The organism is Streptacidiphilus fuscans, assembly GCF_015690355.1.
In the GTDB taxonomy this organism is placed as follows: Bacteria; Actinomycetota; Actinomycetes; order Streptomycetales; family Streptomycetaceae; genus Streptacidiphilus; species Streptacidiphilus fuscans.
Genome location: NZ_JADPRT010000025.1, coordinates 1 through 56,296, shown reverse-complemented (window position 1 = coordinate 56,296; position 56,296 = coordinate 1). Strand labels below are relative to the sequence as shown.

At 71.7% G+C, this 56,296-nt stretch carries 52 protein-coding genes and 1 pseudogene (1 of these 53 cut by a window edge); 29 read left to right on the top strand and 24 right to left on the bottom strand.

All coding sequences use genetic code 11. The features are described 5' to 3' along the window. The 4 genes from I2501_RS37420 to I2501_RS37405 form a co-directional block, all read right to left on the bottom strand. Positions 1 to 103 carry the 5' end (the start) of an FAD binding domain-containing protein gene (locus tag I2501_RS37420; RefSeq protein WP_196198556.1) on the bottom strand. 785 nt of this gene lie to the left of the window's left edge, so only the first 103 of its 888 coding nucleotides appear in the window; it begins with the start codon at positions 101 to 103; its stop codon lies beyond the left edge, outside the window. Beyond that, on the bottom strand, positions 100 to 2,559 hold the full coding sequence (locus I2501_RS37415; protein ID WP_196198555.1) for a xanthine dehydrogenase family protein molybdopterin-binding subunit: 2,460 nt from the start codon (positions 2,557 to 2,559) through the stop codon (positions 100 to 102). The genes I2501_RS37420 and I2501_RS37415 overlap by 4 nt, the downstream gene beginning before the upstream one ends. Next, on the bottom strand, positions 2,556 to 3,125 hold the full coding sequence (locus I2501_RS37410; protein WP_236047972.1) for a (2Fe-2S)-binding protein: 570 nt from the start codon (positions 3,123 to 3,125) through the stop codon (positions 2,556 to 2,558). Before I2501_RS37410 ends, I2501_RS37415 begins: the two co-directional genes overlap by 4 nt. 280 nt (positions 3,126 to 3,405) lie before the next feature. Then, complete coding sequence (locus tag I2501_RS37405; RefSeq protein ID WP_196198554.1) at positions 3,406 to 3,993, bottom strand: hypothetical protein; 588 nt, start codon at positions 3,991 to 3,993, stop codon at positions 3,406 to 3,408. 256 nt (positions 3,994 to 4,249) lie between these two features. On the opposite strand from I2501_RS37405, the gene I2501_RS37400 reads away from it, so the two are divergent. The 3 genes from I2501_RS37400 to I2501_RS37390 all read left to right on the top strand — a co-directional run bounded on the left by I2501_RS37400 (position 4,250) and on the right by I2501_RS37390 (position 6,010). Next, positions 4,250 to 4,819, top strand: a complete 570-nt coding sequence (locus tag I2501_RS37400) for a hypothetical protein (RefSeq protein ID WP_196198553.1) — start codon at positions 4,250 to 4,252, stop codon at positions 4,817 to 4,819. A 129-nt stretch (positions 4,820 to 4,948) separates the two neighbouring features. Beyond that, positions 4,949 to 5,167 carry a hypothetical protein gene (locus I2501_RS37395; protein ID WP_196198552.1) on the top strand — a complete coding sequence of 73 codons (219 nt, stop codon included), beginning with the start codon at positions 4,949 to 4,951 and terminating at the stop codon, positions 5,165 to 5,167. 168 nt (positions 5,168 to 5,335) lie between these two features. Continuing rightward, a complete protein-coding gene (locus I2501_RS37390; RefSeq protein WP_196198551.1) occupies positions 5,336 to 6,010 on the top strand; it encodes a thiaminase II/PqqC family protein in 675 nt (224 codons plus the stop codon). Between the two features lie 18 nt (positions 6,011 to 6,028). On the opposite strand, the gene I2501_RS37385 is transcribed toward I2501_RS37390, so the two are convergent. Continuing rightward, positions 6,029 to 7,327, bottom strand: coding sequence for a KamA family radical SAM protein (locus I2501_RS37385; protein WP_196198550.1), 1,299 nt, complete (start codon positions 7,325 to 7,327; stop codon positions 6,029 to 6,031). After that, positions 7,308 to 8,453, bottom strand: coding sequence for a hypothetical protein (locus tag I2501_RS37380; RefSeq protein WP_196198549.1), 1,146 nt, complete (start codon positions 8,451 to 8,453; stop codon positions 7,308 to 7,310). The genes I2501_RS37385 and I2501_RS37380 overlap by 20 nt, the downstream gene beginning before the upstream one ends. Before the next feature lie 297 nt (positions 8,454 to 8,750). Here I2501_RS37380 and I2501_RS37375 point away from each other — a divergent pair, with 297 nt between their 5' ends. The 5 genes from I2501_RS37375 (at position 8,751) to I2501_RS37355 (ending at position 15,212) form a co-directional block, all read left to right on the top strand. Then, complete coding sequence (locus I2501_RS37375; protein WP_196198548.1) at positions 8,751 to 9,980, top strand: ROK family protein; 1,230 nt, start codon at positions 8,751 to 8,753, stop codon at positions 9,978 to 9,980. 210 nt (positions 9,981 to 10,190) lie between these two features. Beyond that, a complete protein-coding gene (locus tag I2501_RS37370; RefSeq protein ID WP_196198547.1) occupies positions 10,191 to 11,537 on the top strand; it encodes an ABC transporter substrate-binding protein in 1,347 nt (448 codons plus the stop codon). 124 nt (positions 11,538 to 11,661) lie between these two features. Next, entirely contained in the window at positions 11,662 to 12,687 is a 1,026-nt protein-coding gene (locus I2501_RS37365; protein ID WP_328806872.1) for a carbohydrate ABC transporter permease, read from the top strand. Beyond that, the gene (locus I2501_RS37360; protein ID WP_196198546.1) at positions 12,684 to 13,583 is read left to right on the top strand and encodes a carbohydrate ABC transporter permease; all 900 of its coding nucleotides are present in this window, start codon (positions 12,684 to 12,686) and stop codon (positions 13,581 to 13,583) included. The genes I2501_RS37365 and I2501_RS37360 overlap by 4 nt, the downstream gene beginning before the upstream one ends. Positions 13,584 to 13,625: 42 nt before the next feature. Next, positions 13,626 to 15,212 (top strand): alpha-amylase family glycosyl hydrolase, encoded by a 1,587-nt coding sequence (locus I2501_RS37355; protein WP_196198545.1) that lies wholly within the window; start codon positions 13,626 to 13,628, stop codon positions 15,210 to 15,212. On the opposite strand, the gene I2501_RS37350 is transcribed toward I2501_RS37355, so the two are convergent. The 3 genes from I2501_RS37350 to I2501_RS37340 are packed head-to-tail and all read right to left on the bottom strand — an operon-like array spanning position 15,197 to position 18,664. Next, positions 15,197 to 15,925, bottom strand: a complete 729-nt coding sequence (locus I2501_RS37350; RefSeq protein WP_196198544.1) for a hypothetical protein — start codon at positions 15,923 to 15,925, stop codon at positions 15,197 to 15,199. The two genes, I2501_RS37355 and I2501_RS37350, sit on opposite strands and share 16 nt — an antisense overlap. Continuing rightward, positions 15,922 to 18,168, bottom strand: a complete 2,247-nt coding sequence (locus I2501_RS37345) for a hypothetical protein (RefSeq protein WP_196198543.1) — start codon at positions 18,166 to 18,168, stop codon at positions 15,922 to 15,924. Before I2501_RS37345 ends, I2501_RS37350 begins: the two co-directional genes overlap by 4 nt. Positions 18,169 to 18,202: 34 nt before the next feature. Beyond that, a complete protein-coding gene (locus I2501_RS37340) occupies positions 18,203 to 18,664 on the bottom strand; it encodes a hypothetical protein (protein WP_196198542.1) in 462 nt (153 codons plus the stop codon). A gap of 207 nt (positions 18,665 to 18,871) precedes the next feature. Here I2501_RS37340 and I2501_RS37335 point away from each other — a divergent pair, with 207 nt between their 5' ends. Next, positions 18,872 to 19,822, top strand: a complete 951-nt coding sequence (locus I2501_RS37335) for a GNAT family N-acetyltransferase (RefSeq protein ID WP_196198541.1) — start codon at positions 18,872 to 18,874, stop codon at positions 19,820 to 19,822. Here I2501_RS37335 and I2501_RS37330 read toward each other — a convergent pair. From I2501_RS37330 to I2501_RS37320, 3 genes are all read right to left on the bottom strand, one after another. Further along, a complete protein-coding gene (locus tag I2501_RS37330; RefSeq protein ID WP_196198540.1) occupies positions 19,762 to 20,217 on the bottom strand; it encodes an NUDIX hydrolase in 456 nt (151 codons plus the stop codon). The genes I2501_RS37335 and I2501_RS37330 overlap by 61 nt on opposite strands. Further along, positions 20,217 to 20,768, bottom strand: coding sequence for a class IV adenylate cyclase (locus I2501_RS37325; protein ID WP_196198539.1), 552 nt, complete (start codon positions 20,766 to 20,768; stop codon positions 20,217 to 20,219). Before I2501_RS37325 ends, I2501_RS37330 begins: the two co-directional genes overlap by 1 nt. A gap of 135 nt (positions 20,769 to 20,903) precedes the next feature. Continuing rightward, positions 20,904 to 22,403 (bottom strand): MFS transporter, encoded by a 1,500-nt coding sequence (locus I2501_RS37320; RefSeq protein WP_196198538.1) that lies wholly within the window; start codon positions 22,401 to 22,403, stop codon positions 20,904 to 20,906. A 308-nt stretch (positions 22,404 to 22,711) separates the two neighbouring features. Between I2501_RS37320 and I2501_RS37315 the strand changes: the two genes are divergently transcribed. From I2501_RS37315 to I2501_RS37305, 3 genes are read left to right on the top strand one after another with little or no spacing between them, the layout of a single operon-like run. Next, entirely contained in the window at positions 22,712 to 23,566 is an 855-nt protein-coding gene (locus I2501_RS37315; RefSeq protein WP_196198537.1) for a helix-turn-helix domain-containing protein, read from the top strand. A 51-nt stretch (positions 23,567 to 23,617) separates the two neighbouring features. Further along, positions 23,618 to 24,412, top strand: coding sequence for a class I SAM-dependent methyltransferase (locus I2501_RS37310; protein ID WP_328806870.1), 795 nt, complete (start codon positions 23,618 to 23,620; stop codon positions 24,410 to 24,412). Between the two features lie 7 nt (positions 24,413 to 24,419). Next, positions 24,420 to 25,064: a nucleotidyltransferase domain-containing protein gene (locus I2501_RS37305; protein ID WP_196198536.1), complete on the top strand. Its 645-nt coding sequence runs from the start codon at positions 24,420 to 24,422 to the stop codon at positions 25,062 to 25,064. Between the two features lie 147 nt (positions 25,065 to 25,211). Here I2501_RS37305 and I2501_RS37300 read toward each other — a convergent pair. After that, positions 25,212 to 25,601: pseudogene (locus I2501_RS37300) on the bottom strand (DnaJ family domain-containing protein); the annotation flags it as partial. Positions 25,602 to 25,693: 92 nt separating this feature from the next. On the opposite strand from I2501_RS37300, the gene I2501_RS37295 reads away from it, so the two are divergent. Together I2501_RS37295 and I2501_RS37290 are read left to right on the top strand one after the other, a co-directional pair. Further along, positions 25,694 to 26,194 carry a MarR family winged helix-turn-helix transcriptional regulator gene (locus I2501_RS37295; protein WP_196198534.1) on the top strand — a complete coding sequence of 167 codons (501 nt, stop codon included), beginning with the start codon at positions 25,694 to 25,696 and terminating at the stop codon, positions 26,192 to 26,194. Positions 26,195 to 26,370: 176 nt separating this feature from the next. Continuing rightward, positions 26,371 to 26,532: a hypothetical protein gene (locus I2501_RS37290; RefSeq protein WP_196198533.1), complete on the top strand. Its 162-nt coding sequence runs from the start codon at positions 26,371 to 26,373 to the stop codon at positions 26,530 to 26,532. A gap of 24 nt (positions 26,533 to 26,556) precedes the next feature. Here I2501_RS37290 and I2501_RS37285 read toward each other — a convergent pair whose 3' ends face one another. Beyond that, positions 26,557 to 28,137: a TROVE domain-containing protein gene (locus tag I2501_RS37285; protein WP_196198532.1), complete on the bottom strand. Its 1,581-nt coding sequence runs from the start codon at positions 28,135 to 28,137 to the stop codon at positions 26,557 to 26,559. 353 nt (positions 28,138 to 28,490) lie between these two features. Here I2501_RS37285 and I2501_RS40425 point away from each other — a divergent pair, with 353 nt between their 5' ends. Then, positions 28,491 to 28,625, top strand: a complete 135-nt coding sequence (locus I2501_RS40425) for a hypothetical protein (RefSeq protein ID WP_268927043.1) — start codon at positions 28,491 to 28,493, stop codon at positions 28,623 to 28,625. Here the strand turns inward: I2501_RS40425 and rox are convergent. Further along, a complete protein-coding gene (gene rox, locus I2501_RS37280) occupies positions 28,622 to 30,094 on the bottom strand; it encodes a rifampin monooxygenase (RefSeq protein ID WP_236047970.1) in 1,473 nt (490 codons plus the stop codon). The genes I2501_RS40425 and rox overlap by 4 nt on opposite strands. A 212-nt stretch (positions 30,095 to 30,306) precedes the next feature. On the opposite strand from rox, the gene I2501_RS37275 reads away from it, so the two are divergent. After that, positions 30,307 to 31,653: a hypothetical protein gene (locus I2501_RS37275; protein ID WP_196198530.1), complete on the top strand. Its 1,347-nt coding sequence runs from the start codon at positions 30,307 to 30,309 to the stop codon at positions 31,651 to 31,653. A gap of 13 nt (positions 31,654 to 31,666) precedes the next feature. Here the strand turns inward: I2501_RS37275 and I2501_RS37270 are convergent, their stop codons facing one another. From I2501_RS37270 to I2501_RS37255, 4 genes are all read right to left on the bottom strand, one after another. Then, positions 31,667 to 32,143, bottom strand: a complete 477-nt coding sequence (locus I2501_RS37270; RefSeq protein ID WP_196198529.1) for a hypothetical protein — start codon at positions 32,141 to 32,143, stop codon at positions 31,667 to 31,669. Between the two features lie 111 nt (positions 32,144 to 32,254). Beyond that, the gene (locus I2501_RS37265) at positions 32,255 to 33,067 is read right to left on the bottom strand and encodes an SAM-dependent methyltransferase (protein WP_196198528.1); all 813 of its coding nucleotides are present in this window, start codon (positions 33,065 to 33,067) and stop codon (positions 32,255 to 32,257) included. An 88-nt stretch (positions 33,068 to 33,155) separates the two neighbouring features. Further along, on the bottom strand, positions 33,156 to 33,371 hold the full coding sequence (locus I2501_RS37260; RefSeq protein ID WP_236047984.1) for a DUF397 domain-containing protein: 216 nt from the start codon (positions 33,369 to 33,371) through the stop codon (positions 33,156 to 33,158). Between the two features lie 71 nt (positions 33,372 to 33,442). Continuing rightward, positions 33,443 to 34,315, bottom strand: coding sequence for a helix-turn-helix domain-containing protein (locus tag I2501_RS37255; RefSeq protein WP_196198526.1), 873 nt, complete (start codon positions 34,313 to 34,315; stop codon positions 33,443 to 33,445). 244 nt (positions 34,316 to 34,559) lie between these two features. Here I2501_RS37255 and I2501_RS37250 point away from each other — a divergent pair, with 244 nt between their 5' ends. After that, on the top strand, positions 34,560 to 34,988 hold the full coding sequence (locus tag I2501_RS37250; RefSeq protein ID WP_196198525.1) for an ATP-binding protein: 429 nt from the start codon (positions 34,560 to 34,562) through the stop codon (positions 34,986 to 34,988). A 41-nt stretch (positions 34,989 to 35,029) separates the two neighbouring features. Here I2501_RS37250 and I2501_RS37245 read toward each other — a convergent pair whose 3' ends face one another. Continuing rightward, positions 35,030 to 36,244, bottom strand: coding sequence for an epoxide hydrolase family protein (locus I2501_RS37245; RefSeq protein ID WP_196198524.1), 1,215 nt, complete (start codon positions 36,242 to 36,244; stop codon positions 35,030 to 35,032). Positions 36,245 to 36,321: 77 nt separating this feature from the next. Between I2501_RS37245 and I2501_RS37240 the strand changes: the two genes are divergently transcribed. Continuing rightward, positions 36,322 to 36,603, top strand: coding sequence for a hypothetical protein (locus tag I2501_RS37240; protein WP_196198523.1), 282 nt, complete (start codon positions 36,322 to 36,324; stop codon positions 36,601 to 36,603). Positions 36,604 to 36,953: 350 nt separating this feature from the next. On the opposite strand, the gene I2501_RS37235 is transcribed toward I2501_RS37240, so the two are convergent. From I2501_RS37235 to I2501_RS37225, 3 genes are all read right to left on the bottom strand, one after another. Further along, positions 36,954 to 37,787 (bottom strand): transposase, encoded by an 834-nt coding sequence (locus tag I2501_RS37235; protein ID WP_196198522.1) that lies wholly within the window; start codon positions 37,785 to 37,787, stop codon positions 36,954 to 36,956. A gap of 106 nt (positions 37,788 to 37,893) precedes the next feature. Continuing rightward, on the bottom strand, positions 37,894 to 39,393 hold the full coding sequence (locus tag I2501_RS37230) for an efflux RND transporter periplasmic adaptor subunit (protein ID WP_196198521.1): 1,500 nt from the start codon (positions 39,391 to 39,393) through the stop codon (positions 37,894 to 37,896). A gap of 7 nt (positions 39,394 to 39,400) precedes the next feature. Continuing rightward, positions 39,401 to 40,675 carry an NAD-dependent epimerase/dehydratase family protein gene (locus tag I2501_RS37225; RefSeq protein ID WP_196198520.1) on the bottom strand — a complete coding sequence of 425 codons (1,275 nt, stop codon included), beginning with the start codon at positions 40,673 to 40,675 and terminating at the stop codon, positions 39,401 to 39,403. Positions 40,676 to 41,279: 604 nt separating this feature from the next. Between I2501_RS37225 and I2501_RS37220 the strand changes: the two genes are divergently transcribed. The 10 genes from I2501_RS37220 (at position 41,280) to I2501_RS37175 (ending at position 52,082) form a co-directional block, all read left to right on the top strand. After that, a complete protein-coding gene (locus I2501_RS37220) occupies positions 41,280 to 41,990 on the top strand; it encodes a phosphoadenylyl-sulfate reductase (RefSeq protein WP_328806868.1) in 711 nt (236 codons plus the stop codon). Then, positions 41,987 to 42,937 carry a sulfate adenylyltransferase subunit CysD gene (gene cysD / locus I2501_RS37215; protein WP_196198518.1) on the top strand — a complete coding sequence of 317 codons (951 nt, stop codon included), beginning with the start codon at positions 41,987 to 41,989 and terminating at the stop codon, positions 42,935 to 42,937. Before I2501_RS37220 ends, cysD begins: the two co-directional genes overlap by 4 nt. After that, the gene (locus tag I2501_RS37210; protein ID WP_196198517.1) at positions 42,937 to 44,322 is read left to right on the top strand and encodes a sulfate adenylyltransferase subunit 1; all 1,386 of its coding nucleotides are present in this window, start codon (positions 42,937 to 42,939) and stop codon (positions 44,320 to 44,322) included. The genes cysD and I2501_RS37210 overlap by 1 nt, the downstream gene beginning before the upstream one ends. Then, positions 44,319 to 45,395: an ABC transporter substrate-binding protein gene (locus I2501_RS37205; protein WP_196198516.1), complete on the top strand. Its 1,077-nt coding sequence runs from the start codon at positions 44,319 to 44,321 to the stop codon at positions 45,393 to 45,395. The genes I2501_RS37210 and I2501_RS37205 overlap by 4 nt, the downstream gene beginning before the upstream one ends. Positions 45,396 to 45,437: 42 nt before the next feature. Continuing rightward, positions 45,438 to 46,268, top strand: a complete 831-nt coding sequence (locus I2501_RS37200; protein WP_196198515.1) for an ABC transporter ATP-binding protein — start codon at positions 45,438 to 45,440, stop codon at positions 46,266 to 46,268. Next, positions 46,255 to 47,223, top strand: a complete 969-nt coding sequence (locus tag I2501_RS37195) for an ABC transporter permease (protein WP_196198514.1) — start codon at positions 46,255 to 46,257, stop codon at positions 47,221 to 47,223. The genes I2501_RS37200 and I2501_RS37195 overlap by 14 nt, the downstream gene beginning before the upstream one ends. 30 nt (positions 47,224 to 47,253) lie before the next feature. Continuing rightward, a complete protein-coding gene (locus I2501_RS37190) occupies positions 47,254 to 49,221 on the top strand; it encodes a glycosyltransferase (RefSeq protein WP_196198513.1) in 1,968 nt (655 codons plus the stop codon). Positions 49,222 to 49,301: 80 nt separating this feature from the next. After that, complete coding sequence (locus I2501_RS37185; protein WP_196198512.1) at positions 49,302 to 50,249, top strand: hypothetical protein; 948 nt, start codon at positions 49,302 to 49,304, stop codon at positions 50,247 to 50,249. A gap of 268 nt (positions 50,250 to 50,517) precedes the next feature. Then, positions 50,518 to 51,735, top strand: coding sequence for a glycosyl hydrolase family 28-related protein (locus I2501_RS37180; protein ID WP_196198511.1), 1,218 nt, complete (start codon positions 50,518 to 50,520; stop codon positions 51,733 to 51,735). A 134-nt stretch (positions 51,736 to 51,869) separates the two neighbouring features. Then, a complete protein-coding gene (locus tag I2501_RS37175; RefSeq protein ID WP_196198510.1) occupies positions 51,870 to 52,082 on the top strand; it encodes a hypothetical protein in 213 nt (70 codons plus the stop codon). On the opposite strand, the gene I2501_RS37170 is transcribed toward I2501_RS37175, so the two are convergent. Beyond that, the gene (locus I2501_RS37170; protein ID WP_196198509.1) at positions 52,079 to 52,789 is read right to left on the bottom strand and encodes a helix-turn-helix transcriptional regulator; all 711 of its coding nucleotides are present in this window, start codon (positions 52,787 to 52,789) and stop codon (positions 52,079 to 52,081) included. The two genes, I2501_RS37175 and I2501_RS37170, sit on opposite strands and share 4 nt — an antisense overlap. A 208-nt stretch (positions 52,790 to 52,997) precedes the next feature. Between I2501_RS37170 and I2501_RS37165 the strand changes: the two genes are divergently transcribed. Next, the gene (locus tag I2501_RS37165) at positions 52,998 to 56,279 is read left to right on the top strand and encodes a bifunctional cytochrome P450/NADPH--P450 reductase (RefSeq protein WP_196198508.1); all 3,282 of its coding nucleotides are present in this window, start codon (positions 52,998 to 53,000) and stop codon (positions 56,277 to 56,279) included. The last annotated feature ends 17 nt before the right edge of the window (positions 56,280 to 56,296 follow it).

Genomic DNA, 56,296 nt, shown 5'->3' with positions numbered 1-56,296 from the left:
GGCCGCCGGCCAGCACCTTCGCCTCCGGTCCGGCCTCGGCCAGGACCCGGACGGCCTCCTCCTCGGTCTGCGGGCGCGCGTAGTCGAACTTCGCGGGGATCACGGCGCGTCCTCCTTCCGGTCGCCCTTCCGGTCGCCCCTCCGGTCGCCCCTCCGGTCACCGTCTGCGGCAGCGTCCCTGACGGCCCGCCAGATGCGCTCCGGCGTGCAGGGCATCCGCACGTCGCGGACACCGAGCGGGCGCAGCGCGTCAATGATCGCGTTGACCACGGCCGGGGTGGCGGCGATGGTGCCCGCCTCGCCGACGCCCTTGACGCCGAGCGGATTGGACGTCGCCGGGGTCTCGGTCCGGTCGGTGACCAGGTCGGGCAGGTCCGGCGCGGCCGGGACCAGGTAGTCCGCCAGCGTGCCGGAGACCAGGTTGCCCGCCTCGTCGTAGACGGCCTCCTCGTAGAGCGCCTGCGCGATGCCCTGCGCGACTCCGCCGTGCACCTGGCCCTCGACGATCATCGGGTTGACGACCCGTCCGACGTCGTCGACGCAGACGTACGAGCGGATCGCGACCGCGCCCGTCTCGGTGTCGACCTCGACCGCGCAGAGGTGGGTGCCGTGCGGGAAGGAGAAGTTCCCCGGGTCGACCAGGTGCTCCGCGTTGAGCGTCGGCTCCATGCCCTCCGGCAGGTCGTGCGCGGCGAACGCGGCGAAGGCCACCTCCTGGATGGACTTCTGTGCCTCCGGGGAGCCGCGTACCGTGAAGACGCCGCCTTCGAAGTCGAGGTCGTCCTCGCTCGCCTCCAGCAGGTGCGCCGCCAGCTTCCGCGCCTTGGCGACGACCTTGACCGCGGCCTCGTGCACCGCGATCCCGCCGATGACCAGCGAGCGCGAACCGTAGGTGTCCATGCCCTGCGGCGAGACGCGGGTGTCGCCGTGCATCACCTCGACGTCCTCGAACGGCACGCCCAGCGCGTCGGCGGCGATCTGGCTCCACGCCGTCACATGGCCCTGGCCGTGCGGGCTGGTGCCGGTGATCACCTCGACCTTGCCCGTCGCCAGCACCCGGATCGACGCCGCCTCCCAGCCGCCCGCCGCGTAGCGCAGCGAGCCGAGGACCCTACTCGGGGCCAGGCCGCACATCTCGGTGTAGGTGGAGATCCCGATGCCGAGGCGGACGGGGTCGGCGCTTGTCTCCGCGTTCGCGTTGCGGGCGCGCTGCTCGGCACGCAGGTCCTCGTAGCCGAAGAGCGCGAGCGCGCGGTCGGTCGCGGTCTCGTAGTCGCCGCTGTCGTAGGTCAGGCCCGCGATCGTGGTGAAGGGGAACTCCTCGTGCCGGATCCAGTTGCGCCGCCTCAGCTCCAGCGGGTCCATGCCCAGCTCGGCGGCGAGCTCGTCCATGGTCCGCTCGATCGCGAAGGTCGCCTCCGGACGGCCCGCGCCACGGTAGGCGTCGGTCGGGGTCCGGGTGGTGAAGACGCCCGTGCACCGGAAGTCGTAGGCGTCCATCTTGTAGATGCCCGGGTACATGAACGCGCCCAGCAGCGGCGTGCCCGGAGTGATGATCATCAGGTAGGCGCCCATGTCGGCGAGGATCTCGGCCTTCATGCCCAACAGCCGCCCGTCACGTGTCGCGGCGAGCTCGATGTCCTGGATCTGGCCGCGCCCGTGGTGCTGCGCCTGGTAGCTCTCCGAGCGGGACTCGGTCCACTTGACCGGCTGCCCCAACGCGCGGGCCAGCGCCAGCATGATCGCGTCCTCGCCGTACACCTGCAGCTTCGAGCCGAAGCCGCCGCCCACGTCCGGGGCGACCACGCGGAGCTTCTGCTCCGGGATGCCGGTGGTCAGCGCCATCATGATCCGCACGATGTGCGGGATCTGGGTGGAGGAGTAGAGGGTGTACTCGCCGGTGGCGGGGACCGGCACGACCAGGCAGGCGCGCGGCTCCATCGCGTTGGGGATCAGCCGTTGCTGGTGGTGGCGGCGGCGTACGACGATGTCGGCCGCCGCCCGCGCGGCCGCGTAGTCGCCGGAGGTCAGCGGCCAGGTGTAGCAGTGGTTGGTCCCCTTGTCGGCGTGCACCAGCGGCGCGCCCTCGGCGAGGGCCGCCTCCAGGTCCAGCACCGGCGGCAGCGGCTCGTAGTCCACCCAGACGTCCTCCAGCGCGTCCGCCGCCGCGTAGCGGTCGCGGGCGACGACGACCGCGACCGGGTCGCCGACGTAGCGCACCTCGTCGACGGCGAGCGGCGGGTGGTCGGGCAGGACCATGTCCTCCGTCACCTGCCAGGCGCAGGGCAGCGAGCCGAGCCCCTCGGCCAGGTCGCGGCCGGTGAACACGGCGACGACGCCCTCGCGCTCCAGCGCCGGGGTCGCGTCGACGCGGGTGATCCGGGCGTGGGCCATCGGGCTGCGCAGGATCGCCACGTGCAGCAGGCCGGGCGCGGACAGGTTGTCGGTCCAGGTGGTCTGCCCGGTCACCAACCGCGCGTCCTCCTTGCGGGTCCGCGCGCGGCCGACCTCGCGGACGGCGTCAGGTCCGGCTGGGGGACCGGTGAGCTGGTCGGTCATGTCACCGCCTCCTGACCGCTTGCCCGCGGCAGGTCCGCGCCCGCGCCACGCGGTTCGGGCGCGCCCTGGCGACGCAGCTCGGCCGCGGCGGCGAGCACGGCGCGGACGATGTTCTGGTAGCCGGTGCAGCGGCAGAGGTTGCCCTCCAACGCGTCCCGGACCTGCTCCGGGGTCGGGTCCGGGGTCTCCCTGAGGAGGTCGCGCGCCGCCATGATCATCCCGGGTGTGCAGTAGCCGCACTGCAGCGCGTGCTGCTCGTGGAACGCCTTCTGCAGGGGGTGCCAAGCACCGTCCTGACCGGCCAGCCCCTGGATCGTGGTGACCCGGCAGCCGTCCGCCTGGACGGCGAGCAGCTGGCAGCTCTTGACGGTCACACCGTCGAGATCGACGGTGCAGGCACCGCAGTTGCCGGTGTCGCACCCGATCGGCGTTCCGGTCCGGCCCAGCCGGTCACGCAGGTAGTGGATCAGCAGCAGGCGCGGCTCCACCTCGTCCAGGTGGTCCACGCCGTCGACGTTCACATGGATCCGGGCCGAGGACGCCCGGGGCATCGGAGTTGTGGCCATCTGCCCTCCTGAGCGATCGGGTCCTGCGACCCAGGGCCCGAAACGGCAGAAATCCGGCGGTATCTCTACACTAGGCCGCCGCCCGCAGCCCTGCCCGACAGCGTTCAGTTGCAGCTCCTCAGGGGCGCGGGGAACGGCGCGAGAAACCACTGACATGCGGATGGCCCTGCTCGTTCGGTGCTCTACCTGCGTGGGTGGCTTGTCGCGCCCACGCGGCGGAGCCGCACATCAGCAGAGCCCCGCGCCCCTGGGTGGTTGCAACTACCGGCGGGAGCGAGTGCTACCCCTCTTCCTCCTCCGCCCTCAGCTGCAACCGCAGCAAGTGTGCGGTGAGCAGCGCCTGCGCGAGGAAGCCCTCGACCGAGTCCAGCGCGTGATGGGCCGTGCGGGCGCGGCCGTCGTCCACCGCGGCCTGCGCCGCGAGCAGATCCGCCGCCGCGAGCGCGCAGACCGCCGCGCCCGCCACGCCGGGCGGGCCGACCGCCTCGTCCTCCTCGTCGCCGTCGACCTCGCCGACGACCTCCTGGTCCGAGGTCGCGTCGTCCGCGCCCAGCGCGGCGCCGATGTCGAAGGCCGTCCGGTGCAGGCGGTTGACCAGGACTGCCCGGTGGACATCGGGATTTTCGCTCTCGGTGCGCCAGCCGTCCTGGAGCTCGGACATGGCGTGCGGCGGATCCTCGTTGGGGTCGACGGCCGTGGCCACCTCGAACTCGACCCGGCCGAGCAGGCCGCCGAGCAGCTCCGGCAGGTCGTCCCGGGTCGGGCCGTCGGGCCGGTACTCGGGGTCCGCGACGACCTCCTGACCCAGCACGGACAGGGCCTGCACCACCTGGTCGACGGTGACGGGCGCGGGATTGTGCAGGTCCATGACGGCGGCTCCCTCGCGTACCTCTGCGTACATGACGGTTCGTCCACCCTAGAGCCTGCACAACCGGCTTAGCAGTGCTGATGGGGGCCGTTAGCAAATCTCGCGACAGGGAATCGCGTTGGCACGGCAGGGTGAACCCATGCTGCGGACGAAGAAGACGGTCATAGGGATGTCGGCGGGCGCGCTCCTGCTCGCTGTGAGTGCGTGCGCGTCGCCGCCAGCGGTGAATCGGACGGGTACGGCGAAAACTGCCGGCGTGGCGGCCACCACGGCCGGCACCACGACCGGTTCAACCGGCTCGGCAGGCTGGACCTTGCGGATGCCGAGCACGGTGGTGGGCCTCCGGCAGACGACCCTCCCGAGCGATGCGATGGCGAAGATCAACTCCACCCTTCAGCAGGACGCCGCACCGCTCGGCGTCACCGGCGGGACGCCCCTCGTCGCGGTCTACGACGATCCGCAGTACGACGTCTACGTCATCGTCGCGGGCTACAACGGCTCCGGGTTCGACCCGGCGAAGCTGACGACACTGGTCAACGTGGCGCCGAAGTTCACGGAGGACGGCGCGGGGGACCGGATCACCACGAACTCGATGCCGGTCGACCCCGGACCCCACGGTGGTGCCGCGGGCTGCGCGTCGGAGGTGTTGCAGAACGGCGATCTCGCGACCGAGAGCACGCTGTGCAGCTGGATGACGGCCACCACGATGGGCAGCGTCTCGTACTACCCGAAGCCCGACCATCAGCAGATGGTGTTCGGGACCGGCCCTGACGTCATCGGAAAGTTGACGCGGGACGTGCGGCAGGCCGTCGAGCAGCAGGGCTGACTCCGATGCCGAGTTCGAGGCTGACTCCGGGCGCGCACGCGGGCCTGGCGCGCTCCGCTGGCGCGCGGCGCGCTCGCTCGCGCGGCTGACCGGGCGTGCCGCGGGGCGACCCGGTTCGTTGACCCGGACGTGACTCCTGCGGAACCGTTTCCGCGGCGTGCGTCGAACAGCGCCGCGCGGTCGAGCGACACGCCCCTGTTCAACGCGATCGCCGCGTCCTGGGCGGCGGTCGGCCGCATGGTGCCGGGAAGCCCGGATCCGGAGTGGGACCGGCTCGTCGCCGCCCACTCCGTCGCCCCGCGTCGCCGCCGCCTGCTCCTACCAACCCCACGTCAGGACGCCCCGTGAGGCCGGCCCTGACCCGCCTGCCTACTGCCGCGCATGCGGCCCAGGGCACACCCTCGGGCGCGCCCCCGGGCACACCCCGTGCGCGCGTCTCGCCGCGCGCTGTCGGTCCGGCGTGATACGTACACATACAACAGGAATCGAGGGGAACCGAGGGGGAGTGGTGCAGCCATGACGACGGCACAGGACGCCGCGGACCTGCTGGCCCGTGTACGCGCGGAGCTGGCGCCGCGCGCCGACGAGAACCGGCTGATCGGGCGGATCGCGGACGGCAGCGCGCCGCCGGACGTGCTGGCCGCGCTCGCCGCCCAGCAGCGGCGAATCATCGCCAGCGACCGGCGCAGCTTCCTGCTGCTGGCGGCCAGGTGCGCGGACTCGCCGGGTGGGGCCTACTTCGCGGAGCTCGCCGCGGGCGAGAGCCAGGCGCTGGAGCTGCTGGCGCCCTTCGCCGCCGCGTGCGGGCTGGCCGACGACGAGAGGCTGCGCGCCCAGCCGCCGCTGGCCGGGTGCCAGGCGTACCCCGCCTATCTGGCCTGGCTCGCGCTCAACGGCGAGCCGACCGGGGTGGTCCTCGCGCTGACCGCCAACTTCGCCGCGTGGGGCGGCTACTGCGCCACCGTCGCGGACGCGCTCCGCAACCGGTACGGGTTCGGTGACCGCGCTTGCGCCTTCTTCGACTTCTTCGCCGCACCCGACCCGGAGGCCGACGCCCGCGCGCTCGCCGTGGTCGCTCAGGGTCAGGCCCAAACCCAAGCGCGTGCCGACGGCGACGTGCTGGAGTACGGCCGGATGCTCCAGAGCTACGAGCTCATGTTCTGGAACACCCTGGCCGACCTGGCCTCATGACCACAATACGACGGAGCGTCAGCTCAGCCCGAGGAGAGCGCCCGCGCCGTCGAGGGGCTTGAGGTCGGTGAGCCAGCGGGCGTCCGGGTCGTAGGCCGCGAAGAACGGGCGGCCGACGAGCTCCGGGTCGCGGGCCTGGACGTAGTGGAGGACGAATGCCCGCTGACCGGCCACGTCGGCCACCCCGTCGACCTGCACCTTGCCCGGCGTCGCCGACATGATCGGCCCGCGCACGGTCCGGGCCAGCCCGGAGATCTGCGCGTACGCCTCGCGGAAGAGGTCGTAGGCGCGGCCGAGCGGCACGGCGAAGTAGTCCTGCGGGCCGGTGTCCCGCTCGACGAACATGTAGTACGGGACGGCGCCGAGGGCGACCAGCCTGCGCCACATGACGGCCCAGTCCTCGGCCCGGTCGTTGACGCCGCGGATCAGCGGGGCCTGGCAGCGCACCACCGCGCCGGTGGACTGCACCCGCCGCAGCGCCTGCTCGGCCACGGCGGTCTCGAGCTCGCGCGGGTGAGAGTAGTGGGCCATCAGCGCCAGGTTGCGCCCGCTCTGCACCACCCGCTCGAACAGGCGCAGCAGGCCGTCGGCGTCCGGGTCGGTCAGCACCCGGTGCGGCCAGTACGAGAGCGCCTTGGTGCCGATCCGGACCGACTCCAGGTGCGGGATGTCCAGCAGCGGCTCGACGTAGCGGGCCAGGACCGAGCTGCTCATGATGAGCGGGTCGCCGCCGGTGATCAGGACGCTGGTGAGCTCCGGATGCGAGGCCACGTACGACCGCAGCGCCTCCGCGTCGCCGCTGGCCATCTTCAGGTCCGGCTCGCCCACGAACTGCGGCCAGCGGAAGCAGTACGAGCAGTAGGCGTGACAGGTCTGGCCCTGACGTGGGAAGAAGAGCAGCGTCTCCGCGTACTTGTGCTGCATGCCCTCGGTCGGAACGCCGTCCAGCATCGGGGTGTTGAGGTCGCGCTGGCCGCTGGGGTGCGGGTTGAGGCGCAGCCGCAGCTCGTGCACGTCCGCGCGGAGCCGGTCGGCGGGCGCGCCCTCGCGCAGCATCGTGGCGATGCGGTCGACGTCGGCGCGCGGCAGCATGTCCGGCTGCGGGAAGACCAGACGGTAGATGGGGTCGTCAGGGGCGGCCCGCCAGTCGATCAGCTCGTCGACCACGTAGGAGTTGGTCCGGAAGGGCAGCACCTCGGCCACGGCCCGGGCGCGCAGCCGGTCCTGGTCGTCCAGCCCGGCGCGCGCGAGCAGCGCGTCGAGGTGGGGGAGGGCAAGTGCCCGGAAGACTGGACGATCACCGTTCTGCACTGCCACGTTCTGCACCGCCACGTACTGAACCTCTGTCACTGCTCGATTGCGTTGCCCCTGCAGGTACCGCTGTTACTCCTGTTACCCCTGATACCTCCGGTTCAGACCGGCTCGGGCGGATCTCGTCCAGCCGGACGAAGACCTCGGCCTCCTCGCCGTACTTGTCACCGTACTTGTCGACGAAGGCCGCGCGGAGTCGGGCCAGTGAGTCGGTCTCCGCAATATCGACCAGCTCCAGCCGGAAGATCCGCTCCGGCCGGTCGCCCACCGTGACGTGCACCGGCCCGTCGCGGTGCCGGGCGAGTTCCACGACCAGACGCCGATCGCTGAGGATCAGGTCGCCGTCGCTGTCGACGTACTCCAGCCGCAGCGGCTCCCGTGCGCCTCCGTCGCCGCCCGCGCCGTCGCTGTCGAGGAACCGCACCTGCTTGGTCAGGACCTCCTCGACCGGCCGGGAGCGGGTCCACAACTCGGCGAAGCGTTCGGAGACGAAGGCGCCCAGCGGGGTGGTGATCCGCACCTCCAGCTGCTGTCCCTCGCCGGAGAGCCGGTCCACGGGGTAGAAGCTCACCATCATCCGCTCACCGCACCGGTACAGCTGGATGGAGGGCGCGTTGGTGTAGACGCGGACCTGGAGCTGGTCCCGGCGCTCGGCCGGCAGCCGCTCCTCCAGCTGCCGCAGGTCGCGCAGGTTCCGCATGATCTCGCGGCGCACGTCCGCGCTGAGCTCGTGCGAACGCTGCCGCGCGGCCAGCGAGTCGGGATCCAGCAGCATGACGCGGACCGTCGCGCCGCGTCCGATCGCGCTGCACGCGGCGTCGGCGAACCGGTCGGCGTTGTTGCCGGAGAGCAGGTACGAGAAGGTGTCCAGCACGCAGACGATGTCCTGGGTGTGGGCCACCTTGTCGCAGAACGACGGGTAGTCCAACCGCAGGTGCTCGCGGACGCGTTCCTCCTCCAGCCGGGTCAGGATCGGCTGGATGACCAGCAGCGTCACGATCGTGGTCAGCAGCTCGGGGGCCAGGTTCAGCAGCAGGTTCTGCCGGAAGTCCGGCAGGCCCTGGGCGAACCAGATACACAGGCCGACGCAGAGGCCCACTGCCGCGCAGATCAGCAGTACGCCCCGACGCACGCGGCTGTCCCCGAACACCCGCCACCCCCGTAGCCCGAAACCAGTACGGCATTGGTACCCCCGCTCGATGGAGGCATGCACCGGGGCCGAAGTGCTTTCCGGACCTTCACGTCAGCGAGCGGCGGCGCGACGGGCGGCCGGGGCGGACGGGGTATCGGTATCGGCTGGATAACGCCCCGAGTAACTTTCTTGACGCAAGAAAAGATGACCGGACACACTCTCGTCACCCGAGCGAAACGCAAGTCGGTGCGGATAGTTCTTGTCTGCCGCACCGGAGCAGAGGAGGGGAGTCCGGCCGTGACCTTCGTGCAGCGCCCGCCGGCCAGGCCCGCGCCCCCACCGCGCGTGCGGGTCACGGAACTGACGGACACTCCGACCAGGGCCGAGGTCTTCGCCCGGGTGCTGACGGCCGGTCCGATGTCACGGACGGCGCTCGCCGCCCAACTCAACCTGTCCGCCGCCACGGTGACGCGGGTGCTCGCTCCGCTGATCGAGGAGGGCTACCTGCGCGAGACCCCTCCCGAGACGGCGGCGGTCGGTCGCCCCAAGCGGCTGCTGCACGTCAACGCCGAGCGGCATCTCGCGGTGGGCATCAAGATCGCTCCGACGCATGTGGCGGCGGTGCTCACCGACATGGCCGCCCAGGTCCTCGCCCGCGCCGAGCGCCCCCTCGACGAGAGGAGCCCGAAGGCCGTACTGCAGACCGCAGTTGACCTCATCACGGACCTTGTCGTGGAGCTGACCGGCGAGGTGCCGGACGCGGCCGAGCGGCTGCTGGGCGTCGGCGTCGGCATGGGCGGACACGTCGATCCGCGCACCGGAGTGTGCCGCCGCTCCGCGTTGATGGAGTGGGACGACGTGGACGTCGCCGGTCCGCTGATGGACGCGACCGGGCTCCCGGTCGCGGTCGGCAACGACGTCAACGCGCTGGTGGTGGCCGAGCAGTGGTTCGGCGAGGGTCGCGACGTCGAGAACTTCGCCGTGGTCACCGTCGGTTCCGGCGTGGGGTGCGGGTTGCTGCTCGGTGGCTCCCTCTACACCGGATTCACCGGCATGGCAGGGGAGTTCGGACACCTCCCGGTCGACCCGGCCGGTCCGGAGTGCACCTGCGGCGCGCGCGGCTGCCTGGAGGCGCTGGCCTCCTCCGGTGCGGTGCTGCGCCGACTGCGCGGCGCGACGGGCGATCCGGGCTACGTCGACATCGACGCCGCGATGGCGCTCGCCAGGCAGCCACCGGGCAGCTCGGCCGAGGCCGGGGAGGCCGCACGGGACGCGTTCGCCGCCGCGGGCGAGGCGCTGGGCCGAGGAGTGGCCGGGCTGTTGAACCTGCTCGGCCTGCAGAAGGTGATCCTGGTCGGGGAGGGCGTGACGGCATTCGACCTCTTCGGACCGGCGATGACCGCCGCGCTGGAGCGGCACGCGTTCTCCAGCGCCGCCCGCGACTGCACCGTCCAAGTCGACCCCGTGACCGACGACCTGTGGGCGCGCGGCGCCGCCTGCCTGGTCATCAAGGCGACCCTGTCCTGATGATCCGTCATCGACCTATCCACCTAACCCTGTCCCCGATTCCGAACCGATTCCGACCTTCCGGACTTCTTGTCCTCACTCCACGGCTCCCCTATTGTCACCTGCCTGCCAGACCCGGCCGTTCGATCACTCGTCAGAACTCCGACTACGTACAGCAATCGGGATCCATTCGGGTGTCGATGCTGATCACCACCGTGAGGAGCGTCACGCATGTCCAGCAGTTCCCGCAATCGAGTACGCACCGTGACAACGGCCCTGGGAGCGACGGCTTTCCTGCTCGCGGTCACGGCCTGCAGTTCCAGCTCCGGCGGTTCCGGCTCGACCGGGGGAGCGCTGCCCTCGGCGTCGGGTCCCGCGAAGGGCACGATCACCTGGTTCGCCAACCAGTTCGGCCCGACCGGGACTGACGTCCGCAAGACGCTGATCGCGGCCTTCGAGAAGGCCAACCCGGGCATCACGGTCAACCTGGAGCAGGCCCCGAGCGACACCGACGCCTACCGCTCCACGCTGACGACCCAGATCTCCGGCGGCTCCTCCAGCTTCGACGTCTACAACGGCGACGTGGTCTGGCCCGCGCAGTTCGGCAAGGCCGGGCTCGCCCTGCCGCTGGACAGCTACCTGCCGTCCAGCTTCTGGCAGACCTTCTCGCCCGGACTGGTCAACGGCCTGAAGTACCAGGGCCAGACGATGGCCGTGCCGCTCTTCACGGACAACTCCTTCCTCTTCTACCGCAAGGACCTGCTGGCCAAGGCGCACCTGCCGGTCCCGACGACCTGGGAGCAACTGCAGTCCGAGGCCGCCCAGTTGCAGAAGCAGGGCCTGGTCAAGTACGGCTTCGCCGCCCAGTTCGCCTCCTACGAGGGCCTGACCTGTGACTGGACCGAGTTCGACGCGGACGCCGGCGGCCAGATCGTCGACTCCGGGGCCACCAAGTCGGAGATCAACTCGGCCGCCTCGCTGAAGGCGCTGAACTACATGCGCGGCCTGATCAGCAGCGGCGTCGCCCCGGCGGCGGTCACCACCTTCCAGGAGCAGCAGTCGGAGCAGCTGTTCACCTCCGGCCAGGACGCCTTCCTGCGCAACTGGACCTACGCGTACGCCGACTCCAACAGCCCGGCCTCCTCGAAGATCGCGGGCAACGTCGGCATCACCAACCTGCCGACCTTCGCGGGCCAGACCGGTCCCGGCTACTCGGTCACCGGCGGCTGGAACCTCTACGTCAACCCGCACAGCAAGAACCTGGCCGCGGACATCGCGTTCGTGAAGTGGATGGCCAGCCCCGACGCCCAGAAGATCATCGCGGTCCAGGGCGGCGAGATCCCGACGGTCGCCAGCGTCCTCGCCGACCCGAGCGTCCAGTCCGCCAACCCGGCGTTCCCGGTCGCGGCCAAGAACAAGCTGGTGACGCGCCCGTCCGACGTGGCCGCGTACGCGCAGGTCAGCCAGAGCGTCTACAGCAACATCAACGCGGCGCTGTCCGGCTCGACCTCCCCGTCCTCGGCGCTGTCGGCCGCGGACAAGGCCATCGGGACGGCCATCGGCGGTGGCGGCCTGTAGGAACCGGGCACCACATCCAGGAACCGAAGCCCGGCCGTGGGGCGGCAGTTGCGCCCGCTCCACTCCGTCCCGTCCCACGGCCGGGTCCCGCAGGCCATCCCGTTCCAGCCAAGGCAGGTGCCCCGTGACCACCGACGACTCCCAGGCGGCAGGGCCGCCGACGCCGCCCTCCGCCACCCTGACCGAAGACGCAGTCCCCGCGAGCGCGCGGCCCAGGGCCACGGCGGGGCAGAGGACGCGGCAGCGCCGCAAGACCTCGGTGCTGGAGCGCCGCTACGCCCGCCTCGGGTGGCTGTTCGCCAGCCCCGCGCTGCTCGTGGTCGCGGCCGTGACGATCTTCCCGATCGTCTTCTCGGTCGTGATGAGCCTCAGCAACGTCAACGTGACGGCCAACGGCTTCCAGCTGTCGGGCTTCACCGGCTCCAACTTCTCGCTGGTGGTGGGCTCCCCGCGTTGGCAGCACGACCTGTGGTTCACCGTGGTCTACACGGTCGGCACGGTCGCGGTGGAGATGGTCCTCGGCACGGCGATCGCGCTGGTCCTGGAGCGGCTCAAGGTCGGACGCGGCTGGCTGATGGCGCTGCTCCTGCTGCCCTGGGCGATGATCACCGTCGTCTCGGCGGAACTGTGGTCCTACCTCTACAACGGCGTCTACGGCCTGGTCGACCAGATCCTCGCGCCGATCGCCGGACACGACGTCAACCTGCTGGGCACGCCGGTGGACGCGACCGTGGCCATGGGCGTCGCCGACGTGTGGAAGACGACGCCGTTCGTCGCCATCATCGTCCTCGCGGGCCTGGTCATGCTGCCCGGCGACGTCGTCGAGGCAGCCCGGATCGACGGGGCCAACGCCTGGACGATCTTCTGGCGGGTGCGCCTGCCGCTGCTGCGGCCGACACTGGCCATCGCCGTGATGTTCCGCATCCTGCAGGCGTTCGGGCTCTTCGACCTGCCCTTCGTGCTGACCCAGGGCGGACCGGGAACCTCGACCGAGTCGCTGGCCATGCTGGGCTGGCGGGTCATGTTCCAGGACCTCAAGTTCGGCCCCGGCGCTGCTGTGGCGACCACCACGGCGGCGATCGTGCTGGTCGGCTGTCTGCTGTTCCTCAAGGTCTTCCGGGCCCAGGTCGGTCAGGAGGAGACCGTATGAGCGCCGTCCGTTCCAGCACCGAGCCGACCCCGACCGTTGCTCGCCCCGTGGTGGTGAACCGCAGGCCGGGCGGCTGGCGGAGGATCGTCAACGGGACCAACCTCGCCGCCCTGCTGGTCGCGGCGTTCGTCGCCGCGCCGCTGTACTGGCTGGTGGCCACCTCGCTGAAGTCCACCACCGACGTCGGCGCCGCCCACCCGACGCTGATCCCGCATCAGCCGACCTTCTCCAACTACAGCAACGCGTTCAGCAACTACCACTTCGCCACCTACATCGTGAACTCGGCGGTGGTCACTGTCATCTCGACCGTGCTCGTGCTGGGCCTGGGCACGGGTGCCGGGTACGCGCTCGCGCGGCTGCCGCTGCGCGGCAAGTCGTCGGTGATGACCGCGCTGCTGATGATCTCGCTCTTCCCGACCGTGGCGCTGGCCGCGCCGCTCTACCTGCTGATGCGGGACGCCGGGTGGCTCAACTCCTACCAGGGCCTGATCGTCGTCTACACCGCGCTCAACCTGCCGTTCTCCATCTGGATCATCCGCAACTACATGCTGGCGATCCCCAAGGAGATGGAGGAGGTCGCCTGGATGGACGGCGCGAGCCCGATGCGGACCGTCGTCAGCGTGATCCTGCCGCAGGCCAAGCCGGGCCTGTTCACCGCCGGGGTGTTCACCTTCGTCGCCTGCTGGACCGAGTTCCTGATCGCGCTGACGCTCAACAACGACGACCAGCACCGCACCATCCCGGTCGGCATCGCGCTCTTCGGCGGGCAGTTCACCACCCCCTACGGCACGATCTTCGCCGCGGCGACGGTGGCCATGCTGCCGATCGCGCTGCTGGTGCTGATCTTCCGGCGCGCCGTCGTCTCCGGCCTGACCGCCGGCGCCGTCAAGGGCTGACCCACCCCCTTCACACACCCGCACCTGGAGAGTCCGCACCCCATGACCGACGCCGCCCGCCACATCCCCAGCTGGCTGCCCGACGCCGTCCTCTACCAGATCTACCCGCAGAGCTTCTCCGACTCCAACGGCGACGGCGTCGGCGACCTGCCCGGCATCGTCGAGCGCCTGGACTACCTCTCCTGGCTGGGCGTCAACACGCTGTGGCTCAGCCCCTGCTTCAGCTCCGAGTTCGGCGACGCCGGCTACGACGTCGCCGACTACCTCACCGTCGCCCCGCGCTACGGCACCAACGACGACGCCGTGCGCCTGGTGGAGGAGGCGCGCCGCCGGGACATCCGCGTCATGCTCGACCTGGTCCCCGGCCACACCTCGCACCGGCACCCGTGGTTCCAGCACTCGGCGCAGACCCCCGGTGACGACCGCTACATCTGGGCGGACCGGATCACCGCGCCCGTCCGCGAGTGGATCCCCAACCAGGGTGCGCGCGGCGGCTTCTACCGCGCCAACTTCTACCCGATCCAGCCCGCGCTCAACTTCGGCTACGCGCGCGCCGACGACGCCGAGCCGTGGCGGCAGCCCGTCGACGCCGAGGGACCGCGCGCCAACCGGGCGGCGCTGCGGGAGATCATGTCGTACTGGTTCGACCGCGGCATCGCGGGCTTCCGGGTCGACATGGCCGCGTCCCTGGTCAAGGACGACCCGGGCAAGGTCGAGACGGGGAAGCTCTGGGGCGAGATGCGCGAGTGGATCGACCGCGCGTACCCCGACCGCGCGCTGCTGTCGGAGTGGGGCGACCCGAAGACGTCCATCCCGGCCGGGTTCCACTCGGACTTCTTCCTGCACTTCATCGGCCGTGGGCTGCGCTCGCTGTGGGACAACGGCACGGGCAGCCAGGGCCCGTGGGCCGACGGGCAGCCGTGTTACTTCGACCCGGACGGCAAGGGCACCATGGCCACCTTCCTCGACGCCTGGGAGGAGGCGCGCGTCGCCAGCGACGGCTCCGGCCACGTCGCGCTGCCGACGGCCAACCACGACTTCTCCCGGCTGACCTGCGGTCCGCGCACCCGCGACATGGTCGCCCCCGCCTTCGCGTTCCAGCTGACCTGGCCCTCGCTGCCGGTGGTCTACTACGGCGACGAGATCGGCATGCGCTACCTGCCCGGCCTCCCGGAGAAGGAGGGCAGCCAGCTCGGCACCGAGGCCCGTCAGGGCTCGCGGACCCCGATGCAGTGGGACGGCACCGTGAACGCAGGCTTCTCGTCGGCCCCCGCCGACCAGCTCTACCTGCCGCTCGATCCGGCCGACGACCGCCCCACCGTGGCCGCCGGCCAGGCCGACCCGGACTCGCTCCTCCACCACGTCCGCCGCCTCATCCACCTCCGCCGCACCACCCCGGCGCTGCGCACCGCCGCGCCGGTGCAGGTGCTGCACCGCGACTACCCGTTCGTCTACACGCGAGGCGAGACGCACCTGGTGGTGATCAACGGCCGTCAGGAGCCTGCGACCGTCCCCGCGCCGATCCTGGGCGGTGGCGCGCTGCGTCCGCTGGCCGTGCACGGGGTCGACGTCACCCCGACCGAGGTCCGCGCGGCCGGGTTCTCCTGCGGCGTCTACGAGATCGTCTGATAGGCGGGAACGCTCGGCGCCACAGCCGGAAGCGTCACCCCGCCGCACGGGTACTGCTGGGCGAACGCCTTCGCCAGCTTGAGCACGATCCCCGCGTCCGCCTGGCGCACGTCGCTCGGCGGGGCGGGGGAGTCGCCGCTGGGGTTGGCGGCCGCGTCGACGGAGACGCGGGCGTAGCCGTGGGTGACCTGGCCGGAGAAGGGGTCGTGGTAGGTGCAGGGGAAAGCCAGGTCGAGTGTGTATCCGTAGGCCGCCTGCCAGGCGATGAGGCCGGTGTTGGTGCCGCTGCCGGTTCCGCCGCTGGTGCCGGTTCCGCCGCCGAAGGAGAGCGGCTGCACCGCGCCCCGGCTCGCGTCCAGGGCCTGGGCCTGGTGGAGCTGGGCGGCCGTGTAGAGGGCGATCGTCGGGCCGTTGCCCAGGTTGGCCGGAGCCTGGCCGCCCTGCCAGGACAGCACGCAGTGGTAGCCGCCGTCGGTGGCCTGGCTCGCGGGCTGGAGCGAGGTGGTGGTGGTCGCGGCGCTCATCGTGCCGCCGCTCTGCCCCGCCAGCGGACGCAGGTCATCGGCCGTCAGCACACCCCAACAGGCCTGCGCCGGAAGATTGGTGACGGTCTGCCAGGGACGCACCGCCAGCACCACGGCCGCGGCCACGACGACGGCCAGCGCGGCGACGACGAACGGCAGCCGCCTGCGGCGGCGCGTCGGTGCGCTCACTTGCCCCCCTGGTGGTAGGCGCCGTCCGTGGTGACCCCGCCCTCGTAGCCGGTCTGGGCCGCCTGCCCGACGTTGTACGTCGTGGTGCCGTCGGGATCCTGGCCGGTGCCCTGGAGCGCGTTCTGCACAGCGTACTGCGCCGCCTGACCGGCCGCCGTCTTGCCCGAGTTGACGATGTCGATGTTGGTGTCGACGGTCTGCGCCGTGGAGTTGTGGTGGAAGCTGTTGCCCATGTTCGTGATCATCTTGCTGACCTGGCCGTTCACGATCGACCCGACGATCGGCACCTTGCCGACGACACTGCCCACCGAGACGCTGTAGACGGTGTTGGCCCAGCCCGCGTTGCGGTCGATGGACGCGTTGTACGCCGCGTCCGACGCCCAGCCGTTCTGGGCCACGGCGTTGGCCCGCGCGTTGCTCAGGATGCCGCTGATCTGGCTGCCCTGGTTGGCCACGCGGGTGAGGTTGTCGTTGAGATCGCCGGGCTGGTGCACCGCGTTCTGCAACTGCCCTGCCGTGTAGCCGTTCTGGGCCTGCTGGAGGATGCCGTAGGCGTTCGGGTCGCGGCCCAGGGTGTCCAGCAGGTGGGTGGTGTTGTTCTGGTCCAGGTTGGCCGGGGCTCCGTAGACGCCGAGCAGGCCTCCCGAGGGCGCGTTGACGGTCCGGTCGACGTCGCCCATGTACGAGCCGGTCATGTGCGCGAGGCTGCCGTTCATGCTGGAGAACGGCGCACCGTTGCCCTGGATCAGGCTCGGGTTGCTACCGAAGGTGTTCACCACCTGGTTCATCACGTCGTCGGTCGCCGGGGTGTGCGGCGGCGGCACCGCGCCGCTCGGCGCGTCCCAGGCCTGGCCGGTGGTCGCGGCCTGGAGGGCGTGGCCCAGCGCCGTCGGCTCGGAGTTGACGGCCGCCGCCTGGTCGCTGGCCTCCCGGGAGGTGGTGTCCGGCCAGAGCGGGTTCTTGTCGCTGTTGGTGAAGAAGTTCAGGTAGCCGTTGGGCGTGACGGTGTGACCGGTCGGCGTGCCGTCGGTGTTGTAGAGAGTCTCCGGGTTGTGGAAGAAGTCCGTCGCGGCGGCCGGGCTGTGCCCCAGCCCTTCGAGGACGCCGGTGACGGGGTTGAACCCGGAGCCGTTGCCGAGGAGGTTGGTCCTGACGTCGGGGCAGGGTGGGTTCGGCGCGGCCTGCGCCCACATGTCCGGGTTCTGCTCCGTCAGTTGGGTGACGTGCTCGGCGATCGGGTCGATGAAGTGCGGGTCGTAGTTCCCGGTGCGCAGGATGCTGCCGAGGATCTGGTAGCCGTAGGGCTGGTAGTTGAACTGGTCGGGTCCGGCCAGCGGGATCCGCTGGGATCCCGCCGCGCGCAGCCCCGCCTCCCACTGGTCGGAGAGGTGCGGCCAGGTCTGGGTGTTGGTGGCACAGGCCAGCGACGTGCCGAGCTGCTGCTGGAGGTCCTTGAGCAGCGCGACCCGGTTCGGATCGGCGGGCGGGTTGCCCGTCGTGCCCTCGGAGAGCTGGCCCCAGGACAGCAGCGTCCCCTGCGGACCGAGGTCGTTGTAGAACGCCGTGGTGAACCGTGGGTCGTTGGCGTTGGCCTTCAGCAGCGCGTCCAGTTGCGCGAGTTGGGCCGTGGTGAGGTTGTTGCCCTGACGGGCCAGGTTCGCGGCCTGCGCGGCCTCCTCCTCCGGGATGCCGCCGACCGGCGCGGCGTTGAAGCTCTGCTGGTTGGTCCCGGTGTCGGCGGTCAGCGCGGCCGCCGCCGTCTGGTCCGCGTCGGTCGCCTGCTGCAACACGGACTTGATCCGCTGCGCGATGGCGTCCGCCTCCTGGCTCATCGACTGCTGGTACTCCTCGTGCACCCCGGCGTTGTGCGGCAGGTCGGGCGGCATGTTCCAGGTGACCTGGCTGCCGTCGGCGGAGATCACCAGCCCCTGAGCCTGGGCGTCCTGCTGGATCTGGCGTAGCGTGTTCTGGAATCCGACGAACTGGTCGTGGGCGTCCCGCAGGGCCTTCGCCATCGCGCTCGTCTCGGTGAACGCCGCGTCGATCTGCCCGCGCGCCTGCGTCAGCTCCCCGGCGGCGGCCTCCGCGGCCGGCCCGGACCAGCCGCTGGCCGCCAGCGGGGTGACCACGCCGCCCTGGAAGTCCGAGTCGTACGCCCAACCGCGCACCAGCTGTTCGAGGTCGGTGGTCGCGGTGTCCAGCGCGGAGAGATTGGTGTTGGCCAGCTCGTCGTACGTGACCATCGCGGCTTGTCGCCTCCCGAACCGATTGGGGTCGTCAGTTGTCCAGCGCGCGCATATGGCCGCGGTTCGTGTTCTCGGTGCTGGTGTAGCCGTTGGCGCTGTCCTGAAGGTTCTGCCCGACGGTGATCAGATTTCCGCCGAGCGTGAGGAACTGCAGTTCCCAGGTCTGGTGCGCAGTGGTGATCGCGGCGCCGATCGCCCATCCGTTCATGGCTGTCGCGGCGGTGAACATGTCGCTGCCGGTGGGATTCTGGCAGTCGGCGGTCATCCTGTTGCCCAGCTCGGAGGCGTTCTGCCCGGCGGTGCGCAACGCGTCGGGATGCACGACCAGTTGCTGTCCGCCGGCCCCTGCGGGAGCCGTCGGACTTCCGCCGGTGGTGATCGCGGCGGGGGTATTCGCAAGATCGGGAAACTGCTGCTGCGCCTGCGGTGTGAGATCCCCGGACTTGTTGTACATCCACGGATTCAGAGCGTGATCGAGATCCTGGTTCCCCATGGCATTCTCCCCCTGTTGCCGGACACCGGGGCCGCGGTTGTCGCGAATCTATGGCCAATATTCCGCGGTGTCCACAAATGCAGGTTGCGGCGTCGGGAGTGGCGAAAGTCCGCTGCGAAATGGTGACAGGCCGGTGACATACGCGTCTTCGGTCGCGTGCGAAAAATGGTTCGACGACCCGGCGCGACCCTGGCACAGTGGCGCACCATGACGGACTTCGAGCTGCTGACCGCCGCGGACGTGAAGCTGATGCAGGGTCTGGCGCAGCGCGTCACGGCGACCCGCCTGGACCTGGTCAACGCCGATGCGGCGTACGGGGAGCTGGCCTGGATCTGGGGCCTCGGGCACGCCGCGTACGGCGCGACGTGGCCGCGCCGACTGTGGTTCGCGGGCGACGGCGAGCTGGTGGCGTGGGCTTGGGCCTACCTTCCGCGCCAGGTACGGCGCAACGACGGGTCGGTGCGGGAGGTGACCGGCGCGTCGCTGACCTACCAGATCCATCCCGACCACGCCGAACTGATCGACGAGGTGATCGACTGGTTCGACGGCGTCGCGGCGGGCCTCGAGCGCACCGTGTCGCCGTCCGGCGCCGACACGTTCGCCCTTAAGCGCTGGGCGGAGCACGGCTACGAGCCCGACGCCGAGGTGCTCGCCGACGACGGCGACTGGACCCAACTCAACGAGCGCGACCTCGCCGACATCGAACTCCCGGTTCTCCCGGCCGGTTTCCGCTTCGTCAACGCCACCGAGGCAGGCCCTGCGGCCGCGGTCCAGGCCCACGTGGACGCCTGGAGCCCCACGGGCTACACGGCCGAGAGCTACGAAGGTGTCCGACAGACACCCGGCTACCGCCCGGACCTCCACGTCCTGGTCGAGGCACCGGACGGCACCATGGCCGCCTCGACCATCATGTGGCTCGACGAGGCGAACCGAACGGTCGAGTTCGAACCGGTCGGCACCCACCCGGCATACCGGCGGCTGGGGTTGGCCCGCGCGATGCTCCTCCACAGCCTGCACCTGGCCCGCGCGGCGGGAGCCACGCACGCGACGGTCGTCTGCGTCGGCGCACCGGGCGATCCCGGGGCGCGCGGCCTCTACTACGGCCTCGGCTTCCGTGAGGTGTCGCGTGACGCCCCGCTGATCAAGCCGGCTTGCTGATCCAGCTCGGCGTCCACATGCCTCTGCACGGGCTCGAACAGCCCGTGCGGCACGAGATCGGTCAGTTCCGTCAGGGTGACCCAGCGGACTTCGGCGACCTCGTCGCCGCTGGGGATCCTGGCGTCGCCGCGCTCGACCGAGCAGGCGAGATAGGTGATGTGTCGACCCGTCGCGGGATGCACGCGCTCTCCGATCACGCGCGCGAGGCGGGTGACGACACCGGTCTCCTCCACGGTCTCCCGTACCGCCGCGTCGGCCGGCGTCTCCCCCGGCTCGATCTTCCCGGCCGGGAACTGCCACACGAGTTCCCCTTCGGGCACGGCACGCCGGACCATCAGCACGCGCCCGCCGTGCACCACCACAGCAGCGGCGACAGGGCGCTGGTGCTCGCTCATCAGGCGCGCCTGGCTGCGACCGCGTCGGTGTACAGCTCGGTCGTCAGGTCCTTCTCGGCGATCCCGAACGAGGCGAGCACGGCCCGGACGTCGTCGAGCGCGGGGCCGAGTTGCTCCTGCTCGACGAGGGTCTCCAGTTCCAGGAACGTACCGTCGAGCTCCGGCACCTGCACCAGGGTGGCGAGCATCCTGCGCCCCGCATGCTCGAACTCGTAGTTCCTGCACCGCTTGGAGAACGCGATCGCCCTCACGTAGCCGAGACCGGCCAGCATCGCGTGCACGGCGTTGGGCTCGTCGACGCGGGTCTCGTGCTCCGGCTTCGACCCCGACGCGTCCACCCGCGCGTCCTTGTACGTGAGCACCGAGCGGGTGTCGTGCTCACCATGCACGGTCCTGAGGCGCAGCTCCCGGTCACCGGCCATCAGGCTGCCGTCGGGCAGGTCGTAGTAGGTGTCCTCGTACACCTGGGGGTGTCCCTCGGCGCGGGCGTCGAGCAGCGCTGCCACGCGCTCGGGATCGCGGACGACGGCCTTGAGCTCCGCCTCGATCAACGTCGCTCTCCTCTCTGGTTCAGCGGGTCCGCTCGCTGTCGGCGAGCGGACCCGTGCACGGCTGCTCGCCGACCGTCCGCGCCGCGTGGCGGCGGGCAGTCGGCGGGCAGTCGGCGGGCAGGGTCTGACAGGTGATCAGTCGCGCGGCAGGAGTACCCGCGTCAGCACGGTCGTTGCGAGCAACAACACCGCGACAGCGACGAGGCCGAGGCGCATGCCCGGGAGGGAGAAGGCGCCGTCCGGCCCCGAGAGCAGGGTGCCGAAGAGGGCGACGGCCAGGGCGCCGCCGGTCTGGCGGAGGGAGTTGAGGAGGCCGGAGGCGGTGCCCGCGCGCTCCTTGGGGACGGAGTCCATCAGCAGCGCGGTGAGGGCCGGGACGGTCAGCGCGCCGCCGATGCTGAGGGGGAGCAGCAGGACCAGGACCAGCCACACCGGGGTGTGCGCGGCCAGCGGCAGCATGGCCAGCATCGCACTGGCGAAGACCAGCTGTCCGACGACGATCACCCGACGACGTCCGACGCGCTCGGCGAGGCGCGGCGAGACCAGGTTGGTCGCGGTCACCACCGCCGACATCGGGACGAACATCAGCCCGGCCGCCACGCCTGACATCCCGCGCAGCTGCTGGTAGTAGAGCCCCAGCAGGAAGATCCCGCCGTAGAACGCCGCATTGAGCGCAAACCCGACCGCGAGCGGGACGGAGACCTGGGGGCTCCTCAGCAGGCCCAGCGGGACCATCGGCTGACGGTGGCGTCCCTCGACCACGCGGAAGGCGACGCCGGATGCGACGGCCAGGACCGCTGCCGTGAGCACGGGCCAGCTGGTCCAGCCCAGGTGGCCGCCCTCGATCACGGCGAAGGCCAGACCGGCCAGGGCCAGGACGGCGCTGATCTGCCCGCCGACGTCCAGTGCGGCCGGGCGGCGCGGGGAGCGCGGCACGCGGGTCAGCAGGGCGAGGATCACGACGCCGACCGGCAGGTTGAGCAGGAAGACCGACCGCCAGCCCGCCGAGTCGGTCAGCAGTCCGCCGAGCACCGGGCCCGCGGCCATCGCCACCGAGCCGCCGACCGTCCACAGCGCGATCGCCCGGGCACGAGCCCGCGCGTCCTCGTAGGACTGCCGGATCAGCGCCAGCGACGCGGGCATCACCACCGCCGCCGCGCCGCCCTGCGCCACCCGCGCCGCGACGAGAACGCCGATCCCCGGAGCCAACGCGCACCCGAGCGATGCGGCGGTGAAGAACGCGACGCCCCAGGCGTAGGCGCGTCGGGCACCGGCGCGGTCGGCCAGTGCGCCAGCGGAGAGCATCAGGGCGGCGAACATCAGCGTGTAGGCGTCCACCACCCACTGGAGTCCCGCCATCCCGCCGTTGAGCGAGTCCCGGATCGCGGGCAGGGCGATGTTGACGGCGGAGACGTCGATGGTGATGACGGTGAACCCGAGCAGCGACGCCACCAGAGCCACGCCGGTCCGCTTCGGCCCGCCGCCGGGCCCGGGTTCGGTAGCCGGCGTGATTGGTCGGGCTCGGCTCGGCTGTCGTTGCTCTGCTGAGGACGCGGAGGGTGTCGGCGACGCGGACCGGCCGCTCTCGTCGGTGCTGAGGACGGCCGTCGAGGTGAGGGGGCGAGCGGCGGACATGGCGGGCTCCTGGTTGCGTGGTTCCGTGGTTCCGAAAGGCGAAGCGCGTGCGCGGGCGGCCACAAGTCGCCGGGGCCGCGGCCCGGTGTCGTGCACCCCCTGAGCCCCGGCGACCGGGCCGCCCGCTGCGGGATCAACTCTGCCCGCGCACGCGCACGCCCGGGAGACCGCGTTGTACCGGGGTGCGGCGTACGTGGGTGCCGCGTACCGGGGTGTCGCAAGCCAGGCCCTGGCAGTACCCCCCACGACAGACCGCGCGAGCCCCTTATCCAGTGTCAGCCACCCCGCCCACCTGCCACAATGGGCTGATGGCCACAGCAGCAGCGGAGACCCAGGGCACCGAACTCGGCAGGTATCTGAAGGCCCGTAGGGCCCAGGTCCGCCCGCAGGACGTCGGGCTCCCGGCCGGTGCGGGGCAGCGCCGGACGCCCGGGCTGCGTCGCGAGGAGCTGGCCGCGCTCGCCGGAGTCAGCGTCGACTACTACATCCGCCTGGAACGCGGCCGGGAGAGTAACCCGTCCACCGCCGTCGTCGACGCGCTCGGCCGCGCCCTGCAACTGCGCGGCGACGCCTACGAGCGGCTGCACGAACTCGCGGAGCTGGCCTCCGGTCGCGTCTCGGAGCTGCCGGCGTGCTCGGACAACACGGTCCGCGACTCGGTCCTGCAGGTGCTGGAGTCGGTCCGACCGCTGCCCGCGTACGTGGTGAGCCGCCACAACCGCTTGCTGGCCGCCAACGCGCCCGGGCGGAAGCTGCTGGCCGGACTCTGGGACTGGCCGCCGGAGCAGCGGAACCTGACCCGCTACCTGTTCCTCCACCCGGTCGGCAGGACGCTCTACGAGCCCTGGGAGGAGACGGTCGCGCTCTCCGTCGCCCACCTGCGGGCGGTCGCCGGAGCCTACCCCGACGACCCGGAGCTGACCACGCTGGTCGGCGAACTGGTGCTCAAGTCACCGGAGTTCGCCCGCCTCTGGGAGCGCTACGACGTCTGCGAGCGTGGCGGCGGCCAGAAGTTCTTCCGGCATCCGAAGGTCGGCGGGATGACGCTGACGTACGAGGTCATGCGCCTGTCGCGCACGGGCGGCCAGCGGATGGTCGTCTACCAGGCCGTGCCAGGCAGCCCGGACGAGCAGGCGATGTTGCGGCTGGAATCGACCGAGTGATCGGCTGAGTGATCGACGGCTGATCCGGACTCGATCGACTACGGTGGCACGGTGAGCGATGACACCTGGGCAAGCCTGGCCGACCAGTTCGCGGACGAGGCCTACGCCTCGGTCAAGGGGCAGGTGCGCACCTATGTGATGCACCAGCAGCTGCTGGGGCACCTGCCGCCGCCTCCCGCCTCCGTGCTGGACGTCGGCGGCGGCGCGGGGAACCAGTCGTTCCCGCTCGCCCAGGCCGGTTACCAGGTGACCCTGCTCGACCCCTCGCTCGGGATGCTGGACAAGGCGCGCCTGCGCCTCACGCGGTTGCCGGAGGAGGTCCAGCAGCGGGTGACCCTCGTGCACGCCGACGGCGCGGACGCCGACGCGGCGGTTGGGGGTCGGCGCTTCGACGCCGTGCTCTGCCACGGCGTGCTCGGATACCTGGAGGACCCGACGCCCCTGATCGACCAGCTGTGCCGCTGCGCCGCGCCCGGCGGGATCGTCTCGATCATGTCGGGCAACGCCAAGGCGGGCGCGGTGCGCCCGGCCATGGAGCAGCGCTGGGACGACGCCCTGGCCGCCTTCGACGCCACCCGCGAGATCGGCGTGCTGGGCCTGCCGACGCGCGGCGACACGGTGGAGGAGCTCAGCGAGCAGATCCGCAGCCGCGGCGTCGCGCCGCTGGACTGGTACGGGGTCTGGCTGTTCGTCGACTGGCTGGAGTTCGGCGGGACCGAGCTGGATCCCGAGGACGCGAAGCAGGCGCAGAAGATCGCCGCCGTCGAACTCGAAGCCAGCCGCCGCGACCCCTATCGCCAACTCAGTCGCGTCTTCCACCTCGTGGGTCGCAAGGGCGAGAGCTGAGGGCCGGATGAGCGAGCAACTGCCGCCCGGCGGCGCGGAACTGTCGCCCGCCGAGCTCGACTCCGTCGTAGTGCACTGGGCCGCGTCCGCCTGGACGCCGAGCGAGATCGCGCAGCGACTGGTCGGAGTCGCCACGCCGTGGTGCGTGGCAGCGGGTTGGGCGCTGGACCTGTTCCGGGGCGAGCAGACTCGCCCGCACGGGGACCTCGAAATCGCCGTCCCCGCAGCGGACTTCCCCGAGATCCGCGACCGCTTCCCCGGCTACGCCTTCGACGCGGTCAGTAGCGGTCGGATCTGGCGGGACGCCGCACCGGACGTGCTCGCCGCCACACACCAGACCTGGCTGCGCGACCCGGAGACCGAGGCCTACCGCGTCGACGTGTTCCGGGAGCCGCATGACGGCACGACCTGGATCTCCCGCCACGACCCGACGATCCGCCTTCCGTACCGCGAGATCATTCGGCACACGCCGGACGGCATCCCGTACCTGACACCCGAGTTGGTCCTGCTGTTCAAGGCCAAGCACGCCCGCCCCAAGGACTGCGTGGACTTCGAGTCGACCGTGCCGTTTTTGACGGAGCGTCAGCAAGCGTGGCTGGCTGAGCTTCTCGCGCACACGTACCCCGGACATCAGTGGCTCGACGGGCTGTGACGCGAACGTCCGTGAAGCGGGCGGCTACGAGGTTCTCTGCTTGCGCCTTCGGAGCGGACGCCGCACAAGGGAGGGCTTGGCCGGCGTAGGCGGCGTCGGCGGCGCCGCCGTGGCCTGGTTCGCAGGCTCCGCCGGCTGCGCGGGGTGGCGCAGACGCCAGTCGTCCACGATCACGTCGATGTCGTAGGGCGCGAGGTTGAGCGGTGGACCCTCGACGGGCCCGCGCAGGCAGGCGCTGATCTTGTCGTTGATGTCCGAGACGATCCGGCGCACCTCGGCCTCCGACGGCGCGTCCGCGGCGGCGGCCAGGGCGTCCTCGGCCTCCTTGCGCAGGGCGAGCGTCGGCGGCAGGAAGGACAGGCCCTCTGACGCGAGCTTCTGTTTGACCCACCACAGTTCGTCGTAGGGCTTGTCCTCGTCGGGCAGGGGTTTGCCGAACCCCGGCAGGTTCTCGAAGTCGCCCCGCTCCTGGGCCTCGCGGATCTGCTGGTCGACCCACGACTCGAAGCTGAGGCCCGCTGGTTTCCGCTCCGTCATGCCTCCATCGTCCACCAAGCCGAGCCCATCCGGGCTTCATGGCGCGTGGAAAAACGTAACAGAGCTTATATAAGTGCTGTTATGATCCCTGCATGGCCGATCCCATCCAGCCCGATCCCACGCAGCAGAGCCTCTGGCGTCCCCTCCGGTTCCTCCAGGGCGCGATCGAGGCCGACATCGCCCGCGTCTACGCGGAGGCGCCGATCGAGGGGCTGAAGTCGAGCTTCGTGATGGAGCTGCTGCGGCTGCACGCCGCCGGGCCGATGACCATCACCGAGCTGGCCGAGTCGGTCGGACGGACGCACTCGGCGCTCAGCCAGAAGGTGGCCGCCATGCGCGCCGCAGGGTGGGTGGAGACCGTCGCAGGCGAGGACGCGCGCAGCAAGAAGGTGACGCTGACGGAGCAGGGCCGCTCCGTCGTGGGCCGCCTGGCGGCGGAGTGGCGCGCGACCGAGGCCGTGCTCGCCGAGATCGAGGCCGAGATCCCCTATCCGCTCAGCCGCGTAGTCGCCGACATCGAAGGTGTGCTCGCGCGCCGGAGCTTCCACGACCGCCTGGCCGAGAAACTCGGAGAGGACCCGGAATGGCGCTGAGGCAGGCCCTCCTCGACGTCGCGCCGCTGCGCGACCCCCGGCCTGCGCGGGGCGGGAGCTGAGACGATGCAGGCCTCGACTGACGAGCCAGTGCCAGTGCCGAGCTGACATGCAGTCAGTCATCATGGCCGTTGTTCCCGGCGGAACCTGTTCGCGGGCGTCAACGTCCGAGGGGCATGCGTAACTTCATCTTCCGAGCGGCGCTGGCTCTGATCGTCGGTCTGCTTCTGCTGGGCGCGACCGTCTCCTCGGTGGCGGACGCGCCCCAGCCGATGCGCGTCGAGAAGTGCGACTCCCTGCGGATGACGTCGCACGGAGCTGTGCCCAACTGTCCGTAGGGCGACCTCTCTTCTGGCCTCTCGTCAGATGTGCTTCACCCACGGCCAGTCCGCGCTCGACCCGGCCTCCAGCAGGCTCACCAGGCGGAAGGCGTGGTCGGTCAGGCCGCCGAAGGTGTGCCGGTTTCCGGTGCCGGACGGGCCGTGCCCGACGCGGTAGCCGGCGAGGTTCCAGGTGTACACCGGCACCTCGGTGGGGACCTGCGCCGTCGGGTCGCCGCTCCGGCCGTTGGTGTACTGCTCATCGGTGATGATCAGTACCCGGTCGTGGCCCCGGTAGTACGCCCGCACCGCCTCGGCGGTGTTGGTGCCGCCGAGACTGCCGAACCGCTCCAGGACCCGCAGCACCGACTCGCCGCGGGCGAGCGGAACCGTGCTGTGGGACGAACCGAACTGCACCAGGTCCGCCTGCTCCGCCCGCAGCGCGACCGCAACGCCGAAGACCGCCGCACTGTCGGCGCGGTTCAGCTGCGTCTTCTCGCTGATCCCGCCGAACATCGAGCCAGAGCGGTCCACCAGCACCAGTGTCCGTCCCTTGAGCGCAGGCACGTTGGCGAGCGAATGCCCCAACGCCTGCTCCAGCGGCCAGGACCAGCGCACCGACGGTGCGTGCTTGTACGCGGCCAGGAAGCGGAACGGGAACTGCCGTGAGCGGCCGACCTGTTCGCGGTCGGCGAGCTTCGTCGCGACCGCCTGCGCGACCTCGTCGGAGACACCCGCCTCGTCGAAGTTCCGCAGGTTGCGCAGCAGCGCGGCGTAACCCATGGACGGAATCACCGTCTCCCACGCGTCCCGGTCCATCGGCCCCTGGAGCCAGCCCGCGAGCATCTCCCAGGTGAACCCCGCAGCGGCGAGCCGCTCCGCGCCGTCCGGACCGGTCACCACCGCGCGCCGCTCCTCGACCGGGACGGCCATCAGCTCACGGTGCGCGCCCAGCATCCGGTTCGACGCGGGCACCACGGCCTCGTCGGGGTGATGACGCCGGTCGAGCGCGTAGGCGAACAGGTCACCCTGCCACGGCTTGTCCGCCGAGGGGGCCGCGTGGACCAGGTTCAGCACGTCGCCGAAGCGGTAACCCTTGGACGCGGTGTCGTACTTGAGGAGACTGCGCGCACTGTAGAGGCGCCGCACCGCGTCGGCCACGCCGCGCTTGACGGGCTTGGGCAGGTTCCGGCCGTACCGGCCGGTCCAGTACGCGAGCAGCTCGCCCGGCTCGTCCGGGCGCTGGAGCACGGAGTTGACGACCTGTCGGGAGTGGCCGTCCAGCTTGGCGTCGAGCCGCGCCTTGGTGAACTCGGCCGCGCCGACGAGCGAGGCGGTCCGCATTCCGGCGTCGTCGCGCAACCAGCCGAGCAGCCCGGCGGTCCACTCCGGGTCCTCGACGGCGAGCTGCCGCACCAACTGCGCGTAGCGGTCGTCGCGTTCGCCGCCGCCCTCGTAGAAGGTGTTCTGGCCGACCATGTTGGCGACCGCGAGCAGGAACAGCTCCGACTTGGCGTCGCGCAGGAATCCGGCGCCGCCCTCGAAGGTCGCAGCGCGTCGTCCGGTGCTGGCGACGGGGGAAGTCCCGGTGGCCCGGGCCGACTTGGTGTTGAAACGAGACATGAGTACCCCCTGAAGGAGCCAGGGGAAGGAGATGCGGCGGGCGCCCGAGATCAAAGGTCGGCGACGGGCTTACAGACTGCTGCTCTGTCCGGCTGAGCTACCGGCCCTCTTTCGAGGACCAGGCGGGAATCGAACCCGCGACCCGCAGTGCCAAATGAAGTATCCGTTGCCTGCGCACCGGGCACCCGCTGCATGTCCTCCCGAGATCAAGGATGGCGTCCGGTGGGTTCCTTGGAAGAGAAGTATCCGGCCGCCTCGCACCGGGAGGTGCTTGCGATGGGTGAAACCGTAGCGGATCTTCGAACACGGCGTCGCGGGATTTTCCGCTCTGGCACGGCACGCGGGACCGCAACATGCCGGTCGTGCACGGCCACCGGCTCGCCAAGCTCGTTCCGGGGATCGAGGCCGCCTTCCCGGACGAGGACCACACGACGATCGAGGACGACCACCGTCGCGAGGCCTACGCGTGGTTGACGCGCTACGTCTAGGAACCGTTGACCGCCGCGGCACCGAACCAGGTCGGCAGGGCGGCGCGCAGCTCGTCCGGGTCGTCGCCGACCCAGGCGATGTGGCCGTCGGGGCGGAGCAGGACGGCGGGGGCGTCCAACTCCTCGCTGACGTCGACGACGTGGTCGACCCGGTCGGACCAGCCGTCCACCGAGAGGCGGCCTCCGGTCTGGTCGAGGAGGAGGCCGCGACCGGCGTGCATCAGGTCGTAGAGGCGGTCCTGCTTGAGGGCGATGTCGCGCAGCCGCAGGCCGAGGAGCTCGTGGCCGCGCCCGTCGTGGCCTGCCTCCTGCCCCGCGCCGAAGTCGTAGCGGATGCCGATGGCCGTGATCCGGCCGATCAGGTAGCGGTTGACCTCGTCGAAGTCCGCCAGGTCGGACAGCAGTCGGCGCAGGGCCGCCGGGCCGGCGCCGGGGGAGAGCAACTGCATCTGGGCGCGGGTGTTCTCCAACACGTCCGCGGCCACCGGGTGGCGCTCGGAGTGGTAGCTGTCGAGGAGGCCGTCCGGCGCCCAGCCGTTGACCTGGGCGGCGAGCTTCCAGCCGAGGTTGAACGCGTCCTGGACGCCGAGGTTGAGGCCCTGGCCGCCGGTCGGCGGGTGGATGTGCGCCGCGTCGCCCGCCAGCAGCACCCGGTCCACGCGGTAACGCTCCGCCAGGCGCGTGGCGTCGCCGAAGCGGGAGAGCCAGCGCGGGGAGTGGACGCCGAAGTCGGTGCCCGCGAAGTCCCGTAGCCGCTGCCGCAGTTCGTCGAGGGTGACCGGAGCCGTACGGTCCTCGCTCAGGCCCTCGGCGGGCGCGATCATCCGGTACCAGTCGTCCCGCATCGGCATCACGCCGAAGCGGCGGTGGGTCTTGCGGACCTCGGACACCACGGCCGTCAGCTCCTCCGGCGTCACGCCGATCCGCACCTCGCCGAGCAGCGTCTCGTGCTCGGCGGGCTCACCCGGGAAGGCGACGCCGAGCAGCCTGCGGACCGTGCTCCGTCCGCCGTCGCAGCCGACCAGGTAGCGCGAGCGCAGCCGCGTCCCGTCGGCCAGTTCCGCCGTCACACCGGTCTCGTCCTGCTCCAGCGCCACCAGCTCGAAGCCGCGCCGGATCTCCGTGCCGAGCTCCACGGCGTTCTCTTCGAGCAGGCGCTCGGTGTCGGCCTGCGGGATGCCGAGGACGTACCCGTGCGCGGTGTCGAGATCCTCGGGGGCCGGCTTGGTGGCGCCGAAGAAGGCGAAGAACGGATGCCGCACCCCCTCGGCGAGGAACCGGTCCAGCAGACCGCGCTGGGCCATCACCTCGATGCTGCGCACGTGCAGGCCGAGCCCGCGCGAGAGGCCGGACGGCTGCGGCTCCTTCTCCAGCACCAGCACGCGTACGTCGTGCAGGCGCAGCTCTGCGGCCAGCATCAGGCCGGTCGGCCCGCCGCCGACGACGATCACGTCGAACTTGTCAGTCATCAAACCCTCGTCCGCAGTCCTGGCTTCGGCCTGCGATTCTGCGGCAGGACCAGGGCCTTGCCGCAAGACCCCCCATGCGCTATAGATTGAAACCGGCAGGGAGAGGTTTCGTCTCCCTGCCTTTGCTTTTGTCCGCATGCGCCGCACCACTGCGGTGCCCGCCGAGCGCGGCGGCTGTGCGTCGCGGGTGGTCGGGCCGGTACGGTGCCAGGGTGGAGATCAACGGCGGGGGAGGGGCAGCACGCGGACTGGTGCTGCTGATCGGCGGCGCGCCCGGGGGCAAGCGGCGGCAGCCGGTCCGCCCGGAGGCGGCGCTGGGTCTGCTGGCGACCGTGCCCACGGAGGCCCTGCTGGGCAGCGCGGTCCCGGCGAGCATGTTGCAGTTGGCGGACCCGTCCGACCCGCAGCTGCTGCTCGCGCAGCTCCAGACGGCCGCGGAGACGCCGGGCCCGGTGCTGGTCGGACTGGCGGGTCAGTTGACGGCGGACCGACGCCGACGCGAGCTGCACCTGGCCCTGGCACAGACCACGCGCGACAACACCCGCTACACCGCGCTGCCGTGGGTCTGGTTGGCCGACCAACTGCGGCAGCGCCCTCCCGGCACGACGACGGTGCTGGCCGACCTGGTCGCCGACCCTGAGGCCTGGGCGGTGCTGCAACAGCACGGCCCGGCCGCGCTCACCACCGGACTGCCGCTGTTCGGGCAGGTCAGCCCGCCCGGGACCAGCGGCGACGGCTACGCGCCGCCGTACACCCGCGCACTGGTCGAGCAGCTGCGCCGCGCCCAGCCCGGCACCCGGCCCGCCGACCTGCACCACATCGCCGGACACTCCGGGCTCCCCGCCGAAACGATGCTGCTGACGTCGGAGATCCCGGCTGCGCCGTCGCCGGTGGCGACACCCGTGCCGCCGCCGGTGCACCAGCAGGTACCTGCGCCGCTTCCCGTGGCCACCGCTGTGCCCGTTCCCGTTCCCGTTCCGGTCCAGCCGCGGCCCCAGCCCGTTGCGCTGCCACCCGCTTTGCCGGTCGTCCACGTCGCCGTCGTGCCCGCACCCGCGCCCGCGACCGTGCCCGTGGCGCAGACGGCGCTGGTCGAGGCGGCCCGCCCGGCAGCACCCGTCGCGGACCCGCGTGCGGACATCGCGGCGGCGCTTCACGCCGGGGACCATCCCCGCGCCGCGTTCCTGATCGCGTCCTGGGAGCGGGAGCTGCTGCGGCATCAGGGCCCCCGTGCGCCCGAGCTCGCGGACGTCGCCGACGCCCAGGCGCAGTTGGCGCTCGCGGGCGGGGATCTCGGGCAGGCCACCGGGCGGCTGATCGAGGTGGCCAGGCTGCGGATGCAGCAGTTCCCGCCGCATGGCGAGCAGGTGGCCCTGGCCGTCGACAACGCGACCGCGATCTGGGCGCGGCTGCCGCGCGAGACGGCGCTCCAGCACAGCGGACCGCTGCTCGCGCTGTGCCGGGCGATGCCGCCCGGGACAGGCCGGGTCGAGGCGGTCGAGCAGCGGTTGGCCCAACTCACCAGGAAGACCGGCCTGCTGCGCCGCCGCGCGGGCTAGCCGGGAAGGGGGCTCAGAGAGCCCCGAGGTCCAGGTCGGCCACCGCGAGGAGCAGCTGGCCGCAGCTCGCGGCCGACGGGAGCTCGACGGGGTGGGCGAACGGCCCCGTGACGAGCAGCAGATGGCCATGGGCGCGGGCGACGCGGCGCCAGGCGCGGGTGGAGTGGAGCGGGCCCTGGTACCAGGGCAGGCCGTCCGGGCGGGTGACCCGGAGGCAGCCGTCGTCGAGGGTCGCCCGCCAGCGCGGGATGTCCCCGACGACGTCGGCCGCGTCGGCCGGGAGCCAGCCTGTCTCGGTGGGATGGCCGGGTCGGGCCGGGAAGACCAGCGTCGGCAGGTCCTGCCACAGCTCCGGCCAGACGGCCCACTCGGGGGACAGCTCCGGAAACGGCTGCGCGAACGGTGACGTGAACGGTCCGTCGAGTGGTCCGTCGAGTGGTTCGGCGCGGGACCCTCGCGGCTTCTTCTCCTCCGCCGGGAGCGGGGTCACCACGGCGCCCCCGCCGCGCCGTAGTGACCCGGGTGACCCGGGTGATGCTGAGCGTGCTGTGTCATGTCGATCCCTGTAGGGACGGGAGCGGGAGCCAGCAGGAGGGAGGAGTCAGGGCTTGATGCCCACGCCCACCCACAGGCTGACCTCCGCATCCGTCAGTTCCTTCTCCGGAGCCGCGTCCGGACGCCAGCGGTGGCCGACGACGACACCCGGCTCCAGCAGGTCGAGGCCGTCAAAGAAGCCCGCGACCTCCTTGTGCGTGCGGAACTGGACCGGGGTGCCGGAGCCGTTGTAGATCTCCTCGATCTTCTGCCAGCTGTCGGGGTCGAAGTCGGGCGTGCAGTGGCTTATCGCCAGCGCGCTGCCGGAGGGGAGGGCGCCCAGCAGGGTCCGCACGATGCGGTGCGGGTCCTGGGCGTCCGGGACGAAGTGCAGCAGGGCGTTGAGGGAGAGCGCGACGGGCCGGTCGAGGTCGAGCAGCTCGGCGAGCTCGGCGGAGTCGAGCAGGCTCTCCGGGTCGTTGACGTCCGCCTCGATGTACGTCGTGCGGCCCTCCGTGGTGCTCCGCATCAGGCGCTCGGCGTACTTGAGGACCAGCGGGTCGTTGTCGGCGTAGACGACGCGCGCGTCCGGGGCGACGGACTGGGCGACCTGGTGCAGGTTCGGCTCGGTGGGGATGCCGGTGCCGATGTCCAGCCACTGGCGGACGCCGTGCTCGCGCGCCAGGACCCGGGTGGCGCGGTGCATGAACGACCGGTTCTCGCGGGCGCAGGTGAAGATGCTGGGGTACACCGCGGCGACCTGCTCGGCGGCCTGGGCGTCGACCTCGAAGTGGTCCTTGCCGCCCAGGTAGTAGTCGTACATCCGGGCGGAGTGCGGCCGGTTGGTGTCGATGCCCCTCGCGGGACGGGTGTCGCTCATCGGGTCCCCATTCGTGGTCGTGCGTCCGTCGGTCACGCGTCGCTCGGTAATGCGTCGGTCAGTCACGCGTCCGTCAGTGACGTGTCGGTCAGTCCGTCAGGTGGTCGGCGAGTCCCGCCTTGGCGCCCCTGACGAAGGCGCCGATCTCCTCGGCGGTGTAGATCAGCGCCGGGCCGCTCGGGTCGGTGGACTGGCGCACCGCGACCCGGCCGTCGGGCAGGCGCTTCACCTCCACGCACTGACCGCCGTTGGGCCCCGACCACGGGCATTCCCAGCCCTCGTCGCCGAGATCCCCTGCGGGCATGCCGTTGCGGACGACTCTGCCGCCGTCCGTGCTGCTGCTGCCGTTGTCCGCGCCGTTGTTGCCGGTGAGAGTCATGAGTACTCCTTGCGCATGCGGTTCAACAGGGCTTTGCTCTCCGCGGACGACGTCAGCAGCGCCATCCGGTTGTGCGCCTCCAGATGCGCGACGACGTCCGCGCGCTGGTCCAGGTAGACGGAGGCGGACAGGATCTCGCTGTAGACGACGTCGGGGAGTTCGGGTTCCCGGAAGCGGAAGTAGGTGAAGGGCGCGCACGCGCCGACATGGGCGCCCGCAGCGAACGGCAGGACGTCGACGCTGATGTGGTCGCGCTCCATCGCCTCCAGCAGCACCTCGATCTGATGGCGCATCACCTCCTGGTCGCCGACCAGGCGGTGGAGCACCGCCTCCTCGACGACCACCCACAGCGTGGGGGCGTCGGGTCGGTCGAGCAGGCTCTGGCGGCGCAGCCGGAGGTCCACACGCCGGTCCAGCTCGTCCTCGTTGTCGTTGGGGAAACCGCCGCGCAGCAGGGCGCGGGCGTAGCCGGGGGTCTGCAACAGGCCCGGGGCGCAGTGCGGTTCGTAGGTGCGGAGCATGGTCGCGCCGGACTCGAGGCTGACGTAGGCCGAGAACCAGCTCGGCAGCACGTCCCGGTAGGCGTACCACCAGCCGGGTTCGTTGGCCTTCTCGGCCAGGGCGACGAACTCCTCGATCTCCTGCTGGTCGGCGCCGTACCGCTCGAGCAGCCGCTCCACGTAGAGCGGTTTGAGCGCGACCTCCGCCTTCTCCAGGCGGCGCACGGTCAGTGGGGTGACCCGCAGGGCCTTGGCCGCCTGTTCCAGTGACGCACCCGCGTTCTGGCGGCGCTCCTGGAGCCGCCGGCCGAGGATCATGCGCAGCACGGTGGGCGCGCCGACGCCGGCCGTCGAACGGCTCTCACTCACGGGCTGCACCTCCCCGAGGAACCCTGCCGGTGGTCAGTGACGGTGCCGAAAATCGCTGCCGATGATCAGTCACCATCCTGATTTTGACAGAGACTTGGCGCTGATGACCCCAGAAGGATGACATCACGCTGAAATTATCAGGGAGTCGGTTGCGCTCTGACAATCGCGGCGAGCATAGTCTGATCCCGTGAGCGCTCATCGGCAGCAGACCAGTCAGCTCCTGGACGCCCGTCACTTAGAGACGGTGGGTCCGCGCAGATCGCACTGGCTGGAACTCCCGGCCGAGCGGTCCAGCGTGGCCGTCGCCCGCCACCGCATCGCCGAACAGCTGGACGCCTGGTCGGTGCCGCGGTCGACCCGGAACGACGCGATCCTGCTGCTGTCCGAGCTGGCCACCAACGCGGTGGTGCACACCGCGAGCACGCGGATGCTGTGCGGCGCGGCCCTGTTGCCCGACGGCCGGATCCGCGTCGAGGTCCACGACGACACCCCGGCGCGCTGCACGCTCCCCAGCGTTCCCGACGCTGCGGACGCATGCGGCGACGAGGAGAGCGGCCGGGGACTGTTCATAGTCCAGCAACTCGCCGACGCCTGGGGCATCGCCCGGTCCACCTGCACCAGCGGCACGTTCGTCTGGGCGACGCTGGCGCCGGAGGTCCCGCACGCCGCCTGAGCAGTCTTCCTCGAACGGGATGTCGAGGGAGTATCAGCGTGTCAACCCGCGCTCCGCTCCGGCTCTGCCACGCGCAGGGAGCGGAAGAAGGCGCGGATGTCGCGGACCAGCAGGTCGGGCTGTTCCATCGCGGCGAAGTGGCCGCCGCGGTCGAACTCCGTCCAGCGGACGATGTTGTTGGTCCGCTCGGCGATGTGGCGCAGGACGATGAAGTTCTCCGCAGGGAACGCCGCCAGTGCCGTGGGGGCCGGGGACGGCTCCGGCGGCTCGCCCCAGTAGGCCGCGTGGGCGCGCTCGTAGTAGATCCGGGCGGAGGAGCCGGCCGTGCCGGTCAGCCAGTACAGCATCACGTTGGTGAGCAGGTGGTCGCGGTCGACCGCGTCCTCCGGGCTGTCCCCGGAGTCCGTCCACTCCTTGAACTTCTCTGCGATCCACGCCAGTTGGCCGACCGGTGAGTCGGTGAGGGCGTAGGCCAGGGTCTGCGGCCGGGTGGACTGGATGTCGGCGTAGCCCTGCCGGTCGCGCAGCCACGCGCGGGTCCGCTGCCAGGACGCCCGGGTGCGCTCGCGCTCGGCCGGGCTCAGCTCGGCGAGTTCCGCCTCGGTCGGTTCGGCCGCCGCCGCAGCGCCGGGGATCAGGTTGAGGTGCACGCCGATCACCCGGTCGGGGTTGGTCCGGCCGATCTCGCGGGAGATGGCCGAACCCCAGTCGCCGCCCTGGACGCCGTAGCGCGGGTAGCCCAGACGCCGCATCAGTTCGGCGAAGGCAGCCGCCACGCGCCGGTACTCCCAACCGGCCTCGCAGGTCGGGCCGGAGAAGCCGAAGCCCGGGATGCTCGGCAGCACGAGATGGAACGCGTCGGCGCGGTCGCCGCCGTGGGCGGCGGGGTCGGTCAGCGGACCCGCGATCCGCTCGAACTCCACGATGGAGCCCGGCCAGCCGTGCGTGATCAGCAGCGGCGTGGCGTCGGGCTCCGGCGAGCGGATGTGGGCGAAATGGATGTTCGCGCCGTCGACGGTGGTCATGAACTGCGGCCACTCGTTCAGGCGGGCCTCGGCCGCGCGCCAGTCGTACCCGTGTCGCCAGTGGTGCGCGAGCTCCTTGAGGTAGTCGGCCGGGATCCCGTAGTCCCAGCCGACCCCGGGCAGCTGGTCCGGCCACCGGGTCCGGTCGAGCCGCTGGTGGAGGTCGTCCAGGTCGCTGTCGGGCACGGCGATGCGGAACGGTCGGATGCTGGCGTCGGGCGTGATCGTCATAGGGGCCGCAGCTTACGGCGTACGGCGCGGACGCCCCAGCGGATGCGTGACTGCGCCGCCGGGCGCAGGATCGAGAGGTGAGCGCGATCGTCGTCCTGCTGGAGCTGGAGCCCGCCACCGAGGTGGTGGACAGCGTCGTCGGCGAGACCGACATCGGCGCCCGCGTCCGCGCCGTGCACGCCGCCGCGGCCGACCCGGACGCGCCCGGCGACCCCGTCGCCCGCACGCTCTGCGGCCTCGTCGCGGACGAGCTGGAACCCGAGGCGTACGCGCCCGTCAGCCCCGGCGGGCCCTGGTACCCGCCGGAGTACCGCAGCCGTCGCTGTTTGGACTGCGAAGCGGCGCTGAAGAGCGGCTGACGTCAACGGTGCGGAGCCCCTTCACCCGTCCCGGTGTCCCGTTCTGTCCTCACTTCTCTTGATAACGCCGCAGGTCAGCTGGGGTGTCGTCCCGCAGCGCCGTCAGCCGCGCCTCGGGCGCGCGCTGCGCGACAGCCGGATGACAGACCGGGCTGGGAGCATCTGTGCTGTCGCGGCGAGCGCAGGCGCTCGTGGCGCGGCAACCGGTTCGAGGGTCTCAGGGGGAGCAGGAAGATCAACCGCAGGGCGGGGTCGGCGCTGGAGCGGCCTCTGCCTGGGCACCAGCGACACCCAGGCAGCGGCCCACCTCGTCCGGCAGCGGTGCGCGCGGACTCACCGCAACTGATCGGTCACCTGCTCGGACCGGCGTGCTGGAGCAGATGGCTGCGGGCGTGCACGGCGGCGTGCGGCCAGGAGGTCCGGGCCGCCGTGGGAAGCCCGGCGGTGCCGTCGCCGACGACGATGGAGACGTGCTGGAGGCCACGACAGCGCAGGTCGCCGAAGATCGGACCCCAGATGTCGGCCGGGCTGGTCGCCCGGGCCGCCCAGAGGGAGAGCAGTTCCCTGCGGCCGTCCGCCGCGACCGCGACGGCCAGGTGGACCACCTCGCGGGTGCCGGGAATCACGGCCGTGTCGGCGAAGAGCACCAGGTAGCGCGACGCGAGCCGCCGCCGCTGCCACAGGTGCAGGCGGGACGCGACGCGGTCGGCGACGTGGGAGAGCGGCGCCGAGGGCGGGCTGTCGCCGTAGAACTGGACGAGGCGGGCCTCGAAGTCGGTGCGCGGCAGCCCGCGGGCGGCGAGCGAGAGCAGCAGCGGCTCGCGTCCGGCGAGGTCGCGGCGGTACTTGGGGAGGATCGCGGGGGAGAAGCTGCCCCTGCGGTCCCTCGGCATGAGGACCTCGACCGGTCCGAACGTCGTCAGGACCGTCTTGGGGCGGTGGCCGTTGTGGGAGTTGACGTCGGTCCGGTCGTCCGGATCCTCGGCGCAGCCGTTGAGGTGGTGGTCCAGCTCCACCTGCAGGGCGGCTTCGAGGATCAGCCGGGTGACGTCGCGTAACGGGGCGTCGCAGCTGCCCAGCAGGTCGGTCGCGTCGCCGGGCCCGGTGCTGTGGCCGAAGGCCGGGCCCGGCCCGAGACACGGTTCCGGCAAGGACATCGCGCTGCTGGCTGCGGGGTGGTTCATCGGAAGCCTCCTCGTGCCGGGACGGAGAGCAGTCGGCGGTAGCGGAATGGGGGCGGAAGGTGGGCGGAATCAGTGCCGAACGGTTGCGGAAAGGGGTGGCGATTGATCAGTTGAGGGTGACATTCACCGACATGCCCGCCAATACGTCGGACGGGGGGTTGTCGATCGTGATGGTGACGTCGTAGTAGGTCGCACCCGGTACCCGGGCCGGATCGAGCAGGATCTGGCTGATCCGGCCGGTGAGCGTCCGACCGTCCGAGGTGAGCCCGAGGGAGGTGGTCCGACCCTCGTGGACGGTGGTCATCTGCGACTCGGGGAGCTGCGCGGTGACCTCCAGCGGGCTGGAGTAGACGGTGATCAGCGCCGAGGTGCCGGGGTTCTCGTCGGCGGTGCCACTGCCTGCCGCCGGGGTGGGCACGAACAGCTGCACGCCCGGCTGCTGGTCGACCAGGGTGCCCGACTGCGCGGCCGGTCCGGAGTAGGCGTGCACGCCGTCCGGGCCGACCAGGTCGCCGGCCGCACCGGCGGTGTCCGCGACCACGCCGTCGGCGGGCGCGAGGATGGTGGTCTGCTGCAGCGCCAGCGCGTCCGCCGCCACCTGGGCCTGGGCGGTGGCGAGTTGGGACCGCGCCTGGGCGAGGGTGGCCGGGGTGAGCGCGCTGCCCTGGGCGTCGATCTGCGCCTGCGCGGCCTGGACCACGGACTGACTCTGGGACAGCGCCGCCTGGTCCTGCTGCACCTGGGACTGGGTGTTGGACTGGAGCCCGCTGAGCTGCGCCTTCGCCTGGGCGAGGTTGGCCGCGTCCCGGTCGATCTGCGACGCGAGGTTCTGGCACAGCGCCGGATCGGGGGTGGCGGCGACCACGGCCGCGGGACCCTTCACCGCCGTGAGAGGAGTCATGATCGGCCCGGCCGGGGTCATCGTCGGTACGGGGGAGGGTGACGGGTGCGGTGGCGGCGCGGCCGGTGGAGTGGTCGGCGGTGTGGTGGGCGGCGTCGGGGAGCTGCCGCAGGACTGCGTGTAGCGGGTCTCGTCGTCGGTCAGCGTGGTCTGGTCCGAGGAGATCGCGGTGGTCTGAGCGGTGATCTGGCTCGCCGTGTCGGTCTGCACCAGCGACAGCGCGCCCTGGGCGCTGCTGGCGTCCGACTGGGCCTTGGCCAGGGCGAGTTGGTCCTGCGCCGCGGTGTTCGGGTCGGTGGCGGGGTGTTCGTCCTCGGCGATCAGGGCGGTGTCGGCGGCGACGGCCGCACGGGCGGCCTGGAGGTTGGCCGCCGCGACGCTGCTCTGCTGGGTGGCCAGCACCTCACCCGCGTGGACGTGGTCGCCGGGCCGGACCAGGAGCGTCTGCACCGACCCGGTGGCAGGGAAGTTGAGGTAGTAGGTGTGGGCGGGGGTGACCTCGCCGCTGAAGCTGATCGACCGGTTGGCGATGGCGTGGTACGTGACCGCGGTGGCCGCGGTGCAGGCGGCGGCTGCCGCCACCGCCGCACCGAGCTGCCACAGCGCCCTGGGCCGGCGGGCGGGGAGGATCTCCCCCACGCCCGCCTCCCCGTCGGCGAGTGCCGCGTTCATGCCCCGGACCGGACGGGACTTCTTGCCGCGCACGTTCTCGTCACCTCCCGGTGCCTGCTGCCGCGTCCGCCGCAGCGGCGGTTGCGGGCTGTTCGCCGCCGGGCAGTTCGCTACCGGGCAGTTCACTGACGAGGTCCTCGGCCGTCGTCATGCCCGCGCGCCAGACCGAGCGGGCGACAATCTTGCTCGGGTCGACGCGGTGGCGGTAGCGGCCGGCGATCTCGCGGCACTCCTCCATCAGGCCCTCGTCGAGCGTGGTCGGGTTGAGGCCGAGGGCGAGGAACTGGTCGTTGCGGACGTTGAGTTCGTTCTCGTCGGCCTCCCGCCGCGGATTGGGCAGGTGCGCGACGGGCACCCCGGTGAGCGAGCTGACCAGCTTGGCCAGGTCGCGGACCCGGTGGCTCTCGGTGATCTGGTTGAAGACCTTCGGCTTGTCGCCCGCAGCGGGCGGGTTCTCCAGGGCGATCTCGATACATCGCACCGTGTCGCGGACGTGGATGAACGCGCGGGTCTGCCCGCCGCTGCCGTGGACGGTGAGCGGGTGCCCGACTGCTGCCTGCATCAGGAAGCGGTTGAGCACCGTGCCGTAGTCGCCGTCGTAGTCGAAGCGGTTGATCAGCCGCTCGTCGCGGGCGGTCTGCGCGGTCTGGGTGCCCCAGACGATGCCCTGGTGCAGGTCGGTGATGCGCAGCTGGTCGTTGGCCGCGTAGAAGGCGAACATCAGCTGGTCGAGCGTCTTGGTGAGGTGGTAGACCGAGCCGGGGCTGGCGGGGTGGAGGATCTCGCGCTCCACCTCGCCGTCGGGGGTGGGGACCTTGACGGTCAGGTAGCCCTCGGGGATCGGCGCGCTGCCGGACCAGCCGTAGCCGTAGACGCCCATGGTGCCCAGGTGGACCAGGGCCGCGTCGGTGCCCGAGTGGACCAGCGCCGAGAGCACGTTGTGGGTGGCCCGGACGTTGTTGTCGATCGTGTAGCGCTTGGACGGGGTCGACCGCATCGAGTACGGCGCCGCCCGCTGTTCGGCGAAGTGGACGATCGCGTCGGGACGCAGCGCCGGCAGCAGCGAGGTGAGGCGCTCGGCCTCGGTCGCCAGGTCGAGCCGGACGAAGCCGATCTCCTTGCCGGAGACCTCCCGCCAGACCCGCAACCGCTCGCCGATCGGCCGGATCGGGGTCAGCGACTCGACCTCCAGCTCCAGGTCGATGGCCCGTCGGCTGAGGTTGTCGACGATGGTGACGTCGTGGCCGCGGTCCGACAGATGGAGCGCTGTCGGCCAGCCGCAGAAACCGTCCCCGCCGAGAATGAGGACATGCATGTGCGCGCACCTCCATGAAATACGGATGGAACACGAACGCAACGCAGAGGGTAAATTCTGGGCGAGGCGCACCCGGCGCTCTCGCCGTTTCGGTACCCGGCCGAGGAAATTACCGCCGCTGCTCGGCCGGCCACGGTGGACGCTGCAGAAAGGCGTCCGGAGGCACGATGACGAGGCGGCCACTTGTACCGGCCAGTACGGACTCTGGCACAAGATCTGTGTCATGTCCAGCGCACAGGATTTTTTGAACGTGCTGGTCATCCTGTCACCACTCATGAAAGAGGCACTGCCTGTAACAAACGGGCTGTGGACCTGCGGTGACGCACTGTCATGCGCGTGGAGTGCCACTTCGACTCCGATCCGGGCCTCATGGTGTGCTCACAGGAAACTCGACACATGATTTTCCGGTGTATCGGAAAAGGCCCGATGATTCACCCTGGCAAAGTAAAGGATCCGGTAAGAACGGCCCTTTCGACGTTGCGTCGGAGCGCAGTTCAAAGGGTTCACTTAGGGCGGCGAAAGGAGGGCCGCCATGGCTCTGAGTGCCGCTTCGGAAGAGAATTCCGAACCGCTCCCGTCCGCAGCACCCCGCGTACCACCCCCTGTGTCGCCCGCCGATCTGCGCACCCTCGCCGAGTCCGCAGCAGCGCTGCTGGAGGACGCCGACGCGGCCGACGTGATCGCCTGGGCCCGCCGCGAGTTCGGCTCCGGGCTGGTCGTCGCCTCGTCCATGGCCGACACCCACCTGGTCCACCTCGCCCAGCGCGTCGTGCCCGGCATCGACGTGCTCTTCCTCGACACCGGCTACCACTTCGCCGAGACCATCGGCACGCGGGACGCCGTCGCCACCGTCTACGACGTCAACGTCGTCACCATGACGCCGCATCAGACCGTCGCCGAGCAGGCGCTGACCTACGGCCCGCACCTGTACCAGCGCGACCCGGACCGCTGCTGCGCGCTGCGCAAGGTCGAGCCGCTGGAACGCGGGCTCGCTCCCTACCGCGCCTGGATCACCGGGATGCGCCGCGAGGACGCCCCCACCCGCGCCGGCATGCGGGTCGTCGAGTACGACAAGGCCCGCAACAAGATCACCGTCGCGCCGCTCGCCCGCTGGACCCAGCAGGACGTGGACGCCTATGTGACCCGCCATCAGGTCCTGGTCAACCCGCTGTTGTACGACGGCTACACCTCCGTCGGCTGCGCCCCCTGCACCCGACGCCCAAGCCCCGGCGCGGACCCGCGCTCGGGCCGCTGGGTCGGATCGTCCAAGACCGAATGCGGGCTGCGCCAGCAGCCGGGAGGGAGTGAACGATGAGGGACCTCGCAGGGGCGGCGCCGCCCGTTGTGGCGCCGTCTGTCCGGCAGAGACCACGCCTGTCCCACCTCGACGTGCTGGAGTCCGAGGCGGCCCACATCATCCGCGAGAGCGCGGCCCAGTTCGAGCGCCCGGCGCTGCTCTTCTCCGGCGGCAAGGACTCCATGGTCATGCTGTACGTGGCGCTCAAGGCCTTCCGGCCCGCGCCGCTGCCGTTCGGGCTGCTGCACGTGGACACCGGCCACAACTTCCCCGAGGTGCTGGAGTTCCGCGACCGCGTCGTCGCCGAGCACCGCCTGCGGCTGACGGTGGCGAAGGTCGAGGACTACCTCGCCGACGGCCGCCTGACCGAGCGCCCCGACGGCACCCGCAACCCGCTGCAGACCGTGCCGCTGCTCGACGCCGTGACAAGGGGCCGGCACGACGCGCTCTTCGGCGGCGGCCGACGCGACGAGGAGAAGGCGCGCGCCAAGGAGCGCGTCTTCTCGGTGCGCGACGAGTTCGGCGCCTGGGATCCGCGCCGTCAGCGCCCCGAGCTGTGGTCGCTCTACAACGGCCGCCACCGCCCCGGCGAGCACCTGCGCGTCTTCCCGCTCTCCAACTGGACCGAGCTGGACGTGTGGCAGTACATCGCCCGGGAGAAGGTCGAGCTGCCGTCGATCTACTACGCCCACGAGCGCGACGTGTTCCAGCGCAACGGCATGTGGCTGACCGCCGGGGAGTGGGGCGGGCCCAAGAGCGGCGAGACCGTCGAGCGGCGGAGCGTGCGCTACCGCACCGTCGGCGACATGTCCTGCACCGGCGCGGTGGAGTCCGACGCCGCCGACCCGGACCAGGTCATCGTCGAGATCGCCGCCTCCCGGCTCACCGAGCGGGGCGAGACCCGCGCCGACGACCAGCTCTCCGAGGCCGCCATGGAGGACCGCAAGCGTGAGGGGTACTTCTGATGACCCTGCCCCCGCTGACCCGCACGCCTGCCCACGACGCGGCGGTGCCGCTCGACCGTGAGAACGCGGACAGCCGCGACAACCCCGACGGGGAGGAGGCCCCGGCGACGCTGCTGCGGCTGGCCACCGCCGGATCCGTCGACGACGGCAAGTCCACTCTGGTCGGCCGCCTGCTCCACGACAGCCACGCGGTGCTGGCCGACCAGCTCGCCGCCGTCGCCCGCGCCTCCCGCCAACGCGGACTGGCCGCCGCCGACCTGGCGCTGCTCACCGACGGCCTGCGCGCCGAACGCGAGCAGGGCATCACCATCGACGTCGCCTACCGCTACTTCGCCACCGCCAGGCGGCGGTTCATCCTCGCCGACACCCCCGGGCACGTGCAGTACACCCGCAACATGGTCACCGGCGCGTCCACCGGCGACCTGGCCGTGGTGCTGGTCGACGCGCGTGGCCGGGTCCGCGAGCAGACGCGTCGTCACCTCGCCGTCGCCGCGCTGCTGCGCGTCCCGCGCCTGGTGCTGGCCGTCAACAAGATGGACCTGGTCGGCCACGCCGAGCCGGTCTTCGCCGCCGTCGCCCTGGAGTGCGCGGGCTACGCCGCCGAACTGGGCGTCCACGACCTGGTCGCGATCCCGGTCAGCGCCCTGAACGGCGACAACGTCGTGCACCCGTCCGCGTCGATGGACTGGTACAGCGGCCCGACGCTGCTCGAACACCTCGAATCGGTGGAACCCCTTGCGGCCGACGAGGACCCGCAGCGCCTGCCGATGCGCTTCCCGGTCCAGTGCGTCGTGCGCGCGCCGGAGTCCGGCCCGCTGCGCGGCTACCGCGGCTACGCCGGTCGCGTGGCCAGCGGCGTGGTGCGGCTCGGCGACCCGGTCGCCGTGCTGCCGTCCGGGCGGACCTCGACCGTCGTCGGGATCGACCGGATGGACCAGGATGACGCCGAACTCGCGGTCGCCGACCAGTCGGTGACGCTGCGTCTGGCCGACGATCTGGACGTGGGACGAGGCGACCTGATCGTCCCGGTCGACTGCGCGCCGCCGGTCGGCCGCGAGTTCACCGCGACCGTCTGCCACCTCGACGCCCGACCGCTGCGCGCGGGGGACCAGCTGTTGCTGCGGCAGCAGACCGCCCTGGTCCGCGCCGTCGTCCGCTCGCTGGACGCCCGCCTCGACCTGACCACGCTCACGGCCCTGCCCGCGCCGAACGAGCTGGAGGCCAACGACATCGGACAGATCACCGTGGCCACGGCCGAGGCACTGCCGCTCGACGAGTACCGCGACAACCGCCGCACCGGCGCTTTCCTGCTGATCGACCCGGCCGATGGCAGCACCCTGACGGCGGGCATGGTCGGCGGCCTCCAGCGGGGAGGGCGACCATGAATCGCCGCCCTTGGCTGCCCGTTCTGCTGCTAGGCCTGCTCGCCCTGCTGTCCGCCACGTTGACGGGCTGCACGCAGGACGCGGCGGCGGCGCCGGGCCCCGCCGGCGGGCTGCGGCTCGGCTACCTCGCCGACATCACCCACGCCACCCCGCTGATCGGCCTGCAGAACGGGATCTACGCCCGCGACCTCGGGGAGACCCAGCTGACCCCGCAGGTCTTCGGGGCCGGCCCGGACGAGATGACCGCCCTGCTCGGCGGCCATCTCGACGCCGCCTACGTCGGCCCCTCCTCCGCGCTCAACGCCTATGTCCGCAGCCACGGCCAGGCGTTGCGCATCGTCGCCGGAGCCACACTCGGCGGCGCCGAACTGGTCGTCCGTCCCGGCATCACCAGTGCGTCCCAGCTGCGCGGCCGGACCCTGGCCACACCGCAGCTCGGCAACACCCAGGACGTGGCACTGCGTTACTGGCTGCTCCAGCAGGGCTTCCATACCGACCCGAGCGGCAGCGGCGACGTCGCCGTCGTCCCGGAGAGCAACGCCACCACGCTGGAGCAGTTCCGTGCCGGCCGGATCGACGGGGCGTGGCTGCCCGAGCCGTGGGCCTCGCGGATGCTCCTCGAAGGCGGCGGGCACGTCCTGGTCGACGAGCGGTCGCTGTGGCCCGGCGGCCGGTTCGCCACCACCGACCTGGTCGTCGCGACCTCGTTCCTGAACGCCCATCCGCAGACGGTCACCGCGCTGCTGACCGCCCAACTGGACACCCAGGCCTGGATCACCGCCCACCCGGCGCAGGCACGGACCGATGTCGGCAAGGCGCTCACCGCGGCCACCGGCGCCACCCTGCAACCGGCCGAACTCGCCCGATCCTGGGCCGCGTTGACCCTCAGCGACGACCCGGTCGTCGGCGACCTGCCCGCGTTGGCGGCGCACGCCGCAGCCGTCGGGCTGAGCTCGCCGGACAGCGCGGGCAGCGGCGGCAGCGACGGTGTCTCCGTGACCGGCATCTACGCGCTCGGCCCGCTCGACAAGCTCCTCGCCGCGCGCGGTCTGCCGACACCCGCGCCTTCCTGAGTCTCCGTCAGTTCCACTTCCCATGCGCCGGAAGGACCTTTCGTGAGCACCCCGTTCAAGACCGCGCCGCCCAGACCCGCGCCGTCTGCGACACCACCGTCCACGACACCACCGACCGCGCCGCCCGCCGTGCGGCTGACCGGCGTCGGCAAGACCTTCGGCCGTCCCGGCGCGACGTCCGCGCCGGTGCTGGAGGACATCGACCTGACCGTGCCGTCCGGCGGCTTCACCTGCGTCATCGGGGCGTCGGGCTGCGGCAAGTCGACGCTGCTGCACCTGATCGCGCAACTCGCCGAGCCCAGCAGCGGGACGGTCGACGTGGCCGGCGGGCATGCGGCGCTGATGTTCCAGGAGTCGGCGCTCTTTCCGTGGCTCACGGCCGGGCGCAACGTCGAACTCGCGCTGCGCCTGCGCGGCCTGCGCGGGCGCGCCGAGCGCCGGGCCGAGGCGGAGCGGCTGCTCGCGCTGGTCCGCCTGGACGGTGCGCACGCCCGCCCCGTGCACGAGCTGTCCGGCGGCATGCGCCAACGGGTGGCGCTGGCGCGGGCCTTGGCACAGCAGAGCAGTGTGCTGCTGATGGACGAGCCCTTCGCCGCACTCGACGCGATCACCCGGGACGTGCTCCACGAGGAGCTGGTCCGGATCTGGCAGCAGACCGGCTGCGCGGTCGTCTTCGTCACCCACAACGTCCGCGAGGCAGTCCGGCTGGGACGCGAGGTGGTGCTGCTCTCCTCCCGCCCCGGCCGGATCACCGGACGCTGGACCGTCCCGGTCCCGCAGCCGCGCCGGATCGAGGACGCCGAGGTCGCCGGCCTCGCCGCCGCGATCACCGACCACCTGCGCCAGGAGATCAGCCGCCATGGCCGTGCCTGACACCACTCCTGACACCACTCCTGACGTAGCGTCTGGTACGGCACCCGACGCTGTGCCGACCACGGCGCCCGACAACGTCCTCGGCGACACCGTCCTTCGCGACACCGGCCTGGTCGAGGCCGGCCTGGACGCGCTGGAGGCACAACTCCGGCCGCGCCGAGGCGGGTTGACCGTGCTGCGGGACCGCGTCCTGCCGCCCGTGCTCGGCCTCGCGCTGGTCCTCGGCGCGTGGCAGCTACTGTGGGCGGCGGCGGTCGAGCCGGACTGGGTGCTGCCGAGCCCCGTCGAGGTCGGCCAGAGCCTGCTGGGCGCGGCGGGCCAGGGGGAGGTCTGGCCGAGCATCGGGCAGAGCGTGCTGCGCGGCGTGCTCGGCTTCGCCGTGTCTGTGGTCATCGGCACCGTGCTCGGCCTGCTGGTCGGGCGGATCCGGCCGGTGCGGCTGGCGGTCGGGCCGGTGCTGGCGGGACTGCAGAACCTGCCCTCGGTGGCGTGGGTGCCGCCCGCGATCATGTTCTTCGGCGTCACCCCGGCCGCGCTCTACAGCGTGGTGCTGCTCGGCGCGATCCCGTCCATCGCGCTCGGACTGGTCTCCGGACTGGACCAGGTGCCGCCGCTCTTCCTGCTGGTCGGCCGCAACCTCGGCGCGCGGCGTCTCACCTCGGTCCGGCACGTGCTGCTGCCCGCCGCGTTGGCGGGCTACGTCGGCGGCCTCAAGCAGGGCTGGGCCTTCGCCTGGCGCTCGCTGATGGCGGCCGAGATCATCGCCGTCTCTCCCGCCCTCGGCCCCGGCCTGGGCCGTCTCCTGAAACAGGCTCAGGACGCGGGGGACATGCGCCTCGCCTTCTGCGCCATCGCGCTGATCCTGGTCGTCGGCATCGTCGTCAACCTGCTCGTCTTCGCCCCGCTCGAACGCCGCGTGCTCCGCGCCCGAGGCCTCGCCGCCAACGGTCGCTGAGCCGCAGAAAAGGAAAGGAACAGTTGGCCGATGCCGAGCACCACAGGTCGCGACACCCTGGCCGCGCTCGTCCTGGAGGCGCTGCTCCTGCTGCTGGTCACCCGATGGCCGCTGGCGCGGCGCTTCGACGACAGCGACCGCGGCAGCGGCCGGATCGTCGAACTCCCCTCCGTCCGGCGGCCGTCCGTCCCGCGCGTCATCGCCTTCCTGGTGGTCGGCGCGGCGGTCAGCACGGCCATCATCGCGCTGCGACACCCGCAACTGCTCCAGGCCTACGACTCACTGGTCGCCGACACGCTCACCGCGACCGCACGCGACCCGCACCAGGCCCTCGTCTACGCACAGACGCTCCCGCCGCTGCTGCCCGCCGCCGTCGTCGGATACCTGCTGACGATGGCCGTCGTGCTGCCCGCCAGCCTCGGGCGCAGGCTGATGATCCTGGCGCACGCGCCGCTCTTCGTCGCGCTGTCCGTGCTCGCCGAGTGCTTCACCGCGCTGCTCGGCGCGACGACCGGCATGCCGCTCGCGCCCGCGCCGCTGATCGGCCTGGCGCTCCAGTCGACCCTCGGCTATCTGCTGATCTTCCGGCTCACCTTCACCACCTACTCGCTGCCCGCGATATCCCCGCTGCGTTCGCGTCGACGCGGTCAGGACTGGCACGACAACATCGTGTTCGGGTTCTGCTTGTTCGCCTCGCTCAGCGCGGTCACCGCACTCGCGCTGGTGCTGATCGAGCACGTCGGCAACCATCCGCTGACCGTGTTCCTGATCCTCGCCAGCCTGCGCACCGGCGTCACCGACGTCGCGTACGGGCTGCTCGCGCTGGTGCGCGCCATCGGCGGACGCAGGCCGCGGCCGGGGACGGAGCGGCCCGCGCTCGACGTCATCATCCCCGCGTACAACGAGGCCGCCGGGATCGAACGGCTGCTGCGCTCCATCGACCGCGCGGCGGGGGAGTACGGCGGACCGGTACACGTCGTGCTCTGCGACGACGGCTCCACGGACGACACCCGCGCGCTGGCCCAGGCCGCCGTCGCGGCCTGGCGGTACGCGACCGGCGAGGTGATCCAGGGCCAGCACGGCGGCAAGGCCAAGGCGCTGAACCTGGCGCTGGCCCGCTGCACGGCGGAGTTCGTCTTCCGCGTCGACGCCGACTGCGCGCTGGACCCGGGCTCCTTCGCGGGCGCCATCCCGCACTTCCTGGCCGACCCGCGCGTCGGCACGGTCGGCGTGCTGCCGCTGCCCAAGGAGCCGTACGGCACCTGGATCGACCGGATGCGCGCCATGGAGCAGCTGTTCACCTACGGCTTCTGCCTCTCCGCGCTCAGCGAGGTCGACGCCGTGCCGTGCATCCCCGGCACCTTCTGCGCCTTCCGGCGCGAGCCGGCGGTCGAGCTGGGCGGCTTCGTGCACGGCATGTTCGGCGAGGACGCCGAGTTCACCTGCGCGCTCGCGAGGATGGGGTGGCGCGCGGTGGTGGCCCCGCAGACCATCTCCTACGAGGACGTGCCGGCCAGCGTCGGCCAGCTGCGGGTGCAGCGGTTCCGATGGGGACTGGGCGGGATGATGAACTTCAGCCGGTTCACCCCGTTCGGGCAGGGCGCGCCCGGACCGCGCTTCTGGTTCGAACTGCCGCGCAGCGCGGGCACCCGGCTGACCTCACCGGTGCACTTCTTCGTATTGATCCTGGCGATCGTCTACGGCGTGCTCCAGCCGCAGCCGCAGCACAACATCGCCCGGTTCCTGGTGGTGTTCGTGCTGGCCCAGATCCCCGCGTTGCTGCCCCGGATCGCGGCGATCATCCACTACCGCCGCACCCACCTGCTGCTGTGGCTGCCGCTCTGGCTGCCGTTCACGTTCCTCAAGCGCGTCTTCCAGCTGGAGTCCACCCTGGCCTGCGGCACCCGGCGCGTCCGCCTTCCTCTGGCGCTCCGTCAACTTCGGCGCGACCCAGGCACGGTGAGGGCGACGGTGGCGGGAGCGGCAGCGGACAAGTGAGAGCATCGGGGCACTGGTCCGCGTGCAGTCAAGAACCACTGATGCACCAGGAATCTCGATCCACCGGAGGACTCCACCGTATGAAGCTCACCACGGTTGCCGGACTGGCCGCCCGCTGCCGACCGCTCCTGGCCGCGGCCCTGCTGCTGGCCGTCACGGCCGGCTGCAGCTCCGGCCACGGCAGCAAGGGCGCGACCGGGACGCCGCCGCCGAGCGCCCTGCCGACGAGCACGGCCCCCGCCACCGGCGGCGGAAGCGGCGGCGCGCTGTCCTGGATCGTCAGCGGCCAGACGCTCTCGCGCATGGTCGCCGTGGACGGCACCTCCGCAGCGAAGGCGTTCGACACCCCCACCACCTACGTGCTCACCGAAGCCAAGCACTGGGACGTACCCGCCGGGTGGACCAGCACACCCACCGCCGACTTCACCAGCTACAGCGCCCTGCGCACCGCGCTGCGCCGCCACACCCTCGACCCGCGCATCCGCGCCGTGCTCTACGACAACGAGCACTGGTCGCTGACCCCGGCCGTCGAGCAGTCGAACCCGGTCCACTACGACCAGCTGGCCGCGCAGCTCGCGCACGACGACCACCTGCTCTTCCTCGCCTCCCCGGCCACCGACCTCGCCACCGTGCTGGCGCCCGACGCGACCGGCGGCAGCTTCGACGCGATGCTCGCCAGCGGCCTGTTCGGGCAGATCGCGCCCTCCACGGACGTGCTCGACATCCAGAGCCAGGGCGCCGAACCGTCGCCCGCACGGTTCGCCTCCTACGTCCGCGCCGCCGCCGCGCAGGCGCGGGCCGCCAACCCGCACATCCAGGTCCTGGCCGGGATCAGCACCAACCCGTCCGGCCAGTCCGTGACCGCAGCCGGGATCGAGCTCGCCGCCCGGTCGGTCCGCTCCTCCGTCGACGGCTACTGGCTCAACGACCCCGCCGCCGGAACCGCCTGCCCCCGGTGCAACGGTCCGCTCCCGCAGACCGCCCTCACCGTCGCGACCAACCTCGCCGGGGCGGCGCCGACTTCATGACACCGCGTCACCATCAAGGGAAGGACCCGCCATGACCGACACCTCACCTGATCGTGATCAGCACGCTGAACCCCTGAACAGCCCACCCCTCACCCGCCGTCGCAGCCTCACCCTCGGCGCGGTCGGCGCGGGTCTCGGGCTCGTCGGCTTACGCGCCACACCCGCTTCAGCAGCCACACCCGCCTCAGCGGCCACACCCGCTTCAGCGGCCACGTCCGCCGGGACCTCCGCGACGTCCGCCGGGACCGCGACGTCCACCGTGTTCGACGTGACCACGTACGGCGCGCGCGGTGACGGGCATACCGACGACACCGCCGCGATCCAGAAGGCGCTCACCGCGGCCGGCGCCGTCGCCGGCTCGGAGGTCTACTTCCCTCCCGCGCCGGGCGGTTGCTACCGGACCAGCGGCGTCACCGTTCCCGGCGGCGTCGCCACGCTGTCCGGTTCCAGCGTGCTGCAGGACTCCAACGCGCCCACCGTCGCCAAGCTGACCGGCTCCGTGCTCGCGCCGCTGACCGCGACCACCGCCGCACTGCTCACCGTCGGCGTCTCCGGCAAGGGGAGCGTCGTCAACACCAACCCGCACGGACTGACCGTCGACGGGCTCGGCTTCCTGGGCACTGCGCCCGGCGGCGGGGCGGTGGTCGGAATGTGGGGTGCGACGGTCGTCGACACCTCCGACGTCACCTTCACCAACTGCCGTGACCTGTACTGCGGCTCGCCCGCCTTCAGCGGCTATCCCCAGGGCGGTGACCCGGACGGCACCGGGGGGTTCGTGCGGTTCCTGTCGTCCGGGACGGACAACTTCTTCGCCGTCAACGGCCGCGTCCTGTCCTGCTCCTCCTACGGCGCGGGCACCTTCGTGCTGGCCGACGGCCTGTCCACCACGTACGCGGGCGGCGGCAGCACCGACGGCAGGGTCACCGGCTGCCAGATCAACGGCCACAACCACGGCGTCCAGCTGGGCCCGGCCGTGGCGGGCGCGGGCGGGTGGTCGATCACCGACTGCCACTTCTCCTCGGCCGAGGGATCCAGCCACATCGCCTACGGCTTCGCCGGCACCCCGTGGACGCTGCGCGTCGAGGGCTGCTACCTCGACCTGATCGCGGTGGTCCACATCGACTGCCGGGGACGCGGGCTCCAGGCGGTCGGCAACTACTTCCGCGCGCTCGGCGGCCTGACCGCCGTCTCCTTCGGCAGCGGGCTCGCGACCGACGGGCGCGACCCTGGCGCGCTGCTGACCGGCAACGTCCTGGACCTGAACGGCTCGACCACCACGGCCTGTTTCGCGCACTTCCTCGGCTTCACCGCCGCCACGATGGCCGCCCACGGCGGTGGCCAGTACAGCGGCAACCTGGTGCACAACCACGGCGCGGCGATGCCGAAGAGCTGGATCGGCCCGTTCATGGACAACGCCAAGAAGCCGGTCGCCAAGACGGCCACCGCCCAGCTCGAACTGACCCCGGGGCCGGTGCTCTCCGCCTGAGTCGGGCTCGTCCGTACTCCGGACGGTGGTGCCGAGCTCCGCCGTCCGGACCCGGTCAAGATCGTGATATTTCGGGCGTCTAGTCTGGCCCGATGCGCTTTGCCTTCTCCGTCCGTGCGTCTGTCCTGAGCCGTATGCCTGTCCGGCCGCCGCTCGTCCGCCGTGCCAAGCTCCCCGTCTCCCCGGAGATGGCCCGCCTCAAGGCGCGCGCCGAGCACCTGCGCGGCGAGATCTTCTACCACCGCCCGGCCCGTACCCAGCACCTGCGCTGGGAGCTCGCCGGACTGGAGCGCCGGATCCAGGAGATGGAGGCGTCGGCCCGCGTCATGGCCGGCACGCCCCGCTAGCGTGCGTCCCCCGGCGGGGCGGAGGCCGGGGCCGGAGGCCAGGCGTCGGGTGCGAGGACGCCCTTGACGTAGGCGCGGGCGATCAGCGCTGTGCGGTTCGACACGCCCCAGCGGCGGGACAGCCGGGTGAGGTGGTAGTTCACCCCGTCCGCCGTCAGGCCCACCTCGGTGGCGATCCGGGCGCTGGTCAGGCCGGTCGCGGCCAGCGCGAGGATCCGCGCCTCCATCGCGTTGGCCTCGGCGATCCCGGCGCGCTTGGCCGGTCCGGGCGGAGCCGGGTCGTCGTAGGCGCGGAGGAAGAGCAGCAGGTTGGGCGTGGACTCCGGCGTGTCGCGGATCAGGTCGATCGTCAGCTCGCCGTGCCGCTCCGCGCCGGAGCCGCTGGTCCAGGTGACGTCGATCGGATAGCGCGCGCTCCGGCGCAGGCGCAGGGCCTGGATGATGCGGTCGAACCGCTCCGCGCCGGTGGGCTGGAACAGCTCCGTGGCGTTGCGGCCGACCAGGCGGCCCGGGAGGGTGCCCCACTCGACGGCCATCATCGGGTTGACCGCGTGGATCCACCCGTGCGCGTCGCAGAAGGCGAGCGGCAGCGGCACCCGGTCGAAGAGGACCGCGGTGCGATTGCGCCAGAGGACCGCCGTCTCGGTGTCCGGAGCGTTGCGGCGGTGCTTGTCCGCGAGGTCCGGCTGCTGCCCGGGGTCGTGCACGGTCGGCTCCCGTCGGTCGGCGTGTTGCGGGCTGTGGCGTGGCGCACGCCACACGGCGATCGGCAGGGCAAGATCGCCAGGGATGAATCCACTACAAGAAACTGTAGTCCCCCCGCGTCCGGGCAGCCGTGGGCCGCGCAACAGTGGAGGTGATCCGCAGCTGGGGCGAAAGCCCTGAATTCCCCGACCTCGGAGGGAAGTTCACCTTATGACCACAACCCGGCCCGTCCAGTCGGAACCGAGCGGCGCCTTCGGCGGCGTACCCGTCATCGACGTGTCCGAGACCGGACCCGGCGCGGTGCCGCTGCTCCGGATGATGGAGCTGGCCCGGCGTCACGGCCCCGCCTACGTCCGCCGCCTGCACGGCCGGGACGTGCTCCTGGTCACCGGCCTCGACCTGGTCACCGAACTCGCCGACGAGCAGCGGTTCGCCAAGGCGGTCGGCCCGGCGCTGGAGAACGTGCGCGCGTTCACCGGCGACGGCCTCTTCACCGCCTACAACGACGAGCCGAACTGGGCCCGCGCGCACGACATCCTGATGCCCGCCTTCGCCCTCGGCTCGATGCGCACGTACCACCCGGTGATGCTCCGGGTCGCGCAGCGCCTCATCGACTCCTGGGACCGCCACGCCACCGCCGGCACCCCGGTGGAGGTGGCCGAGGACACGACGCGGATGACGCTGGACACCATCGGCCTGGCCGGATTCGGCTTCGACTTCGACTCGTTCGGCCGCACCGAGCCGCACCCCTTCGTCAGCGCGATGGTGCGCTCGCTTGACTGGGCGATGCACCGCCTGGCCCGCGTCCCCGGTGTCGACTACAGCGAGGCCGACGAGGCGCTGCGGGTGGACGCCGCCTATCTGGCCGAGGTCGTCGACGAGGTCATCGCCGCCCGCCGGGGCGGTGCGGCAGCCCAGGAGGACCTGCTCTCCCTGATGCTGGACGCGGTCCACCCGGTCGACGGCACCACGCTGGACCTGGAGAACGTCCGCAACCAGGTGATCACCTTCCTGATCGCCGGGCACGAGACCACCTCCGGCACGCTCGCCTTCGCGCTCTACCACCTGGCCAAGAACCCCGTCGCGCTGCGGCTCGTCCAGCGCGAGGTGGACGAACTGTGGGGCGACCAGGCCGACCCGGAGCCGACCTTCGAGGACGTCGGCCGTCTGCGGATGACCCGTCAGGTCCTGCACGAGACACTGCGGCTGTGGCCCGCGGCTCCCGGCTTCGGGCGGCAGGCACGCGAGGACACGCTCCTCGGCGGCCGGATCCCGCTGCGGGCCGGGGAGCCCGTCCAGGTGATCACGCCGATGCTGCACCGCGACCCCGTCTGGGGCGACAACCCGGAGTCCTTCGACCCGTTCCGGTTCACCCCCGAGGCGGAGGCGGCGCGCTCCCCGCACGCGTTCAAGCCCTTCGGCACCGGCGAACGCGCCTGCATCGGGCGGCAGTTCGCGCTGCACGAGGCGACCATGCTGCTCGCCATGCTGGTCCACCGGTACCGGCTGGTCGACCACGCCGACTACCGGCTGACGATCAAGCAGAGCCTGACCATCAAGCCGCACGACTTCACCCTCACCCTCCTGCCGCGCACCCCGGCCGACCGCGCGCTGGTCCGCGCGGCGCTGCCGAGCGGTACCGGTGCGCGCGGTGCCGGTGCGCGCAGCGGCGGGTCGGAATCGGCCCGCAGTGGTGAGTCGGCGTCCGCGACCCGGGTGACCCGCGTGCGTCAGGGCACCGGCGTGCTGCTGCTGCACGGCTCCAACTACGGCACCTGCCGCGACTTCGCCGCCCGCCTCGGCGACGCGGCGGCCGAACTGGGCTGCGACGCCTCGGTGGCACCCCTCGACACCTACGCCGGCGGCCTGCCGACCGACCGGCCGGTGATCGTCTGCACCGCCTCCTACAACGGCCGTCCCACCGACGACGCGGCCGAGTTCGTCCAGTGGCTGGAGACGGCCGGGCCCGGCGCCGCCGACTCCGTCCGCTACGCCGTGCTCGGCGTCGGCGACCGCAACTGGTCCGCGACCTACCAGCGCATCCCGACCCTGGTCGACGACCGGCTCGCGGCCCTCGGCGCCACCCGGATCCTGCCGCGCGCCGAGGCCGACGCCTCCGCCGACCTGTCCGGCGCGGTCGAGGAGTTCACCGAGGCGCTGCGCGTCGCCCTGCTGGACCAGTACGGCGACCCGGACAGCGTCGGCGGCGAGGCCGCCACCGGCGCTTCCGAGGCCGACTACACCGTCACCGAGATCAGCGGCGGCCCGCTCGACGCGCTCGCCGCACGCCACGGCATGACGGCGATGACCGTCACCGCCGCCGAGCACCTGAGCCGCGCCGACTACCCGCGCGTCAAGCGCCTGGTCCGGCTGGCGCTGCCGGAGGGCGTCGACTACCGCACGGGCGACCACCTCTCCGTGCTCCCCGCCAACGCCCCCGCCCTCGTCGCCCGCGCCGCACAGCTGATGCGCGCGGATCTCGACACCGTGCTGACCATCGTGCCGAACCGGCAGCGTCGCGACGGCCTCGCTGTCGACCGGCCGCTGACGGTCCGGGAGCTGCTGACCCAACACGTCGAGCTCCAGGACCGCCCGACGGCACGCCAGCTGGCCCGGCTCGCCGAGCTCAACCCGTGCCCGCCCGAGCAGGTCACGCTGCGCGCCCTCGCCGCCGACGCCCAGCGGGACGCGCAGGCGGGCGCTCAGAGCGACACACAGCCGGACCCGCGCACCCTGCTGGACGTCGTCGAGGACCACCCGGCGCTGCGCGAGGTGCTGACCTGGCCGCTGTGGCTGGAGCTGCTGCCCGCGCGACGCCCCCGCCACTACTCGATCTCCTCCTCGCCCGCCCGCGACCCGCGGCACGCGGACCTGATGGTCTCCCTGCTCGAAGCCCCGGCCCGCTCGGGACGCGGCCTCCACCGGGGCACGGGCTCCGGATACCTCAACTCCGTCCGCCCGGGGGACACCGTCCTCGCCCGGATCCAGCCCTGCCGCGAGGCCTTCCGGATCGACCACGACGCGCCGGCCCCGGTCATCATGGTCGCCGCCGGTACCGGACTGGCCCCCTTCCGCGGCGCGATCGCCGACCGCCACGCGCGCCTCGCCGCCGGGGCCGAACTCGCTCAGGCGCTCTGCTACTTCGGCTGCGACGCCCCGGACGCCGACTTCCTGCACGCCGCGGAGCTCGCGGTGGCGGAGCAGGCGGGCGCGGTCTCGATGCGCCCGGCGTTCAGCGCAGCCCCGGTCGACGGCCGCCGCTTCGTCCAGGACCGCATCAGCGCCGAGGCGGACGAGGTCTGGGAGCTGCTGAAGTCGGGCGCCTCGGTCTACGTGTGCGGCGACGGCGCCCGCATGGCTCCGGGCGTACGCGCGGCCTTCCAGGCCATCCACCGCGAACAGGTCAGTGGCGCGACCGCCGAGGACGCCGAAGCCTGGCTCCAGCAACTGATCGCCGACGGCCGCTACGTCGAGGACGTCTACGGCGGCTGAGCACGGCCGACCACGGC

Bases quoted from the DNA above. Each gene is read 5' to 3' on its own strand.
- I2501_RS37415 (WP_196198555.1), bottom strand. From the start codon at position 2,559: ATGACCGACCAGCTCACCGGTCCCCCAGCCGGACCTGACGCCGTCCGC.
- I2501_RS37410 (WP_236047972.1), bottom strand. From the start codon at position 3,125: ATGGCCACAACTCCGATGCCCCGGGCGTCCTCGGCCCGGATCCATGTG.
- I2501_RS37405 (WP_196198554.1), bottom strand. From the start codon at position 3,993: ATGGACCTGCACAATCCCGCGCCCGTCACCGTCGACCAGGTGGTGCAG.
- I2501_RS37390 (WP_196198551.1), top strand. From the start codon at position 5,336: ATGACGACGGCACAGGACGCCGCGGACCTGCTGGCCCGTGTACGCGCG.
- I2501_RS37370 (WP_196198547.1), top strand. From the start codon at position 10,191: ATGTCCAGCAGTTCCCGCAATCGAGTACGCACCGTGACAACGGCCCTG.
- I2501_RS37360 (WP_196198546.1), top strand. From the start codon at position 12,684: ATGAGCGCCGTCCGTTCCAGCACCGAGCCGACCCCGACCGTTGCTCGC.
- I2501_RS37355 (WP_196198545.1), top strand. From the start codon at position 13,626: ATGACCGACGCCGCCCGCCACATCCCCAGCTGGCTGCCCGACGCCGTC.
- I2501_RS37345 (WP_196198543.1), bottom strand. From the start codon at position 18,168: ATGGTCACGTACGACGAGCTGGCCAACACCAATCTCTCCGCGCTGGAC.
- I2501_RS37340 (WP_196198542.1), bottom strand. From the start codon at position 18,664: ATGGGGAACCAGGATCTCGATCACGCTCTGAATCCGTGGATGTACAAC.
- I2501_RS37335 (WP_196198541.1), top strand. From the start codon at position 18,872: ATGACGGACTTCGAGCTGCTGACCGCCGCGGACGTGAAGCTGATGCAG.
- I2501_RS37330 (WP_196198540.1), bottom strand. From the start codon at position 20,217: ATGAGCGAGCACCAGCGCCCTGTCGCCGCTGCTGTGGTGGTGCACGGC.
- I2501_RS37320 (WP_196198538.1), bottom strand. From the start codon at position 22,403: ATGTCCGCCGCTCGCCCCCTCACCTCGACGGCCGTCCTCAGCACCGAC.
- I2501_RS37315 (WP_196198537.1), top strand. From the start codon at position 22,712: ATGGCCACAGCAGCAGCGGAGACCCAGGGCACCGAACTCGGCAGGTAT.
- I2501_RS37305 (WP_196198536.1), top strand. From the start codon at position 24,420: ATGAGCGAGCAACTGCCGCCCGGCGGCGCGGAACTGTCGCCCGCCGAG.
- I2501_RS37295 (WP_196198534.1), top strand. From the start codon at position 25,694: ATGGCCGATCCCATCCAGCCCGATCCCACGCAGCAGAGCCTCTGGCGT.
- I2501_RS37290 (WP_196198533.1), top strand. From the start codon at position 26,371: ATGCGTAACTTCATCTTCCGAGCGGCGCTGGCTCTGATCGTCGGTCTG.
- I2501_RS37285 (WP_196198532.1), bottom strand. From the start codon at position 28,137: ATGTCTCGTTTCAACACCAAGTCGGCCCGGGCCACCGGGACTTCCCCC.
- I2501_RS40425 (WP_268927043.1), top strand. From the start codon at position 28,491: ATGCCGGTCGTGCACGGCCACCGGCTCGCCAAGCTCGTTCCGGGGATC.
- rox (WP_236047970.1), bottom strand. From the start codon at position 30,094: ATGACTGACAAGTTCGACGTGATCGTCGTCGGCGGCGGGCCGACCGGC.
- I2501_RS37265 (WP_196198528.1), bottom strand. From the start codon at position 33,067: ATGAGCGACACCCGTCCCGCGAGGGGCATCGACACCAACCGGCCGCAC.
- I2501_RS37260 (WP_236047984.1), bottom strand. From the start codon at position 33,371: ATGCCCGCAGGGGATCTCGGCGACGAGGGCTGGGAATGCCCGTGGTCG.
- I2501_RS37245 (WP_196198524.1), bottom strand. From the start codon at position 36,244: ATGACGATCACGCCCGACGCCAGCATCCGACCGTTCCGCATCGCCGTG.
- I2501_RS37235 (WP_196198522.1), bottom strand. From the start codon at position 37,787: ATGAACCACCCCGCAGCCAGCAGCGCGATGTCCTTGCCGGAACCGTGT.
- I2501_RS37225 (WP_196198520.1), bottom strand. From the start codon at position 40,675: ATGCATGTCCTCATTCTCGGCGGGGACGGTTTCTGCGGCTGGCCGACA.
- cysD (WP_196198518.1), top strand. From the start codon at position 41,987: ATGAGGGACCTCGCAGGGGCGGCGCCGCCCGTTGTGGCGCCGTCTGTC.
- I2501_RS37210 (WP_196198517.1), top strand. From the start codon at position 42,937: ATGACCCTGCCCCCGCTGACCCGCACGCCTGCCCACGACGCGGCGGTG.
- I2501_RS37205 (WP_196198516.1), top strand. From the start codon at position 44,319: ATGAATCGCCGCCCTTGGCTGCCCGTTCTGCTGCTAGGCCTGCTCGCC.
- I2501_RS37195 (WP_196198514.1), top strand. From the start codon at position 46,255: ATGGCCGTGCCTGACACCACTCCTGACACCACTCCTGACGTAGCGTCT.
- I2501_RS37190 (WP_196198513.1), top strand. From the start codon at position 47,254: ATGCCGAGCACCACAGGTCGCGACACCCTGGCCGCGCTCGTCCTGGAG.
- I2501_RS37185 (WP_196198512.1), top strand. From the start codon at position 49,302: ATGAAGCTCACCACGGTTGCCGGACTGGCCGCCCGCTGCCGACCGCTC.
- I2501_RS37175 (WP_196198510.1), top strand. From the start codon at position 51,870: ATGCCTGTCCGGCCGCCGCTCGTCCGCCGTGCCAAGCTCCCCGTCTCC.
- I2501_RS37165 (WP_196198508.1), top strand. From the start codon at position 52,998: ATGACCACAACCCGGCCCGTCCAGTCGGAACCGAGCGGCGCCTTCGGC.